The sequence below is a fragment of the Pseudomonas sp. TE3895 genome, assembly GCF_056278855.1.
In genome coordinates, this window is record NZ_JBWBQE010000001.1 from 1,735,405 (window position 1) to 1,791,388 (window position 55,984).

The window sequence follows — 55,984 nt, forward strand, 5'->3', positions numbered from 1 at the left end:
TTGCCGATGAACGCCAGGGTAATGGCGAAGACCGCCGCCCAGGTCATGATCTTCGGGTTGTAGTTCTTGGTCAGCATCACCGCGCCGGTCACTTCGGCATAGGTGGTGTTGGGCGGGCCGCCGAACAGGCCGGCTGCAGTAGTCGCCAGGCCGTCGCCCAGCAACGTCCGGTGCAGGCCAGGCTTCTTCAGGTAGTCACGGCCGGTCACGCTGCCCACTGCAATCACCCCGCCGATATGCTCGATCGCCGGCGCCAGCGCAACCGGAACGATGAACAGAATGGCCTGCCAGTTGAACGCAGGTGCGGTGAAATTGGGGATTTCCAGCCACGGTGCGGCAGCGATCCTGGCGGTGTCGACCACGCCAAAGGCGAACGACAGGGCAAAGCCCACCAGCACGCCGGAGATGATGGGTACCAGGCGGAAAATGCCCTTGCCGAATACGGCAACGATCAAGGTTGTCAGCAGCGCTGGCATCGAGATCAGCATGGCCGTCTTGTACGGCATCAGTGCCGTACCGTCCCCACCTTTGCCCATCGCCATGTTGGCGGCGATCGGTGCCATGGCCAGGCCGATGGAGATGATCACCGGGCCGATCACCACCGGCGGCAGCATGCGGTCGATGAAACCGGTGCCTTTGATTTTTACCATCAGCCCCATGAAGGTGTACACGAAGCCAGCAGCCATTACGCCACCCATGGTCTCGGCAAGGCCGAACTGGCCTTTGGCGAGGATGATCGGCGTGATGAAGGCAAAGCTCGAGGCCAGGAACACCGGTACCTGACGTCCGGTGACCAGCTGGAATAGCAGGGTGCCGATGCCGGCGGTGAACAGCGCGACGTTCGGGTCGAGGCCGGTGATCAGGGGCATCAGCACCAGCGCGCCGAATGCCACGAAGAGCATCTGCGCGCCCGAAACGACCTGGCGCCAGAGCGGGTCGTTGAAGCCGTCCTGCATGGTCAGGCGTCCTTTTGCTTGGTGCCGAAGATCTTGTCACCGGCATCACCCAGGCCTGGCACGATGTAGCCGTGCTCGTTCAGGCGCTGGTCGATCGAGGCGGTGTAGATCTTCACGTCCGGGTGGGCTTTTTCCACCACCTCGATGCCTTCTGGCGCGGCGACCAGCACCATGGCGCGAATCTCTTTGCAGCCGGCCTTTTTCAGCAGGTCGATGGTGGCAACCATCGAGCCGCCGGTGGCCAGCATCGGGTCGATGATCAGGGCCAGGCGCTGGTTGATGTCCGGCGCGAGCTTTTCCAGGTAGGTGTGGGCTTCGAGGGTTTCTTCGTTTCGGGCAACGCCGACGGCGCTGACCTTGGCACCCGGGATCAGGCTGAGCACGCCGTCGAGCATGCCGATGCCGGCGCGCAGGATCGGTACTACGGTGATCTTCTTGCCGGCGATTTTTTCAACCGAGACCTTGCCACACCAGCCGTCGATCTCGTAGGTTTCGAGGGGCAGGTCCTGGGTGGCTTCATACGTCAGGAGCGCGCCGACTTCCTGGGCGAGTTCGCGAAAATTTTTGGTGCTGATATCGGCACGGCGCATCAGGCCAAGCTTGTGGCGGATCAGCGGATGGCGGATCTCACGAGTGGGCATAGGGGAGGGCTCCGAAAGGCGGGCAAAAAAACCGCGCTAGATTAATCTATTCAGCCTGTGCTGTCGTCTGGTCATTCTGGACGTTAGTCCATAAATGCTTGATCTGTGACGAGCGGATGCGTACCTTTGCCCGCTTTTCCAAAATGCCCCCCGGAGAGCGCCATGTCCGCCGATCTCGAGCATATCCGTCAAGTCATGCGTGAAGCTGACTGCCTGTACACCGAAGCCGAAGTCGAAGCGGCCATCGCCAAAGTCGGCGAGCAGATCTGCAAGGACCTGCACGACAAGAACCCGGTTGTGTTCTGCGTGATGAACGGCGGCCTGATCTTCTCCGGCAAACTGCTGACCCACCTGCAGTTCCCACTGGAAGCCTCCTACCTGCACGCTACCCGCTACCGCAACCAGACCAGCGGCGGCGAGCTTTTCTGGAAGGCCAAGCCGGAAGTGTCGTTCATCGACCGTGACGTGTTGATCGTTGACGATATCCTCGACGAAGGCCACACCCTCAGCGCCATCATCGAGTTTTGCAAGCATGCCGGCGCCCGCTCGGTGTACACCGCTGTGCTGATCGACAAGGATCACGACCGCAAGGCAAGCCCTGACCTCAAGGCCAACTATGTGGGCCTGCCTTGTGTCGATCGCTATATCTTCGGTTACGGCATGGACTACAAAGGGTACTGGCGCAACGCTAACGGCATCTTCGCCGTAAAGGGGCTGTAACCGTGCGCCAGCCTGCGTTCATCGACCAATCGCTGTTCGCCGGGCTGGCCGAAAAGGCCGCTGCCAACCCGCGCGGGCGGCAGCACCATAACTTTCACGCTATGGAAGAGCCCTGCCACCGCATGGCGGTCGGGCTGCAACCGAGCACCTACATTCCGCCGCATCGCCATGTGAGCGCCGACAAGGCTGAAACCTTGATAGCGCTCAAGGGGTGCTTTGGCCTGCTGATCTTCGATGAGCAAGGCGCGGTGACTGACAAGCGGGTGCTGCAGGCCGGTGGCGACTGTCTGGGTGTGGATCTGGCGCCTGGTACCTACCATGGCTTGGTGGTGCTGGAGCCCGACAGCATCCTGTTCGAGTGCAAGGCTGGGCCATACCGACCAGTGGGCGAGGGCGAGCACGCACACTGGGCGCCGCGCGAGGGTGAAGCCGGCGTGGCCGATTACCAGGCCTGGATGCGCGCGCAGTTCGATTGATATCGGCTGTACCCGGCATGCTAGAGTGCTCTTTCATACAAGGAGCCTCACATGCGTGCGATTCTTCCCCTCCTGCTGGCGGTCAGCCTGCCGCTCGCTGCCGCACCGCTGCACAGTCAGTTCCTGCCACCGGATGACCAGTCCCTGCGCCAGGAAGCGCCGACCAGCCAGCAATTGCTGCAAGTGACTGACTATTCGGTGGTCGTAGGGGCCCAGCGCCAGTCCGATCAGCAGCCGATCCCGATCACATCGTCGTTGCAGGTGCGCCTGAAGGGCAAGCCGCTGAGCAAGGGCGCGACCATTGCCCAGGTGCTGCTGACGTTCGATGGTGAAGCGGCCAAAAGCCTGAAAAAGCCTGTGTATGACGCTAAAACCCGCACGTTGAGCCTGAATTACCCGGTGAGCAACTACCGGGTGGTCATGGACCTGCTGCGTAACGAAACCCTGTACGTGCAGTTTCTGACCTACGGCAACGGCCACATCTGGGCCGACTTGCACACCGGTACGGTACGTACGCGTTGAGGCGCGAAGCCTGCGGGGGGTAAACTGCCGGCCTTCGAAATTCCGTGATGGTCCAGTTGGAGTCGGCAATGCGTAAAGACAAGAAACAGGTAATCGGTGACGAAATCAGCGACGACTACATCAAGTCGTTCCTTCAGTTCGAGCCGGCCGATGGTGTGACTTCGCCGTCGCTGCACAAGCTGGTCAAGGCCTACCGTGGCCTGCGCGTGGACGACTTCGAGCGCTTTGTAGGCTTCTTCGTCGAAGCTGGCCTGGACCTGGATGGCAAGGACGAGCACGGAAAGACCTTCGTCGAGCAGATTGCCGACCAGCGCAATGCCCCTGAGTACATCGAGATCATCGATAAAGCCCGTGGCTGATGGGTAACCTGCCCCGGCGCTTTCGCGGGTAAACCCGCGCCTACAAAGGATATGTGGTCCTTGTAGGAGCGGGTTTACCCGCGAAAGGGACGGCAGGCTGACAAACACCCAGGCACAAAAAAACGCCCCGAGGGGCGTTTTTGCGTTTCAGGCCGGCTTAGGCGTAATGCTTGGCCGCCGGGCTGCTTTCTGCCAGGTCCAGAGCCGCGTCGTTATCGGCACTGATCTTGTGGTACAGCGCAGCATCGGTTGCCAGGGTCTTCTCGCGAGCCGGGAAGATTTCCTTGAGCTTGGCAGCCCAGGCACCCTTGGCCTGCTCGGGGAAGCAGCGCTCGATCAGTTCCAGCATGATCGATACGGTTACCGAAGCACCCGGCGATGCGCCGAGCAGTGCAGCCAGGCTGCCGTCCTGGGCCGAGACCAGCTCGGTACCGAACTGCAGCACGCCGCCTTTTTTCGGGTCTTTCTTGATGATTTGCACGCGCTGACCCGCCACTTCCAGGCGCCAGTCTTCGGCCTTGGCCTGCGGATAGAAACGACGCAGGGCTTCCAGACGCTGCTCCATCGACTGCATCACTTCGCTGACCAGGTACTTGGTCAGGTCCATGTTGTCGCGGGCCACGGCCAGCATCGGGCCGATGTTGCCCATGCGCACCGACAGCGGCAGGTCCATCAGCGAGCCGTGCTTGAGGAACTTGGTAGTGAAACCGGCGTACGGGCCGAACAGCAGCGAAGTCTTGCCGTCCACGACGCGGGTGTCCAGGTGCGGTACCGACATCGGCGGGGCGCCGACAGCGGCCTGGCTGTAGACCTTGGCCTGGTGCTGCTTGACGATTTCCGGGTTGTCGCAACGCAGCCACTGGCCGCTGACAGGGAAGCCGCCGAAACCTTTGCTTTCCGGGATGCCGGACAACTGCAGCAGCGGCAGGGCCGCGCCACCGGCGCCGAGGAAGACGAAGCGGGCGTCGACTTCACGGCTGCCGCCGCTGTTGACGTCCTTGATGCTCACGGTCCAGCCGCTGCCGTTACGGCGCAGGCCGACAACCTTCTTGCTGTACTTGACCTGCGCGTCCGGCGAGTCGCCCAGCAGCTTGAGCAGCTTGTTGGTCAGTGCGCCGAAGTTGACGTCGGTGCCTTTGGCCACGCGGGTAGCGGCGATGTGCTGGTCGGCCGGGCGGCCAGGCATCATCAGCGGCATCCAGTCGTTCATCACGGCCTTGTCTTCGGTGTATTCCATCTCGGCGAAGGCGTGGTGCTGCTTGAGCAGCTCGAAGCGCTTCTTGAGGAAGGAAACACCCTTGTCACCCTCGACATAGCTCAGGTGCGGGACAGGGTTGATGAAGGCACGCGCCGAGCCGAAGTTGCCCTTCTTGCTCAGGTAGGCCCAGAACTGGCGCGAAACCTCGAACTGGGTGTTGATGTGCACGGCCTTCTTGATGTCGATGCTGCCATCGGCGGCCTGCGGCGTATAGTTCAGCTCGCACAGGCCGGCGTGGCCGGTGCCTGCGTTGTTCCAGGGGTTGGAGCTTTCCGCGGCCCCGGAGTCCATCGCCTCGACGACCTCAAGCTTCAGGGTCGGGTCAAGCTCCTTGAGCAGTACGGCCAGGGTGGCACTCATGATGCCCGCGCCTACCAGTACCACATCAACCGATTCGTTCTGCGCCATTTAACGCGTCTCCACAATCTACAGCTACCTAATTGACAGCATAGGACCTGGGTTTGCCAGGGTCGCCATGTCCGACTTTTCGCAGTTCTTGCAACTTCCGCGGACACCGCCAATCAGTCTTCGGGTTCGTGTATTGAACGCCGTTTGCCACAGGTGCGGCAATTCGACTTATGGTCAAGGTGTCGTGCGTGCGTTATGGAACGGTTCAGACACTCATACGGGATGAGCGCATCTGCCGCCTGTTCAGGGCTGTTCGGGACACATCTGCCGCTTTTGCACATGCCAGACTGTTCATTTGCTCGCCACACTCTTGTGAAGTTGTGAAAACCGTTTTTTCACGCTCTTTTGGAGACGTGAACCTCAAAAGGGGACTGCGCGATGGCAACCCGCAGGTTCATGCAGTGTGAAGGGCCGGAAAAAGCAGGCACGACAGCCGATGCAAGACCTGAGTGGAAGGCTCTCTGTGGGCGAGGCGGTGAAGTTGCCGGGGTCAATCGGCGAATGCGGGGCCCGATCAGGAGACGTCCTTATAATCGGGGGGAGATTATAGCGATGTCGCGGGCAGAAATGTCGCCATTCGTGGTTTTTATTGCAGCGTTTGTCAGGCAGCGAGGAGGCGCTGGTGCCAACGGCGGTTTGCGCGGGCGCAAACCCGGGCTTCGATGGGCAGCTCGCGGCCCAGCCAGGCCAGCTGAATTTCGCTGATCTGCACCCAGTCGATGCCGCTTGGTACCTGGCTGCATTGCTTGAACGCCAGGCATTTGCCATCCGCGTCAAGGCGGGCATAAGCGTTGTAGCGCGGCCGTTGGAAGAGCTGAGTCCAGAGCGAGGTCATGGCGGCGAGTCCTTTGCGTTAGGGCTTGGCGCAAGGATAAGGGTGTGGCGATGAAACGATTGTGACAAGCGGGCCGGGCCGATGACTGGTCTGTGCCTGGCTAGGTATACTGTGGGCCTTTGCCGCATTTTCTGGAGAAACGCGCATGTTGCAACGTCTGTTGTTCGGTTTGATCGCCGTGGCCAGCCTTAGCCTGGTCGGTTGTGCCCACAGCCCGCAACAACTCAACCCGCAACCCACGCTCAAGGCCCAGCTGGCCCCGGTCGGCCATGGCCAGCCGGTGGTGGTCCGGGTAGTTGATGGCCGGCCTTCGCCGTCCCTGGGTACCCGCGGTGGCATGTACCCCGAGACCAGCACCATCAGTGTCAGCGGTAATGATGTGGTGCCCAAGCTGCAGGCTCAGGCTGAAGCTGCTGTGCGCCTGCTCGGCTTCACCCCGACCCCGAACGCCTACAATGCGCCGCAGCTGACCGTGACCCTGGCCGAGCTGAAGTACCAGTCGCCGAAAGACAACCTTTACGTGACCGAGGCCACCATCGGCGCCACCTTCCGCGCTGATGTGACCAATGGCGGCCGCCGTTACAGCGGCCGTTATGGCGCTTCGCTGGACCAGCGTTTCGGCATGGCGCCGAATCAGGACACCAACACCCAGCTGGTGGGCGATGTGCTGAGCGATGCCCTGACCCGCCTGTTCAAGGACCCGAGCATTGGGCAGGTGCTGGGTCAGTAAGCTTCAGGTTGTGCAAGAAAACCCGCTGCCTGAGTGACAGGCAGCGGGTTTTTTGTTGTCTGGATGGCACAGATTTACGCCGCTTCTATGTGGAAATCCAGCAAGCTGAACCCTGTGCCTGCATCCACTTCGGGCAAGTCCTCATGCACATGTCCGCCAAGCGCACAGTAGACCAGCCACTGGCGGTCCTGCACATTGATGGCAAAACCATCGATCAGCGCCTGTTGTTCATCGCTCTGGGCAACGAGGTAGAGGCGGTCCTGGTTTTCGGCGTGCAACATGAAAAAGCTCCGGGTCATCAAAAGGTCGACAGGGTCGCCTGTATTGATGACGAGCGGATGACAGATGAAATTTAACGACAGTTTGTCGCCAAGGCCGGGCGCCACGGTGCGACTTGGGTAGAATGCTGGCCTTTGCCACTGCTCACACCGAGGTTGCGTGATGTCCTTGCAAGTGCTCTGGGGGTTCCTGGCCGCCCATCCCACCAAGCTGATCAACCTGCTGGCGCTGCTGCTGACCTGCCCGGGCGGTTTGCTGCTGCACAGTGCGCGGCGGCGCGAGGCCGAAACCCGCGCGTACATGGCAGTAGACGAGGGGGTAGTGGACGCCTTCGAGCTTCGTGTGCCGAAATACTTCTACATCCTGGGCTTTTCGTGCCTGGCGATGGCGCTGCTGCTGTCCTGGTTCAGCACCTGGATCTAAGAACCATCGGGGCCGCGTTGCGGCCCAATCGCGACACAAGGCCGCTCCCACAAGGGTGGACGCAATTCCCTGTGGGAGCGGCCTTGTGTCGCGATTGGGCTGCAACGCAGCCCCCGGGATCGATCAGGCGACCGGTGTCTGCTGCCTGACCTGATACTGGTTGCGCACCGGCGTCGCATACTGCAACACCAGGTACGGCCGCTGCTCTTGCGGGCAGGCATCCAGACGCCGTTGCCATTCTTCCTTGGCCTTGGCCAGCTCATCCGCCGGGAACACCTTCTCGGCGCTTGGCACCTGCAGGGCTTCGTCCTTGCCTTCCCACATCGCATACGCCAGGTAATGCACCGGGAACAGTCGGTAGCCCCCCAGAATCTGCCGGTCGATCTCTGCCGCCAGCTGTTTTGTGTCTTCGTGGTACTCGGTGACCGGCGGCGCGAAGTTGATGTGGACTCGGCCCTTGTAGCCGGTAATGCCTTTGGCAATGCTGTTGTCATCTTCGCCCGGCGCCTTCTTGTAGGTGCCGGTTGTGGCGCGGATGTACAGCTCGCGGGCCTTGGCCTGGTCGCACGGGTCGTATTCGTAGCTGATCGACACCGGGGTCAGGTTCAGGCTCTGGATAACCGCACCGAACGGCTCGTCCTTGCGGCTCATGTGGAACATCTTGAGGATCGCCGAGTCGGTACGGTCGTCACCGTCCTTGGCCCGACCTTCGGCCTGGGCAATCCAGATCGAGGTGGCATCGTTGCGGATCGAGTGGTTGATGTAGGCCGATAGCAGTTGGTAGGCAGCCAGTTTTTCGCGCCGCCCGCTGATCGAACGGTGCACGATGAAGCTCTTGTTCAGGCGCATCATGTCGCTGACAAAGGGCTTTTGCAGCAGGTTGTCGCCAATGGCGATGCGCGGCGTGGGCAGGCCGGCGTGGTACACGGCATAGTTGACGAAGGCCGGGTCCATGACGATATCGCGGTGGTTGGCCAGGAACAGGTAGGCGGTGCCTGCCTTGAGCTGTTCCACACCCGAATAGGTGACGCCGTCGGTGGCGCGATCGATGGTCTGGTCGACGTAGTACTCGACTTTGTCCTGCAGGGTCGAGACACAGGTAACGCCTGCGAATTCCTTGCGCAGGCGGCGTGCGATCAAGGGCTTGAGCAACCAGCCGAGAGCACCGGCCGCACGCGGAAAGCGGAAGTGAGTGAGGATATCGAGGAATGCCGGGTCGCTGAGCAGGCGTGCCAGAACGGCAGGGACCTCAGCGTCGTCGTACGGTCGGATGGCATCGAATTCGCCCATCATGCTCTCTTGTTGGAAACGGCTAGGGTAATAAGGTAGGGACGGGCTCCGAAAAACGGCTCGGACGCACACAGACCCTGTAAACAGACCGGCAATTATACGCATAAGTCACTGCGGAGGCCGCGATGCTGGAAACCGACTTCTATAATTGCCCTTATTGTGGCGAACGTGTGGAAACTACCGTCGATCTGTCTGCGGGCGACCAGGTTTATACCGAGGATTGTCAGGTGTGCTGCCAGCCTGTGGTGTGCATTCTGCAGGTGCATGGTGACGAATGGATGCTTGAAGTCCGCCGCGAGGACGACGCCTGATGCAGCGCATCTACGAACCGGAAAGCCTGCTCGAGGCGCAAATGCTGGCAGGTATGCTTGCCAGCGAGGGGATCGATGTACACGTGGTCGGCCGTGACCTGCTCGGTGCCGCCGGCGAGCTGCCCTTGCAGGGCCTGCTGGGGCTTATCGTGGCTGATGAGCAGGCCGAATGCGCACGGCAGCTGATCGATGCGTACAATGATGCCCAGCCACTGGTTGGCGACGAACCGGAGCATGTCCCCGGTACCTTGATCTGCTAGGTTCTGAATTCGCCCATGTGTGGACGTTATGCCCTGTTTCGCTGGCCCCAGGCCCTTGCCAGTCTGCCGGGTTTTCCCGTCGGCCAGCCGGCCCAATGGAATATATCGCCAGGGGCGTCGGTGCTGATCCAGCGCCAGCTTGATGGCCAGCAGCAACTGGCCAAGGCGCGCTGGGGGTTGACCCCGGCCTGGCTCACCGACCTGTCCCGTACCCCCGCCCATGCCCGGGCCGAAACGCTGGCCGAGCAACCGATGTTTCGCGATGCATTTCGCCAGCGTCGCTGCCTGATGCCGGCCAACGGCTTTTACGAATGGCGTGGCAACGTGCGCAAACGCCCGTTCTGGTTGACCCCGGGGGAGGGCGCGTCGCTGTATTTTGCGGCGGTGTGGGAGGCCTACCCGGTGCAGGACCAGGTATGGCTGAGTTGCGCGGTGGTGACCCAGGCGGCCATGAACCAGCGTCGGCCGCTCATCCTCGACGAAGCGGGGCAGGCGGCCTGGCTCGACCCGGACACGCCGGTTACCCGCTTGCACGAGCTGCTGGCCAGCCCACCGGCGACGTTGCGTGAGCGGGCCTTGGCCAATTTCGTCAATGACCCGAAGCTGGATGCGCCGGAGTGTCTTACCCCGGCTTGATGGGGGCCTTTGCCGGCCCTTTCGCGGGCAAGCCCGCTCCTACAATGATCGCGTTACCCCTGCGGTAGGAGCGGGCAAGCCCGCGCCTACCCACGGTTGTGTTACCCCTGTAGGAGCGGGCTTGCCCGCGAAGAGGCCGTTACAGGCGACGAAAATCTTCCCTGCGGCTATGGCAGCCACTGGCGACTCGGCCTAGGATACGCCGCATGTGGATAGGGAGTGTTTTCATGCGTAAGTCTTTTGTCGTCAGCCTACTGAGTGCTGGCATCCTGCTGGCCGGCTGCCAGGCGGTGAATACCACCAGCGGCGGTGCTGTTGGCGTCGAGCGCCAGCAGTACATGTTCAGCATGCTCTCGACCGATGAGGTCAACCAGATGTACGCGCAGTCGTATCAGCAGACCCTGGGTGAAGCATCGAGCAAGGGTGTGCTCGACAAGTCCAGCGCCGATGCCAAGCGTGTGCAGGCCATTGCCAACCGCCTGATCGCCCAGGCGCCCAAATTCCGCCCGGATGCCGCGCAGTGGGACTGGCAAGTCAACGTGATCAAGAGTGACGAACTGAACGCCAACTGCGGCCCGGGCGGCAAGATCATCGTCTACACCGGGCTGATCGATCAGCTCAAGCTCACCGATGCGGAAATTGCCGCAGTGGTGGGGCACGAGATTGCCCACGCCTTGCGCGAGCATAGCCGCGAGGCCATGTCCAAGGCATACGGTGTGGAAATGGCTCGCCAGGGTGCCGGTGCCATCTTCGGCCTCGGCCAGAGCAGCATGGCCATGGCCGACACGGTGGTGAACTACGCCATGACCTTGCCCAACAGCCGGGCCAACGAAAACGAGGCCGACCTGATTGGCCTGGAGCTTTCGGCCCGTGCCGGCTACGACCCGAATGCAGCGATCACCTTGTGGAACAAGATGAGCAAGGCTTCCGAAGGTGCACCGCCTGAGTTCATGAGTACTCACCCGGCGTCCGCGAGCCGCATTGCTTCGCTGCAGGCGGCGATTCCGAAGGTGATGCCGCTGTATCAGGCTGCCGCCAAGCAGTAAATGCCTGAATCCTGGGGCTGCATGGCAGCCCCCGGTTTTCCCTTTATCCAATCCAGCCACTGGCCTTCATTGCCGAATAGACGGCCACGATCGCCAGTACGAAGAACGCCGTTGCCGCCAGGCGGCGAATCAGCGTCAACGGCAGTTTGTCAGCCGCGAAGTTACCCGCCAGTACCACCGGCACGTTGGCAATCAACATACCCAGGGTAGTGCCGATAATGACCATGATCAGGTGCGGATACTGCGCAGCCAGCATCACGGTGGCGACCTGGGTCTTGTCACCGATTTCGGCCAGGAAGAACGCAATCAGTGTCGTCAGGAATGGCCCGAAACGGCGAGCCGGGTTCTCGTCGTCATCCATCTTGTCCGGTACCAGGGTCCACAGTGCGGTGGCGGTAAAGCTCGCAGCCAGGATCCAGTGCAGGGCCGAATCGCTGAAGAAGCTGCCGACCCACGCCCCCACGGCACCGGCTGCGGCATGGTTGGCCAAGGTGGCGGCGATGATGCCGGCGATGATCGGCCAGGGTTTGCGGAAGCGGGCAGCGAGAATGAGTGCGAGCAGTTGCGTCTTGTCGCCGATCTCGGCCAGGGCAACGATAGCGGTGGGGACCAACAGTGATTCCAGCATCAGGATTCCTACGGGGGCGGGTCGACACGGCTATGACACGTACAGCCTCCCCGCCCCGGGTAAGGTGTGCGTGTCATAGGTCTTGTCAAACCCTCGATCCGTCTATGCGGATCTCGCCATGCAGGCGTGCATGGTGGGTCGCACGCGCCATGGTCTGTGGACCAAGTATGTTGACGCGTACCGGGCGAGCTGGGTGCTCGCGGGAGACTACTCCCCTAGGACGGTGCGGATTCTGCCTAGACAAAACGCTTTCGGCAAGCGCTGTTTTTTATCCGCGAGTTGCCTGGTAGATGCGGAAACCGTCGGCCTCGTCACGTACCTGGCAGTTGCCCAATGCCCCTTCGATCAGTGGCTGGTAGCGCAGGAAACTGTTGGCCACCAAGCGCATTTCGCCACCTTTTCGCAGATGAACGGCGGATTTTTTCAGCAAGTTTTCCGAAGCCTGATAGTTGGTATGAACGCCGGTGTGGAATGGCGGGTTGCTCAGGATAAGGCTCAGTTCGGTAGGGGCGGCGTCGATGCCATCGCCGCTGATCACTTCGCCTTCCAGGCCGTTGGCAGCCAGCGTCAGGCGGCTGGCGGCCACGGCGAAGGCATCCACGTCCAGCAAGGTCACCCGGCTTTGTGGGTAACGGCGTTTGAGCGTGGCCCCCAGTACCCCGGCACCGCAGCCAAAGTCCAGCATGTGACCACCGGGCAGGCCGTCAAGATGCTTCAGGAGCAGGGCCGTACCTCGGTCGAGTCGGCCATGGCTGAATACCCCAGGCAGGCTGACCACCTGCAGCGGGCCGTCTTCCAGGGCCAGCTCGAAGCGCTCGGCCAGGCTTTCCAGCGGTTTTGCCTGCGGCGCCTGGTCGATGGTCACTTGCCACAGCTGGCAGTGCCGGGCGCTGTCGAGCTTGCGTGGCTTGCCAAAGGCCGCCAACTGCTTGGCCGCGCCCTCGATGCCACCGCGCTTCTCACCGACCAGGTACAGCTCGCGGCCAGCCAGGCGCGACGCCAGGGTGTTGAGCAGATAGGCGGCCAGCTCGCGGGATTTGGGCAGGAACAGCACGGCGCTTTCGAATGCTGCGGCAGGGGCCTCGACGCCGTAATGGCTGCGGCCTGCGAAGCGGCTTTCGAGCATGGCCTGATCGCCGGCATGCCAAGTCCAGGCCTGGGCCTGAGGCAACTGGCCGAGCAGGTCGTCGGCGGGGGCGCCGGCGATCAGCAGCGGCCCCTGAAACAGCTCTGCCTGGCGGAGCAACACTTCACTGCGCGGGTCCATGGACGACGTCTCCTGGAAAAAAGTGGCGCAGTGTAGCAGAGGCGGGCGCCTGGCTCAGCTGACCACGCGGCGTGGCTGCCCGGCGAAGAAGGCCTGGGCGTTCTCGCTGAGCTGGCCGACGATGCGCTGGCGCGACTCCACGGCACCCCAGGCGCTGTGCGGGGTGATGATCAGGCGCGGGATGCCGGGCTCCAGCAGCGGGTTGCCGTTGACCGGCGGCTCCACGCTCAGCACGTCGGTCGCCGCGCCGCCCAAGTGACCACCGCGCAGGGCATCGGCCAACGCCTGTTCGTCGATCAGGCCGCCCCGGGCGGTGTTGACCACCAGCGCGTTGGGCTTGAGCAGGGCCAGTTCGCGGGCACCGAGCATGTGCCGGGTGTGCTCGTTCAGCGGGCAGTGCAGGGTCAGGGCATCGACTTGCGGCAGCAACTCGTCCAGCGGCAGCCGGTCGGCGCGCTCCGGGCGGCCAGGGATCTGCCCGCTCAATACGCGCATGCCGAAGGCCTCGGCCAGCCTCGCCACTGCGCTGCCCAGTTCGCCGTGGCCGAGCAGGCCGAGGGTTTTGCCCTCCAGTTCGACGATAGGAAAGTCCAGCAGGCAGAACTGACTGGCCTTGGCCCACTGGCCTTCGGCCACCGCCTGGTTGTAGTCGCACAGCCGGGTGGCCAGGGCCAGCAGCAGGGCCAGGGTATGCTGGGCGACAGACGGCGTGCCGTAGCCCTGGCAGTTACACACGGTGATGCCCTGGGCGCGGGCGGCGGCCAGGTCGACATTGTTGGTGCCGGTGGCGGCCACCAGGATCAGCTTCAGTTGCGGGTTGGCGGCCAGGGTAGCGGCGTCGAGCATGACTTTGTTGCTGACCACTGCCACGGCGCCCTGCAAGCGTTCCGCGACCTGGTCCGGGCGGGTGGCGGCGAACAGTTCGAACTGGTCGAACTGCTGCTTCAGGGGCGAAAGGTCGAGGTCGCCAAGGTCCAGGGAGTGGTGATCGAGAAACACGGCGCGACGCGGGCTGGGCATGAAGATCTCCGGTGGCAGGGGGGATAAGGGTGTTGTGGCCATTCGCGGGCATGCCCGCACCCACAAGGTCACCACAACCCTTGCAGGAGCGGGCTTGCCGGCGAAGAGGCCCTCGGCTTCAGCACAAACCTGAAGCCGCCGCCGCAGTGTCTAGCTCAACCTTGCTGCCCGTCAACGCCCGCCACTCATACCTCTGCCACGCAAATCATTCCTTCGGCTGATTTGGCCGTCACATTGGCGAACTACAGTAAACCCAGACTTGTCCGGCCCGCTTTTCAGAAAAGGGATCCCCATGTTGCAGACACGCATCATCAAGCCCGCCGAGGGCGCCTATGCCTATCCATTGCTGATCAAGCGCCTGCTGATGTCCGGCAGTCGCTATGAAAAGACCCGCGAAATCGTCTACCGCGACCAGATGCGGCTGACGTATCCACAGCTCAACGAGCGCATTGCACGCCTGGCCAATGTGCTGACCGAGGCCGGGGTCAAGGCCGGTGATACCGTGGCAGTGATGGATTGGGACAGCCATCGCTACCTGGAATGCATGTTCGCCATCCCGATGATCGGCGCTGTGGTGCACACCATCAACGTGCGCCTGTCGCCGGAGCAGATCCTCTACACCATGAACCACGCCGAAGACCGCGTGGTGCTGGTCAACAGCGACTTCGTGGGCTTGTACCAGGCCATCGCCGGGCAGCTGACCACTGTCGACAAGACCTTGCTGCTGACCGATGGCCCGGACAAGACTGCCGACCTGCCCGACCTGGTCGGGGAGTATGAGCAGCTGCTGGCGGCGGCCAGCCCCCGCTACGACTTCCCGGACTTCGACGAGAACTCGGTGGCCACTACCTTCTACACCACTGGCACCACCGGTAACCCCAAGGGCGTGTATTTCAGCCACCGCCAGCTGGTGCTGCACACGCTGGCCGAGGCCTCGGTCACCGGCAGTATCGACAGCGTGCGCCTGTTGGGCAGCAACGACGTGTACATGCCCATCACCCCGATGTTCCACGTGCATGCCTGGGGCATCCCCTACGCCGCCACCATGCTTGGCATGAAGCAGGTGTACCCGGGCCGCTACGAGCCGGACATGCTGGTCAAGCTGTGGCGTGAAGAGAAGGTCACCTTCTCCCACTGCGTACCGACCATCCTGCAGATGCTGCTCAACTGCCCGAATGCACAGGGGCAGGACTTCGGCGGCTGGAAGATCATCATCGGCGGCAGTTCGCTCAACCGTTCGCTGTACCAGGCCGCCCTGGCGCGCGGCATTCAGCTGACCGCCGCGTATGGCATGTCGGAAACCTGCCCGCTGATCTCCGCAGCACACCTGAACGATGAACTGCAGGCCGGCAGCGAGGATGAGCGCGTCACCTACCGTATCAAGGCCGGTGTGCCGGTACCGTTGGTCGAAGCGGCCATCGTCGACGGCGAAGGCAACTTCCTGCCCGCTGATGGTGAAACCCAGGGTGAGTTGGTACTGCGTGCGCCGTGGCTGACCATGGGCTACTTCAAGGAACCGGAGAAGAGCGAGGAGCTGTGGCTGGGTGGCTGGCTGCACACCGGTGACGTCGCCACCCTCGACGGCATGAGCTACATCGACATCCGCGACCGCATCAAGGATGTGATCAAGACCGGCGGCGAGTGGGTTTCCTCGCTCGACCTGGAAGACCTGATCAGCCGCCACCCGGCCGTGCGCGAAGTGGCGGTGGTGGGGGTGGCCGACCCGCAGTGGGGGGAGCGCCCGTTTGCCCTGCTGGTGGTACGTGACGGCCACGCTATCGACGCCAAGGCACTGAAGGAACACCTCAAGCCGTTCGTCGAGCAAGGTCATATCAACAAGTGGGCGATTCCAAGCCAGATCGCCGTTGTTACTGAAATTCCCAAGACCAGTGTCGGCAAGCTCGACAAGAAACGCATCCGCCAGGACATCGTCCAGTGGCAGGCCAGCAACAGCGCGTTCCTTTCCACGTTGTAACCGTTGTGCGGGTCGCGCACGTCAGAGCGTGACCCGCATGCTAGAGAGCCCGCCGCCTTGCCAAACGACAGAAATGCGCCATCCTTGAGCACTGCCAGCCCGCAACCGGAGCAAAACTGCAGCGAGTTGGTGGCATGGAGCGCAAATCACACTTTAGAGGGATCAAGCGCCTGTGCCTGCTGGCTATAGTCGGGGCCAGGGGATTTTCAGGAATGGGGGAGGGCGACATGCGCAAGCTGTGTCGCCGCGGGTGCAAGCCTGCAAACCGGTCGCTCGGGCCGTTCTTGAAAGGACTCACTGCCATAACAAAAAAGTACATGGAGTAGCGTCGATGAAATCTGCAAACCTGTTCTGGCGCCGGGCCAAGCTGCCCTTGGCCGTCAGCCTTGCTTCCACGCTCGCAAGTCCTGCTTTCGCTGTCAGTTTCAACATTGGTGAAATCGAAGGCCAGTTCGACTCGTCGCTCTCCATCGGCGCCAGCTGGTCGACGGCCAACCCCAACAAGAACCTGATAGGGGTGAACAACGGCGGCAAGGGCCTGTCACAGACATCCGACGATGGCCACCTGAACTTCAAGAAGGGCGAAACCTTCTCCAAGATCTTCAAGGGCATTCATGACCTGGAGCTCAAGTACGGCGACACCGGTGTGTTCGTGCGCGGCAAGTACTGGTACGACTTCGAACTGAAGGACGAAAACCGCGAGTTCAAGGACATCAGCGACTCCAACCGCAAGGAAGGCGCCAAGTCGTCCGGCGCCGAGCTGCTCGACGCCTTTGTCTACCACAACTACTCCATCGGCGATCAGCCTGGCTCGGTGCGGTTTGGCAAGCAGGTAGTGAGCTGGGGTGAAAGTACCTTCATCGGCGGCGGCATCAACTCGATCAACCCCATCGACGTGTCGGCGTTCCGCCGCCCCGGGGCCGAGATCAAGGAAGGCCTGATTCCCGTCAACATGTTCTACATCTCGCAGAGCCTGACCGACAACCTGTCGGCCGAGGCCTTCTACCAGCTCGAATGGGATCAGACGGTCGTCGACAACTGCGGCACCTTCTTCTCCCAGCCGGACATTATTGCCGACGGCTGTACCGACAACTTGCGCGTGCTCAATAGCAGCCGCACGGTGCCGGGCGCTGCGCAGCAGTTCCTCGCCACGCGGGGCGTGGATATCAACGAAGAGGGTGTGATGGTGCGCCGTGGTGCCGACCGCGATGCGCGTGACAGCGGCCAGTTCGGTGTGGCCATGCGCTATATGTTCGAGCCGTTGGACACGGAGTTCGGCGCCTACTTCATGAACTACCACAGCCGTGCACCCATCTTCAGTGCCACAGGGGCCCCGCCGTCCGTGTTCGCCGGGCTGAGCGCCCTGCCTGCACAGCTGCGCGCATTGGCGCCTCTGATCGTGGCGGGTAATTCCGAGTACTTTGTGGAATACCCCGAGGATATCCGCCTTTATGGCTTGAGCTTCTCCACCACGTTACCCACTGGCACCGCCTGGAGCGGCGAAGTCAGCTACCGCCCCAATGCGCCAGTGCAGCTCAATACCACGGATATCCTGTTCGCCGGTGTCCGTCCCATTGGTGGCGCGTTGAGCAACGCATCGTTGCTGACCGGTACGCCGGGGCAAGACCTGCATGGGTATCGCCGTAAGGAGATCACCCAGTTCCAGACCACCCTGACCCATTTCTTCGACCAGGTGATGGGCGCCAGCCGGATGACTGTAGTCGGTGAAGTGGGTGTCACCCATGTCGGCGGCCTGGAGAATGCCCACGATACCCGCTACGGTCGCGACCCGGTGTTCGGCCCAGGTCCATTGCCATCCACCGGTGGCGCCGATACCTGCCAGGCGCTCAATGGCAGCACCATCGCTGGCGCGGGTGCGGGGACATCCACCACCAACCTGAACCGCAAATGCGAGAACGACGGCTACACCACCAGCACTTCCTGGGGTTACCGCGCCCGTGTCATCTGGGACTACAACGACGTATTCGCGGGTATCAACCTGAAGCCGAGCGTGGCCTGGTCGCATGACGTGTCCGGCTATTCGCCGGGCCCTGGTGCCAACTTCGAGGAAGGCCGCAAGGCAGTCAGTCTGGGCCTGGACGCCGAGTACCAGAACACCTACACGGCCAGCCTGTCGTACACCAACTTCTTCGATGGCAAGTACAGCACCGTGGATGACCGCGACTTCGTCGCCCTCAGCTTCGGCGTGAACTTCTAAGCATACAGATCCAGGACGACACGACATGAACAAGACCAGAAGTCTACTGCAAGCCGGTGTACTGGGCCTGTCCCTGCTGGCGACCAGCGTCATGGCTGCGGTATCCGCCGACGAGGCGGCCAAGTTGGGCAGTACCCTGACCCCGATGGGGGCTGAAAAGGCCGGCAACGCCGATGGCTCGATCGGCCCGTGGGAGCCGCTGTCGAAGAGTGCGGGCAGCGTCGACGGCAAGGGTTTCCTGGCCGACCCGTATGGCAGTGAAAAGCCGCTGTTCACCATCACTGCGCAAAACGCCGAGCAGTACAAGGACAAGCTTTCGCCGGGCCAGATGGCCATGCTCAAGCGCTACCCGGACACGTTCAAGATCCCAGTATTCAAAACCCATCGCGGCTCCACGGTACCTGCGGACGTGTTCGCCGCCATCAAGAAAAACGCCACCCAGACCACGCTGACGGAAGGCGGCAACGGTTTGAACAACTTCAACACGGCGGTGCCGTTCCCGATCCCGAAAACCGGCCTGGAAGTGATCTGGAACCACATCACCCGTTACCGGGGGGGTAGTGTCAGCCGCCTGGTGATCCAGGCCACGCCGCAGCAGAACGGCTCTTTCAGCCCGGTTTACTTCTCCGACCAGTTCGTCTTCCGCGACAAGATGAAGGATTACGACCCGAACAACCCAGGCAACATCCTGTTCTACTTCAAGCAGGAAGTGACCGCGCCAGCGCGCCTGGCCGGGACCGTGCTGCTGGTGCACGAAACCCTCGACCAGGTGAAGGAGCCGCGCAAGGCGTGGATCTACAACGCCGGCCAGCGTCGCGTGCGCCAGGCGCCGCAAGTGTCGTATGACGGCCCGGGTACCGCCGCCGACGGCCTGCGTACGTCGGACAACCTGGACATGTTCAACGGTGCGCCAGACCGCTACGACTGGAAGCTGGAAGGCAAGAAGGAAATGTACATCGCCTCCAACGCCTTCAAGCTGGATGACCCCAAGCTGAAGTACGCCGACATCATCAAGGCCGGGCACATCAACCAGGACCTGTCCCGTTACGAGCTGCGCCGCGTCTGGCACGTGGTTGCAACCCTGAAGCCGGGCCAGCGGCACATCTACGCCAAGCGGGACTTCTACATCGATGAGGACACCTGGCAGGCCGCAGTGATCGACCAGTACGACGGCCGTGGCCAACTGTGGCGCGTGTCCGAGGCCCATGCTCAGCCTTATTACAACGTGGAAGTGCCTTGGTACACCCTGGAAACCATCTACGACCTGCAGTCCGGTCGTTACCTGGCCCTGGGCATGAAGAACGAAGAGAAGCGCGCTTACGACTTTGGCTTCAGTGCCAGCAAGGCCGATTTCCAGCCTGCAGCGCTGCGTCAGTCGGGTATTCGCTAAGCTGAAATCACTGAACGCCGTCTGATCCCCAGAACGCCCCGGCTTGCCGGGGCGTTTCTATTTCCTGAACCGGCCTCTTCGCGGGTGAACCCGCTCCTACCGCGGAACCTGTAGGAGCGGGTTCACCCGCGAAGGAGCCGGGCAAGGCAATAAACCTCCTGAATACCTCCCCAAACCCCCGCCCCAGCCCCTGTCCATCAGCCATGTTGCTTTTTGTCGCAGTCTTTTCCATGCCAATTGCGTCCATCATCTTCAAATGCGCAGCGTTAACGGCTAGTCTCGCAAACATCCATACCGCCGTTGTCTTCCAACCAGAACGAGCCGGCCATGACAGATCTGTCCCGTACGCATGGATTCGCGAGTCAGGCCCTTGGCCTGCGGGACGGGCGTTTCTTCCGGCCGCCGCTGCCGGATGGCCATGTGCAGCGCCTGCGTTTGTGCCAGCGGCTGGAAGCCGGTTTGGGCGGGCGGCTGCTGCTGGTCAATGCCCCGGCAGGTTTCGGCAAAAGCTCCCTGGCCATCGAGTTTTGCGAAACACTGCCCGAGCACTGGCGTAGCCTGTGGCTTGGCCTGAGCCAGCGGGACGCCGACCCTGGCCGCTTCCTTGAGCGCTTGCTTGAAGGCCTGCAGCAATACTGCCCGGCACTGGGCGGCCAGGCCATGGGCCTGCTGAAAATGCGCCAGCGCCATCAGCCGTTTGCCTTTGAAGAGTGGCTCGACGGCCTGCTCGATGAGCTGGCGCTGTACCTGCAAGCTGATACGCCGCTGCTGCTGGTACTGGACGACTATCACCTGGCCCAAGGGCCGGTGCTTGACCGTTGCCTGCAGTTCTTCCTCAATCATCTGCCACCCGGCCTGGTGTTGCTGGTGACCAGCCGCCAGCGGCCAGACTGGCACCTGGCGCGGCTGCGCCTGTCCCGGCAGTTGGTCGAGCTTAACGAACAGGACCTGCGCCTCACTGCGGATGAGTCGTTGGCAGTGATCGGTCGCCAGCCTACCGGCCTGCGCGGCCAGGCACTGGACAACCTGATCCAGCGCAGCGACGGCTGGGTCGCCGGGCTGCGTTTCTGGCAGCTGGCGGCCAGCGACAGCGCCGACGAGCAAGCCTTGCCCCAGGCGCTGCATGGTGGCGAGGGACTGATCCGCGACTACCTGCTTGAAGAAGTCATCGATAGGCTACCTGCAGACGTGCAGGCTTTCTTGTACGAAACCGCCTGCCAGGAGCGTTTCTGCGCTCCGCTTTGCGATGCGATGCGTGGCCGCCACGACAGTGCCGCCGTCCTGAGCTTCCTGCAGGCGCATCAGGTGTTCCTTGTGCCGCTGGACGAGCATGGGCACTGGTTCCGCTATCACCATTTGTTCTCCGACCTGCTGCGTAGCCGACAGGCGAGCGAATCGCAGGTCGCTCTGCATTTGCGGGCCTGCCGCTGGTTTGAAGCTCAGGACCTGCTGGACGAGGCGGTGGAGCAGGCTTTGCGTGCCGGCCACCTCGATGTTGCCGCCGACCTGGTGCAAAGTCTGTCCGAGGAGCAACTGCTGGCCGAGCAGAACGTCGGCATGTTGCTGCGTTGGAAGATGGACCTGCCCGACAGTCTGTTGATCAGCACGCCGCGGCTGATCGTGCTGTACAGCTGGGCGTTGGGCCTGGCTTGCCAGCTGGATGCTGCCGAGGAACTGGCCGGCTACCTCAGTCGCTTTCTGCCCGCGCCTTCGGCGACCGCGCAAAAGTCGATGCTGGCCCAATGGCTGGCACTCAGTGGGGTCATTGCCCGTGGCCGTGGCGACCGCGAGCGCACCCTGGCCTATTGCGGCGAAGCGTTACAGAGCCTGCCGAGCAAGCGCTACGGCCAACGCCTGGTGTGTTTGTCGACGCTGTCCAACCTGGCCATTGCCGATGGCGACTTCTGGCGGGCCCGAGGCTGGAACCGCGAGGCCCTGGAGCTGGCCCAGCGGGTCGGTAACCCCTTGTTCGAGGCGCTGGCGCATTACGATCGGGCGCGGGTGCTGCATGCCCGTGGCGAGGTGCTGCGCGCGCTGGACGAAGTGCGCCAGGGGCTACAACGTCTGCAAGGGCTTTCCGCACAGCGGCTGTATGCCGTGCGTGCGCGGCTGACGCTTTATGAAGGTTACCTGCTGGTCTCGCGTCTGCAGCCAGCTCAGGGCCGCGCGCGTTTGCGCGCCGGGCTGGGTGAGGCGCGAGCGTGCCGGGACATCAGTGTGCTCATCGGTCATTGCGTGATTGCCACGCTCGATGGCCGGGAAGGTCACTTTGCCGAGGCCTTTGCCGAACTGGCCGAGGCCGAGCGCTTGATGCACATCTGGGATGTGCCCCCGGTCTACTACCTGGCCATGATTACCCTGGTCAAATGCGAACTGTGGCTGGCCCAGGGGCGTACCGACCTGGCGGAGTCCTGGCTGCAGCGCCTGGGCCAGACCTATGGCGGCGAGCAGCCGGCGGCGGCACCGGAATTCCATCCGCTCCTGCCGTTGCACATTGCGTTGCAGCAGGCAGCGCTCGATCGCATCCAGTTGCGTAGCGACGATGCCGTGCAGCGCCTGGCATGCCTGGTAAAGCGCGGCCAGGCCAGTGGCGGCATGATGCTCGCCGTCAGCGCCTTGAGCCAATGGCTTTCCCTGCTGTTGGACGAAGGCAAGGAAGGGCAGGCTGCGCAGTTGCTGCCAAGCTTGCTGGAAGCGGCGCATGGCGGCGTGATGCAGCCGATGCAGCCACTGCTGGAAAAACACCCGCAATGGCTTCATGAACAACTGCAGGCAGGTGCCGCTTGCCCGGTTCAGGCGGAACTGCTCAAGCACCTGCCGCCAGTGCCAATCGCCAGTACGGGCAACGGCGAAGCGCTGAGTGGCCGCGAAATGGCTGTGCTCGAACTGATTGCCCAAGGTTGTTCCAATCAGCAGATCAGCGAGCAGCTGTTCATTTCCCTGCACACGGTGAAGACCCACGCCAGCCACATCAACAGCAAGTTGGGCGTGGAGCGGCGCACCCAGGCGGTGGCCAAGGCCAAATCTCTGGGGTTGCTGGCGTGATACTGGCCCTGCAGGTCATTGCTCGTTAAAGTGATGGCCTGACGCCATAATTTCTGGCCGACAATGCTCTACCCTCATCTTTCCCGACCAGCTGCCGATACAGCGATCGGTGGCATCGCCTCGCGCGATTTTTCAATCATTCCAAGGCAGGTCGTGTTGATGCTGCAGTACGGGCAAAAGAGCTTTCTGATCGTCGACGACTTTACCGACTTTCGTACGTCGACCCGTTCCATGCTGCGCGAGTTGGGCGTGCGCGACGTGGACACCGCTGACAGCGGCGAGCAGGCGCTGCGCATGTGCGCGCAGAAGCGCTATGACTTCATCCTGCAGGACTTCCATCTGGGCGATGGCAAGAAGAACGGGCAGCAGGTGCTTGAAGACCTGATCATCGACAAGCACATCAGCCATGAGTGCGTGTTCATCATGGTCACTGCCGAGAGCAGTCAGGCGATTGTCCTTAGCGCCATCGAGCACGAGCCCGATGCCTACCTGACCAAACCGTTCAACCGGGTTGGCCTGGCCCAGCGCGTCGAGAAACTGTTCCAGCGCAAGACGTTGCTAAAACCGATCCTGCAGGCGCTGGACCGCAACCGTCCGGCCGAAGTACTGGCGGCCTGCGCCGAGCTGTGCAAGAAGGATCCGCGCCTGGCGCCCTTGTGCTTGCGCTATCGGGCCGATGCCCTGCGCAACCTCAACCGTTTCGAGGAACTGGAAAAATTCCTCAAGGCCATCCTGGCCAGCCGTCCGCAGCCGTGGGTATATGCCGCGTTGGGCGCACTGATGCACAAGCGTGGTCAGAATGCCCAGGCCCAGGGTGTATACGAGCAGGCGCTCAAGGCGTTCCCGATCATGCCAGGCCTTTACGATGGCATGGCCGAGGTGCTGGTGGCGCAGGGTGATACCCGGCGCGCGCAGAACTTGCTTGAAGAAGCCGTGCGCCTGTCGCCTTTGTCGGTGCGTCGGCAGTCGACGCTGGGCAAGCTGGCGCTGGAGAACGAAGACTTCGAGAGCGCATCGAAGGCGTTCCGCCATGCGGTGAACCAGGGGCAGAGTTCGCGCTACAAGGATGCCGAAAACAACCTTGGCCTGGTGCAGGCGCTGATGAGCAAGAATGCAGGCTTCGGCCTGGACGCCCGCACCCGGGTCGAGATCAACACCACGCTCAGCGAAGTGGCCAAGGAAAACCCCGAGGACCAAGGCCTGCAGGTACGTGCGCGGATGATGAAGGCTGCCAGCCTGCAGCAGGCCGGCGACCCGGAAACGGCCGGCAAGCTGACAGAACAGGCGATTCAGCGCCTGGACAAGATGAACCAGTTCTTCTCTGTCGATTCGGCCCTGACTGTCGCTGCGCAACTGCAGGCGATGGGGCAGGAAGCCGCCGCCATCGGCGTGCTGAAGAACTGCGTGGAAAGTTATGGCGATGACCCCAAGGTCATGGAGAAAGTGGGCAAGCTGACGGATGACCCCAGCGTGCTCAACGCCATTACCGAAGCGGTCACCCTCAATCGGCAGGGTGTGCGCAGTTACCAGGGAGGGCAGCTTGGCGAGGCGTTGCAACTGTTCCGAAAGGCATTGGGTTTACAGCCGAAGAACATCAGCATCGCCCTCAATACCGCCCAGGCGCTGCTGCGCATCGGCGGTGACAACCCTCAGCCTGCGATCATGCAGGAGTGCCGCGACGCCTTGACCAGCGTGGCCGGTATCCCTGCCAGCGACAATCGCTATGACCGTTACCGCAAACTGCACATCCGAGTGTTCGGCGCATGAATCAAGACAATCAGGGGCTGGATTTTTCCACGGTGATCGCCTCCACCGTGCACGACCTCAAAAGTTCGTTGTCGGCGCTGATCCAGTCCCACAGCCAGTGGGTGGAACGCTTGCCCGAGGAACTGCGCGGCGGTGCCGAACAGGGGATCATGGAGCATGAATTTCGTCACCTCAACGGCATGCTGGTGCAGTTGCTGGGCTTGTACAAACTGGGTGTGAACCAGTTGCCGGTATGCCCGGACTACCATGAGCTGGATGATTTCATCGAAGCCCAGCTGGCGGCGCACGAGGAAGTACTCAAGCACAACGACATTCTCGCCACCTGGCGTATCGACACCGACAACCCGCTGGGTTTCTTCGACCGCGAACTGGTGGCCTCGGTAATCGCCAACGTCATCACCAACGCCACCCGCTTTGCCGGGCACGCCTTGCTGATCACCATCGAAGAGGCCGACAACCAGTTGGCCATTTGCGTCAACGATGACGGCCCGGGTTATCCAAAGCACATGCTCGAGCGCCAGGAGGATTACATCCAGGGCATCGACTCGACCAGCGGCAGTACCGGCCTTGGGTTGTATTTTGCGGCGCGGATCGCAGCGTTGCATGAAAGCGGCGGGGTGCGCGGGCGGATCGAGATCTCCAACGGCGGGGCGCTTGGGGGCGGGTTGTTCAGGTTGTTTTTGCCTTGAGGTATTGGGTGCCTGGGCGATCGAGCGCCGCCCGCGCGGCGCATCGCGAGCAAGCTCGCTCCTACATTTGTTTCGGGTCAGTATTGCCTGCACCCTCGCGCGCGACCGCCTTGTTTGTTCCACGCAATATCGAGGTGGGCACCAAGGTGGCGCGCACCTCCGCCTCAGGAATAACTGGCCCGAAACAAATGTAGGAGCGAGCTTGCTCGCGATGCGCCGCGCGGGCGGCGCTCGAGCTCACAGGCGCCACTTCGCTCAAGACATGAACCTCGTGCACCCACCCCATTTTCCTGTCAGGCTCCCAGCAGAACCCAGCTTCACCTGCGAGAACACCATGACCCAAGCCCCGCCTGCTCTCATCCGCGAAACCTTCCCTGTCGGCCCCTTGCAGTGCAACTGCACGCTGATCGGCGACCCCCTGACCAAGAAAGCCATGGTCGTCGACCCGGGTGGTGATGTGGACAAGATCCTTGCCCGCCTGCAGGTCCACGGCCTGACGCTGGTGAGCATCATCCACACCCATGCGCACTTCGACCACTTCCTCGCGTCAGGCAAGCTCAAGGAGCTGACGGGTGCCACGCTGCACCTGCACAAGGACGACCAGATGCTGTGGGACAACCTTGAGATGCAGTGCCAGATGTTCGGCGTACCTTACACCCCGGTACCGGCACCGGACCGCTGGCTGGGCGATGACGAAGAACTGGCCTGCGGCTGCGGTGTGGCGTTGCACACGCCAGGCCATACCCCGGGCTCGATGAGCTTTTGGTTCGCCGACGCCAAGTTGTTGATTGCCGGTGACACCCTGTTCCGCCGGGGGATTGGCCGCACCGATTTGTGGGGTGGCGACCAGCGGGCAATCGTGCGTTCCATCAAGGAGCGGCTGTACCGGCTGGACGAAGAGGCCATCGTGGTGACCGGCCACGGGCCCGACACCCGTTTGGGCGACGAGATGCGGGAAAACCCATTCGTGCGTGCCTGATGGCACATGAAGGCACTTTCATGGAATTTTTCGTTGCCGATGCGTTCCAAGGCTGGCATAGAACCCTTTGGGATCTGCCGCATTTATGAATTTCAGTAGGAGCTTGTCCATGTTCACCATGCGTCGTCTGATTATCGTCGCAACCGCCGCTGCACTGATGACCGGCTGTGCCGGCCAGAACCCCTACGACAACCAGGGTCAGGCGCAGGGCTCCACAGGGATGAGCAAGACCGCCAAGTACGGCGGCCTGGGGGCGCTGGCCGGTGCCATCGCCGGCGCTGCCATCGACCACAACAACCGTGGCAAGGGTGCACTGATCGGTGCTGCCGCTGTGGGTGCCGCTGCAGCCGGTTATGGCTATTACGCCGACAAGCAGGAAGCCGAGCTGCGCGCGCAAATGGCCAACACAGGTGTGGAAGTGCAGCGTCAGGGTGACCAGATCAAGCTGATCATGCCGGGCAACATCACCTTCGCCACCGACTCGGCCAACATCGCCCCAAGCTTCTACTCGCCGCTGAACAACCTGGCTGGCTCGTTCAAGCAATTCAACCAGAACACCATCGAAGTGGTTGGCTTCACCGACAGCACGGGCAGCCGCCAGCACAACATGGACCTGTCCCAGCGCCGTGCGCAGGCGGTTAGTACCTACCTGACTTCGCAGGGTGTGGATGCCTCGCGTATCTCTGTCCGTGGCATGGGCCCGGACCAGCCGATCGCCAGCAATGCTGACGCCAATGGTCGTGCGCAGAACCGCCGTGTGGAAGTGAACCTGAAGCCGATTCCGGGTCAGCAGTATGAGCAGCAAGGTCAGGTTCAGCAGTATCCCTGATTGACCTTCAGGGCTGCTTTGCGGCTCTGTGGGAGCGGGCAATCCCGCTCCCACAAAGCTTGCAAAGAAGCCTCTGCTTTTAGCGCGCCACGCTGGCCTGAATCGCCGTCAGGGCAATGGTATGCACGATATCGTCAACCTGCGCCCCACGCGGCAAGTCGTTCACCGGTTTGCGCAAACCCTGCAGCATCGGCCCCAGGCTGACCCCGTCGGCACTGCGCTGCACCGCCTTGTGGGTCGTATTGCCGGTATTCAGGTCGGGGAACACGAACACCGTGGCGCGCCCGGCCACCGGGCTAGCCGGCGCCAGCTCTCGGGCGATCGCCGGGTTGGCCGCTGCGTCATACTGCAACGGCCCATCGATCAGTAGCGCCTGGGCCGCGTCCTGTGCCAGGCGTGTCGCTTCGCGCACTTTCTCGACTTCTTCATCGCTGGCCGAATCGCTTGAATAACTGATCATCGCCACCCGTGGCGCGATGCCGAAGGCCTGCGCCGATTCGGCACTCTGTTGGGCAATCTCCGCCAGCTCGGCAGCGCTTGGGTGCGGGTTCATCACGCAGTCGCCGTACACCAGTACCTGCTCGGGGAACAGCATGAAGAACACCGACGAGACCAGGCTCGAGCCGGGTGCGGTCTTGATCAGCTGCAGGGCCGGGCGGATGGTGTTGGCCGTGGAGTGCACCAGGCCCGAGACCAGGCCGTCTACTTCGTCCAGGGCCAGCATCATGGTGCCGATCACCACCGGGTCTTCCAGCTGCTGCTCGGCCATCGGTGCGTTGAGGTTCTTGCTTTTGCGCAGCTCGACCATGGGTTCCACGTAGCGCCCGCGAATCAGTTCGGGGTCGAGAATCTCCAGCCCCGGCGGCAACGTGATGCCCTGGGCGCGGGCCACGGCGTCGACGTCTTCGGGTTTGGCCAGCAGCACGCAGCGGGCGATGCCGCGGGCCTGGCAGATGGCTGCGGCCTGCACCAACAGTGGCTCGGCGCCTTCTGGCAGGACGATGCGCTTGTTGGCCTGCTGCGCACGCTGAATCAGCTGGTAGCGGAACACTGCCGGCGACAGGCGCAGTTCGCGTGGCGTGCCGCAGCGTTGGTGCAGCCAGGCCGCGTCGAGGTGGCTGGCGACGAAGTCGGTGATGAACTCGGCACGCTCGCGGTCGTCCACCGGGATTTCGCGGTTCAGCGAGTTGAGCTGGTTGGCGGTGTCGTACGAGCCGGTGCTGACCGAAAGGATCGGCAGGCCGGCCTGCAGTGCACCGCGGCACAGGCCAAGGATACGCACGTCAGGCTTGCTGTCGCTGGTCAGCAGCAAGCCGGCCAGGGGCACGCCATTGATCGCTGCCAGGCTGACAGCGAGGATGATGTCGTCGCGGTCGCCGGGGGTTACCACCAGGGTACCCGAGGTCAGTAGCGGGACCGTGTTGGCCACCGTGCGTGCACAGATGATGATCTTGCTCATGCGCCGCTGCTCGTAATCGCCGGCATTGAGCACCTGGGCGCCGAGCAGCTCGGCCACATCGCGTGTCCGCGGTGCGTTCAGCTCGGGCTGGTAGGGGATGCAGCCAAGCAGGCGGAAGTCATTGCCACGCAGCAATGGCGAGTGCTCGCGCAGGCGGGTGGCGAAGTCCGCCATGCTCTCGTCGGTACGCACCTTGTTGAGGATCACCCCGAGCACTTTCGGGTCGCGTGGGCCGCCAAACAGTTGGGCCTGCAGTTCGACCCGGCCAGACAGCTCGCTGAGCACTTCGTTTTCCGGGGCCGATACCAGGATTACTTCGGCATCCAGGCTCTTGGCCAGGTGCAGGTTGACCCGTGCTGCGTAGCTGGCGTGGCGTGTGGGCACCATTCCCTCGACCACAACCACGTCATTGCCGACGCAGGCTTGCTGGTAGAGGCGGATGATTTCTTCAAGCAGCTCGTCCAGCTGGCCATCGCCGAGCATGCGCTCGACGTGGGCCAGGCTCAGTGGGACCGGTGGCTTGATGCCGTGGGTGCGGGCGACCAGTTCGGTGGAGCGCTCGGGGCCGGTGTCACCCGGGTGGGGCTGGGCGATAGGCTTGAAGAAGCCGACCTTCAGGCCGGCACGCTCCAAGGTGCGCACCAGGCCCAGGCTGATCGAAGTCAGGCCGACACCAAAGTCGGTCGGCGCAATGAAAAATGTCTGCATGCGTGCTTCTCGAAATAAGCGGTGCAAGAAATTAACGGTCAAGGGTAGCGCTATCGGCCCCTTGTGCGCACCAGCCGCAAGCGAAAGGCTGGCCGATGTGCTGCGCACGTTGTGCCGGGTCGAGCACCCAAGGGCGTGCCTGCCACGGCGGCTGGTGGCGCAGGTGCTGGGTATGGCCGCACGAAAGTTCCACCACCCAGTGGCCTTCTTCGTCCTGATGAAAGCCGTTGATCCGACTGATGGGCCGTTGCTCGTCTGCACCACGTTCGCAATCGGACGATGGCAAGGTTACACTTGTCCGCTCTACATTCTTTTGCAAAAGGTCTTGCCCCATGCTGATCGCCGCCAACAAGGCTGTCTCCATCGACTATACCCTGACCAACGACGCCGGGGAGACCATCGACAGCTCCGCCGGTGGCGCGCCGCTGGTTTACCTGCACGGTGCCGGCAACATCATCCCGGGCCTGGAAAAAGCCCTGGAAGGCAAGCAGGCTGGTGACGAGCTGAACGTTTCCATTGAACCTGAAGAGGCCTACGGCGAGTACCTGGCCGAACTGGTCAGCACCCTGAACCGTAGCCTGTTCGAAGGTGTCGACGAGCTGGAAGTGGGCATGCAGTTCCACGCTTCGGCGCCGGACGGCCAGATGCAGATCGTCACCATCCGCGACATCGACGGCGACGACGTCACCGTTGATGGCAACCACCCACTGGCCGGTCAGCGCCTGACCTTCCAGGTCAAGGTTGTGAACGTGCGTGACGCCAGCGACGAAGAAATCGCTCACCGTCACATCCACGGTGAAGGTGGCCATCACCACTGATTTTCTGCGCTAAGCTCAGAAAGTCGCCAGGCGCTCGGGCAAGCCGATTTGCCTTCCTACGGGAGGTGAACGGTTTGGACGAGCGCCTTTTTAGTGGGCGAAATTCGCCTGCACGGCAACCGGGAACCTGAGAGGGGATTTCATCATGAGTGCATTTCACGACCTGAAACTGGAAGCGCTGAACGGCGGAGAGCTGCCCCTCGCACCCTTCAAGGGCCAAGTGGTGCTGGTGGTCAACGTCGCCTCCAAATGTGGCCTGACGCCACAATACAAGGCCCTGGAAAACCTCTACCAGATCTACAAGGACAAGGGCTTCAATGTGCTTGGCCTGCCGTGCAACCAGTTTGCCGGGCAGGAGCCGGGTAGCGAAAAGGAAATCCAGGACTTCTGCAGCCTCAACTACGGGGTCAGCTTCCCGCTGGGGGGCAAGCTGGAGGTCAACGGGCCGCAGCGCCATTCGTTGTACCGCCTGCTGGCAGGCGAGGGGGCCGAGTTCCCCGGTGACATTACCTGGAATTTCGAGAAGTTTCTGGTAGGCAAGGATGGCCGGGTGCTGGCGCGTTTCTCACCCCGCACGGCGCCGGATGACCCAGCAGTGGTGCAGGCCATTGAAAAAGCACTGGTCTGAATAGTGCCGGGCGCGATCATTGTGGCACCTGCGAAGCCGAGCGCCGCCTGCGCGGCGCTCGCTTTCACAGGCGCTGCACATACTGCGTCGAACGCCCAGCCGCAGCACTGACATTGCGACAAGCGCTATCCAGATACCCCTCGAACTGCTCGACAATCGCCGGCCAGCCTTGGCGGCTGGCATGCTGTCGCGCATTCAGGCGCACCCTGCGCAACGTCTCCACTTCTTCCAGCAACCAGCACGCTGCATCGACAAACGCCGCCTGGTCCCCCGGCATGGCCAGCGCGCCACTGTGGCCATGGCGAATATGCTGCGCTGCGGCCGCCTCGTCATAAGCAACCACCGCCAACCCTGAGGCCATGGCCTCGAGCACCACATTGCCGAAGGTTTCGGTCAGGCTCGGGAACAGGAACAGGTCGCCGCTGGCATAGTGCTCGGCCAGTCGTTCACCGCGCTGGGCGCCGCAAAACACGGCGTCCGGTATCTCTTGTTCAAGCCTGGCGCGCTGAGGCCCGTCGCCGACCATGATCAGGCGCAGGCGCTTCTGTGGATAGGTCGTGCGTAATGCCTCAAAGCAAGGCCTTAGGAGGCCTAGGTTCTTTTCCGCCGCCAGTCGCCCGACATGCAGTACGGCGATATCCTCCGGGCCTAGCCCCCAGCTTTCGCGCAGGGCCTGGCTGCGCCGGGCTGGATTGAACAGGCAGGCATCGACCCCTCGGGCCAGCAGCTCCAGGCGTTCGAAGCCGCGACGCTCCAGCTCCAGGCGCTGGCTGGCACTCGGCACCAAGGTGATTGCCGTGCGCCGATGGAACCAGCGCAAGTAGTGAGTGAGCAGGCGCGCCAGCAGGCCAAGGCCGTACTGGCCGGAATACTGCGGGAAGTTGGTGTGAAAGCCACTGACCACTGCCACCCCCAGGCGTCGGGCCGCGCGTAGGGCGCTGAGCCCCAGCGGCCCCTCGGTGGCGATGTACAGTACATCCGGGCGCTGCCGGCGCCAGCGGCGCAATAGCTTGTGCATCGACACCTCGCCCCACTGCAAACCCGGGTAGCCAGGCAGCGCCCAGCCACGGCACAGCATCAGGTGCGGGTCGTTGTGCGCGTGCCCTTCGCCTGCCTGGCGTGGGCGCACCACCTCGACCTCATGGCCGCGTTGGCGCAACCCTTCACTGAGGCGGCCAAGGGTGTTGGCCACGCCATTGATCTCGGGTGGGAAGGTTTCGCTGACCAAGGTAATGCGTAGGGCGGGTGTATTCATGACAAAAAGTTTCCGCCTGCCGGGTTGCGCTAATGTGACCGCCTTGTGACGTAAAGATGACGCCTGACCGCTGGCACGTTTGCCTTCATGAATATTTCCTCGCACAGCACTCAAGAAGGTGTCCCCGGCAGCCGATGAAGATGCATTCGACTACGTGATGCGCTCCAGGAGAGCGGTGATGTTCAACAACAAGCTCAAGCAAGAAATCCGGCAACTGCGCGAAGACCTGATGTCCATCGAACAGGTCAAGAGTAGTCTCGACAGCGAGATGCTGGTGCTGCAGCTCGACCCTCAGGGACGGATCGAGATGGTCAACGGCAACTTCGAGAGCGAGATGCTCTACCGTGCCGAACAATTGCTTGGACGCAATATCGAGGACATCGTCCCCGCCCACGTAAAGTCGCTGGACTTCTACCAGCGCATGAAAAGTGCGATCAGCCGTGGCGAACACCTGAACGGTGCGTTCCGTCTTCTGCGGGGCAATGGTCAGGAAGCCTGGCTGCGCTCGATCCTGCAGCCGGTGAAGAACAGCGAGGGGCGCATCAAGTACTTCACCCTGCATTCCAGCGACCTGACCCGAACCATCGAGACCTCACGCGAGCACGAAAGCCTGATCAAGGCCCTGATGCGCTCTACTGCGGTGATCGAGTTCGACCTCGACGGCATCATTCTCACTGCCAACGATCGTTTCCTGGCCACCGTCGGCTATCGCCTGGAGCAGATTCGCGGTAAGCACCACCGCATGTTCTGCGAACCGCAGGAGGCCAACTCGGCCGGCTACCAAGCGTTCTGGGACCGGCTGCGCCGTGGCGAATATGTTGCCGAGCGCTTCAAGCGCATCGATGCCCATGGCCGGGTGATCTGGCTGGAGGCCTCGTACAACCCGATCTTCGATGCCCACGATGTGCTGTACAAGGTGGTCAAGTTCGCCACCGTGATCACCGATCAGGTCAACCAGGAGCTGGCAGTGGCCGAGGCGGCAGATGTCGCCTACAACACCTCGCTGGGTACCGATGTCAGTGCTCGCAAGGCCACCGAGGTGGTCACCCAGACTGTCACCGTGATGCGTGGACTGGAGGCTTCGATGCAAGAGGCGGCCGACGGGATCCAGGCGCTGGATACCCAGTCGCGGGTGATCGGTTCGATCATCAAGACCATCAGCGACATTGCCGGGCAGACCAACCTGTTGGCCCTTAACGCGGCCATCGAAGCGGCCCGTGCCGGTGAGCAAGGGCGGGGCTTTGCCGTCGTTGCCGACGAAGTGCGCCAACTGGCCTCTCGCACCAGCACCGCCACCGAAGAAATCGCCCGGGTGGTACAGCAGAACGAACAACTGGCGCAGGCGGCAGTGTCGATCATCGACACCAGCAAGCGCCAGGCCGAACAGGGGCTGGCGCTGGCGGATGAGACGGGCAGCGTGATTGTCGAGATCCAGGACGGGGCGAAGCGGGTAGTGGACGTAGTGGGGCAGTTTTCCAGCCGGTTGAGTCTTTGATATGGCTTGGGGTTTGTAATGGCCATGGGATCGAGCTTCGCCTGCGCGGCGCTCGATCTCAAGAACGATAAAAATTTCCAGCCTTACCCACGGTAACAACTGAGCAGCTGAACTTCGCCGAGCATGCCGGAAACGAAGTCGCATTTTCCTACAACTGACTCAGAAACCTCCGATCCGAATCCATGATGGGATTTCCCCCTGCACACGTTGTCAGGGAGACACCTCATGTACCTGGATTACCTCGTGCCCTCCTGGCACGAGATCGAGTCACGTGTCATCGCCATGGTGGGCTACCCAAGCGGTGGCCAGTTCCGCACCAGCCTCAATGAAGAGGTCGCCTCACTGGGCCTCAACCTGCGCCGTATCGAAGCTGTCCGCACAGCCTTCTACCACGCCGAATGGCAGGCGGCGCACCTGCTACGCCAGCGCTTCGCCGACCTCGACATCAACAGCATCGTCGACGAACTGCTGAGGGTCGTGCAGCAGATGGCGATGATCGTCGTCGGCAGCACCGTTACCGGTGGCCTGCTTGGCGCAGGGGGCGGCGCATTCGCCGGCGGCGCCGGAACCATACCGTTCGCTGGCGCAGGCGCGGCCATGGGCCTCAAGGTCAGTGGTTGGATCCTTGGCGCGCTGGGGCTGGCTTGCATTGCCGAGTTCTTCATCGAGGGCTTGCCCAGAGAGCGAGAAAAAAGGAGCAAGAATTTATCAAGGAAGATTGAAAAAGAGCTCAGGAAAACCATGGGCCCATTTGAAACGCAACGGGTTGCAATAGAAAAAGCTAGAAACCGGATGTCAATTACAGCAGCACTGCACAATCCGGATCTCGTCGCCGGAGGTAGAGACGTCATATCGGACTTTGGGGACCGCCAGGTTAACTCAGTGATAGGCGCCCAATGGAAAACCAGGATACCCAACTTAAAGAAAACGGCCGAAAGGGTACCCCTGGAGTCCAGAGGCTCAATCCGCATGAATGTCAAATTACATAAGTGCTAAGTGAGACGGTTGAAATGGATAAAGTATTTGCCAATTTGATTGAGAATTTCGGTCCGCCGATTGAGCGCCGGGAAGTACCTGGCTCCACAATCGAAAGATACAGAGACAAGCTTCCTCCCAAGCTTTTGGAATATTGGTCCGAGCATGGGTGGGGGGGCTACGGTGAGGGCATATTCTGGCTAGTCAATCCGCAAGAATATGACTCCGTAGTTTCCTGCTGGATTGCAGGCACGGCACTTGCTTCGCACGACAGCTATCATTTGGTTGCAAGAAGTGCCTTCGGAGACTTGTACCTTTGGGGAGAAAAAACTGGATTTTCATTGGAAATAACAAGCGTTGGGTCTCAGTACATATTTTATCGAACTGAATTCACAAAGGAACAACTAAATACGGAGCTTCAAGGCTTTGTTTTGTCAAGAGAAGTGGAGTCAATGGATTTCAATGGTCTCTTCAATCCCGCCAAGGAAAAACTGGGTAGACTTAAACATGACGAGATGTACGGCTTTTTCCCCGCGCTCATGCTGGGCGGGGCTGATTCCCTGCAACATCTAAAAAAAGTCAGCGCTGTTGAACACTTGATCTTTCTGGCGCAATTGACAGATTTTCAACCTTACTCCTTTTCCGAGCAGCCAGATTAATGCCGCAGTCAACCGCCAGGCTGAGCAAAGGCTGGCGCTTGCCGACGAGACTGGCAGCGTGATTATAGGGATTCAGGACGGGGCGCAGCCGGTGGTGGATGTGGTGGGGCAGTTTTGCAGCCAGTGGGGCAGTGAACCAGGCCAGGCACGCTCTGCTTTTTTGTGGGAGCGGCCTTGTGTCGCGATAGGGCCGCAAAGCGGCCCCAGCAATCTGTGCAATGGCGCTGAAATCTGGGGCCGCTCTGCGGCCCTATCGCGACACAAGGCCGCTCCCACAGGGGCCTGCGCCATTCATGTCAATCGCACACGGCCCAGGAATCAGCTCCGCTCCCGCACCCAGAACAACGTAGCCCCGGCCACTGCCGCCGGCATCATCAGCACGTTCACGCCTGGAATCATCAGCGCCAGGTAGGTGATGCCGCCAAAGCCCAGGCTTTGCCAGCGCTTCTGCCGCAGCCAGGCGAGCATGTCCTGCCAGCTCATCTTGTTGTTGTCCGCCGGGTAGTCGATGTACAGCAAAAGCCAGGTAAATCGCCTGCAAACCACGTAAATCAAGGCCCTTCCCCAAGGGGTTGAGCGGGAAATGTATCAGCTGAGTGGATGTTCTGAAAAGACCCTAGGGCTTGCTTCAAGGCTTTAGGATACAGCCCGCTGCAGGTGGTCTATGATTCATACTCAGGTGGTAATGGAACATGCCGCTATCAAGAACTAGTTGTGGCTCTGGTAGGCTGGGTGACACAATTGCAGAGGTGCTCAAAGAAGCGCTTCAACTCTGGTATCAGATGAATTGAGGGCAGTTGACGGACTAACAACGGTCATGGATTGCAAGGGAACCAGCTAGGGTTTGTCTGAGCCGTAGGCAAACACGCTTTTCAAACACCTGCTCTTGATTTCATTCTTTATCATGTCAAATGGTAGATTTGAGTGATATTTCTTCCCGTTTATTACGCATTCCATAACGCTCGGCGGTGTCGAATCGACCACTGGGTGGGCGCTTTGGAAAGTTTGTGACGCAATTTGAGGTTGCGCGACGGTTATACCTTTTTCACGCTCCAAGCCCTTCTGGCTGAGAAGGCTGCCAATCAGCAGCGCTGCGGATACCAAGAGCCTGCCAGAACCTAAAAGGAATCTTGCCATTGCACCTTTATTTTTGGTGGCAGAGTTCAGTAAGCCGGGAATCAGCACGGCTACCGACAGAAAAAGATAAATCGACCACATTGGAATCGGTTCGTCCTGAACGTAGCCAATATAAAATTTCACACCTTCGGTAAGGCAGATGGCCCCGTAGCAAAGAAAGTAAAAGATCTTTGTGAACTTCCAGAGCTTCTTGTTCAATGTTCTTAGCATCATGCTAGGACTGTAGCAGTTATTTTTTGTTGAGTTTATAAAATGTCTGATTCTGGACCAAGGTCGCCAAAGGTGCGAAGATTTTTTCCCGTGGCTTTGGCGATCAGGTGAATGTCACAGATTCTTTCGCTAGTTAAACGCAGGATATGTTCCAGCTCTCATTGGATGCGGGCAGTAGGCCGGATCAAAATAAACGAGTGGCATTGCATTAAAAACAGTCGTTTTAATTACGGCCGTTTTTCCCGAGTCCCCTGGAGTATTGCTTAGGTCGAAGTCATCAATGCCAACCTCTCCGACCTTAACTTCCCATATCCAAACTGTGTTCCCACGAGAGGATTTTCCACGATTATATGCGCCGTGTTGATCGCCTAGGACATATCTGAAAGTTATATAAGTGCCAGGCTTTGGGAGATGCCCCTTAGGGCGATTGGTCTCAAGAGCCATCTTGAGCTCGAGGTTCTTTGCATTTTGACGTTGCGGTAAAAGATCCGGATAGTGATGAGGGCGATTTCGAATGTACATTCCCTCGGAGGCCTCGGCAATTGAGCCGCCCACTATATTCCCTACCATTGAGGATAGATTTGCCAGCTCTACAAGTCCGCCAATAGGGACGAGTCCACTTGCAACTAACTCTGCATCGATTGTGTCGAGTGTGTTGTACGTGTTATGTATCGCTTGCAGTAACATAGAGCCAGTTAGGCCGGTATAAAATTCTAGGGCGTCGAGATTTCTAAGGCATTGCGTTTTTTCGGCTCTTACTGCCATTGCTAAAAAAGCATCGTGCTCGTTTAATTTGCCACTTTCGATGAGTTCGGCTTTGAGCAAAAGCTCCGAAAGTTGGAAATCCAAAGCTTCCGATATGTTTGCAGCAATACTAAGGGTAGGTTGCCGTTCGCCGCGCTCGAGCAGGCCAAGAGTAGTTCTGTGTATGCCAGCTCTATCTGCCAGAGCCTCTAAACTTAACCCTTTAGCTTCACGTAGTTGCTTGACTAGACGGAACAGAACATCAACTGTACTGCGCTTTGGTTCATCCATGCCGCACCACCACCATCATACTGTTTGTGTGGTGGCATTTTGATCCAAATCATGCTTTCAGTGTAGGAGACTATTGTCTCCACCGGGCTCGTGTGGTATGGTGCTGCCCAACTGGAGATTGCTAATGAAAGTTTTAGACCTATTTTGTGGTACAGGTGGCTTTTCTCACGGGTTTGAGCTCGCTGAGTTAGGATTTGAGACCGTTTTTGGAATTGATGTGCTTCCAATTGCTACGCAGACATTTAACGCCAATAGACCTAACTCACTAAGCGTTTGTTCAGACATTAGGAAGATAAGACGTTCCGAACTTAGCGAGAGATTGAATCTGAAGCGTGGAATGGTTGATGTGATCGTGGGGGGGCCGCCATGCCAAGGCTTTTCTTCTATCAGACCATTTCGTTCAACCAACGATGATGATCCACGCAATAGTCTTTTTGAAGAATATGCTTCGTTTGTAAACTACTTTCGCCCTCCTGTTTTTGTTCTTGAGAACGTAGTTGGGTTGGCAACACATAAGGATGGTTCGACTGTTGCTCTGATGGAAGAGTGCTTCAAAACTCTGGGGTATGACACCCAGTGGCGTATTTTAAATGCTGCTAACTATGGTGTTCCTCAGAAAAGAGAGCGTCTAATCATGATTGGTGTGGAGCGTGGAGGAAAAATAGAGTTTCCTGATACGACCCACAATTTTTCTGGGGCAACGATTAGCGTCAAGGATAAGCGCCGAGTTCATGCTCCTACATATGACTTGTTTAATATGAAAGAGGAAATACTGAAGCCCGCTGTCTCTGTCATGGATGCGATATCTGATCTTCCACCAGTTCAGTCTGGCGAAGAGGCTAAGCGTTATACAGAGTCTCCTCGTAATGAGTATCAAAAGCTCATGCGTCGTGATGTAAAGGATGAGTTAAGCTTGCATTTGGCTACGGCTCATTCAAAAAAAATGCTTGAAATCATTAAGTATTCAGGGAAGAATATAAACTGCATCCCTAAAGGAATGGTGACAAGCGGATTTAGTTCCTGTTATTCGCGCCTTGATGCTGATGAGCCTGCAGTAACTATAACAGTGAACTTTGTACATCCTGCCTCGAATCGATGCATTCACCCGGTTCAAAATAGAGCGTTAACCCCACGGGAAGGGGCTAGGCTTCAGTCTTTCGATGACGCCTATGTATTTTGTGGTAATCGCTCACAGATTACAAAGCAGATTGGGAACGCAGTTCCACCTTTGTTAGGTAAGGCGATTGCCGGTTCTATCGCTAAACTGTTTTAACTTAAAATTGATGCAGAAATTTCTAGGACCTTTCGTTAAAGGCCCTGCTGGCTATGGCGCTTCAGGCTGATTATATGATTTTTCATGGTCTGTGGTTCCTAGGTTTTCTCAACGGCGGCTTGCCCAAGGGGTGAGCTCCGCCTGTGTTCCGGGTGCGAACCATCGAGGATGGGGTATCGGAGAATCGGCCAACGCTGGCCAGCTGGAGGTCGAGCCTAAGAGCCATTCCTGTGCCAAATCTCTATCAACGAATATTCCTCCATAGTGTAGGCCTGAAAGCTCCACTCACACAGGTAACAAGTAATCGCTACGATTTTTACCTCGCGGCTTAGCCACAATAGGGCAGCCAAGATGGCATCAAGCAATTGCATGCCGGTGGTTTGCGATACTCCTCAAGGCCTGCACGTAGGGCTTGCTGATTGAGCAAGAGTAGCTCCAGGATATCAGCGGTGGCTGCGGCTCCGCAGTCCACATCGTTGATTTCCCTATGCTGGCGGCGATGCATGATCCGAAGAGCTCACAGGACGATATGACAAGGGGCAGAGAGGGCGCATTTCTAGTGCTAATTTTTATACGGCACCTTGGTCCGACGAAAACATCGCCTGTGTTCTTGAGAGCAAAATATCGGAAGGGTACTGGGTGATCGGCCAAATCCCGCCGAATGGGGGGGAGCATTAACACCTCTGCTCCTTGTCTCGGTCACCGGCCAAAATTCTTTCAAAATATGGCAGGGCACTAAACAGTCGCTTGGAAAGCCTATGAGCGTAGGCTGTCTATTGTTGATGTGATGGTATTCACGTTCGTATCGAATGCCTGAAGAGCCATCATCGCGTTTTGAAACATGTTCTCTGAGCCTCTGGCTCGCAACCACAGGGCGAGTTCTTTAATGCTTGCCCGTAAGGCCTGCCGGTTCATAAGCAGCGCTTCAAGGGCATCCGATATTGCAGCGCCCCAATCTTCCATATAGGTCTTCTCCTTTTAAGAAAGATAACGAAACGCAAGATCAAAAACGGCTATCCGCCACTTCTATTGAGTTCCAAGCCAAGGCGCTGCATCACTCGCATCACAGCGGTTGGCGACCACTGGCCACCACGGGCGGTAGGTATGCTGCGTCCGATCAGGCAATCAGCCACGGCTTGTAGGCTGCTGGCACCTTTAAGTACACATAGCTCTATGGCGTCCTTTAACATTGCTGCACGCTCATCTGCCTGCTGGCGCTGGGTAGCGTGGCCCTTGCTCCTGTTCAGCATGCTACGGCCCTTTGCGAGTGCTTGTGTACGGTTCTCGATTTTTTGCACTGCCTCAGCGTCACCGGCAGCTGCACGAGCTTCAAGCGACTTTAACGCGGCTTTGGTACGTTCGCTGATGAACGTACGTTCCTGTTCGGCCAGTACTGCGTAGATATGAAGCTGGAACGTGTCGGCAGTGGGCATGGTTGCCACACGAAACTTGTGGCGCTTCATCAAGCCGGCTATGTGCTCTACGTCGCGGCTTAGGCGGTCCAACTTTGCTACCACTACTGGGCGACCGTTAGCGAATGCCTCAGCCCCTGATGGGCGCTTTAGCGGGTGAACCGAGCCAGATACGCCTACATCTTCAAACTCAGCCACTACTACCCAATTGTGCTGCTCAGCAGCGAACTTGATATATTCGCGTTGGGCTTCGAGGCCCAAGCCCGAGTCGCCCTGACCCTTGGTCGATACGCGATAGTAGGCGACGACTTCCATGGTGGTTATTCCTTGTGGTGGCTGGCTATGTGACTTTACAACTGTTACAACGACCTTCGGTGGCTCGCAATCGCTGAAACTCAGGATGGCTGAAGAGCGTGACTAGCTCGCTCCAGCTATAGCCCCGGTTATCGTCCAGGCGTCGTTTCGGTTTGCCCGATCCGAGTCGCTTGTGAATGCGAGATGTTGTTACAGGGGTGGTTTCCAGTAGACCTGAATCAACAGTAAACGCCATCACGGACGACAGTCTGGCCAATAGTAGGCGGGTGGACGAGGTAGCTAGCGGCTTTACGCTGCCATCAGCAGGGTGGATCAAGTTCGCAGCAAACTTATGTATATCTGAAGGTTGGATCGAGGCGATTGGCTTATCACCCATGTCCGAGATGAACCGGTTGACGGCACGGCTGTAGTCCACCGCATGACGCCGCGAAACATACTCAGACCTATCAGACATGGAGATGGACTGGACGTAGCGGCTAAGCGCTTCCGATAGCCTTATGGAGCTTTCTTTGAGGGCAGGCAGTGTATCCGTAGGTATAGGCTGGCTTACCGTCTCGGGCTTAGGAGACTCAACGTAGAGGCCCTGGCGGGCATTATTAAACAGCCTCTCCGACTCTTCATACGCAAGAGCAAATGCAGCCTTCGCTTGCTGGTGGTGTCGAGTATTCAGTGAGCGGCGAATCTCGGTCTTACCGATGATGTGCCTGAGGTCATCAGGCACCCTGCGGCGTAGGTAATAAATGCCCGAGTCAGGGTGCCTGAATGGTTGAGCTATGAGTGCCATGTGTACCAGCCTTGTGTATCAGTGGGCTGGGAAAGGGCATCGCTTACGTGGTTATCAGGCGTTCTGATTGGACGGTTTGCTGACGCGGATGTCGCCCTTTTCCCGCACCCAGAACAACGTAGCCCCGGCCACTGCCGCCGGCATCATCAGCACGTTCACGCCTGGAATCATCAGCGCCAGGTAGGTGATGCCGCCAAAGCCCAGGCTCTGCCAGCGCTTCTGCCGCAGCCAGGCGAGCATGTCCTGCCAGCTCATCTTGTTGTTGTCCGCCGGGTAGTCGATGTACTGGATGGCCATCATCCACACGCCAAAGATCAGCCACAGCGGCGCAGCCACCACGTTGACTACCGGGATCAGCGACAGGATGAACAGGCCGATGGCGCGTGGCAGGAAGTAGCCCAGCTTGCGCATTTCGCGGCTGAAGGTGCGCGGTACCATGGCTGCCAGCTCGCCCCAGCTGAAGGCTGGGAAGGTGTCTTCGCCACGCACTACCACCTCGACCTTTTCCGCCAGAAAACCGTTGAACGGCGCGGCAATGATGTTGGCCACCAAGGTGAAGGTGAAGAACACCATCAGCACCAGCAAGGCAACGAACAGCGGCCAGAGGATGTAGCTGAGGAAGCTCAGCCAGTCAGGCAGCGTGGGCATCAGGGCATCGAGCCACAGGCCGAACTGGTGGCCGGCGAAGTAGATCAGGCCACCGAACAGCAACAGGTTGACCGCCAGAGGCAGCAGCACGAACAACCGCAGGTTGGGGCTCAGCACCAGTTTCAGGCCTTCGCGCAGGTATTGGGGGCCAGAGAGGACAGGGGCTTGCATCTAGATACTCCGCAGAGAAGGAAAACGCGCTGACCTTACCGAGTTTGCCGCGCCGACGAAAGGCACGCCGTGGGCGGGAAACGGGATGTAACAAAAGCGCCCGGGGCTTGTTTATCGATGAAATCGCAGCATAGGCGATGCCTATGAGGTGGATTGTCTAAGGATATTTCCTTAAATCTTTGCGACCTCGCTACAGTGCGCTCAACTTTTCGCTTTGCGGGCCTGCGCGTTTTAGCCTTCCCCAAGTGCTGCGTGGGTCCTTTTTAATTTCTTGGCTGGCGCAGCCGGTACACCGATGCCGGCCCTGCGGCCCGCTCGACAGGAGTTCGACATGTCTGAAGTACGTCATTCGCGCGTCATCATTCTCGGTTCCGGCCCTGCCGGTTACAGCGCTGCGGTGTATGCCGCCCGTGCCAACCTCAAGCCGCTGCTGATCACCGGCATGCAGGCGGGTGGCCAGCTGACCACCACCACCGAAGTCGACAACTGGCCGGGCGACCCCCACGGCCTGACCGGCCCGGCTCTGATGCAGCGTATGCAAGAGCACGCCGAGCGTTTTGAAACCGAAATCGTCTTCGACCACATCAACGCTGTCGACCTGGCCAACAAGCCGTTCACCCTGCAGGGTGACAGCGGCAAGTACACCTGTGATGCGCTGATCATCGCCACTGGCGCCAGCGCTCGCTACCTGGGCCTGCCGTCGGAAGAAACCTTCATGGGCAAGGGTGTTTCGGCCTGTGCCACCTGTGACGGTTTCTTCTACCGCAACAAGCCGGTCGCCGTGGTCGGTGGTGGTAACACTGCCGTGGAAGAGGCACTGTACCTGGCCAACATCGCCAGCAAAGTGACCCTGGTACACCGTCGCGAAACCTTCCGCGCCGAGAAGATCCTGGTCGACAAGCTGAACGCCCGTGTGGCCGAAGGCAAGATCGAGCTCAAGCTCAACGCCACCCTGGACGAAGTGCTGGGTGACAACATGGGTGTAACCGGTGCGCGCCTGAAGAACAACGACGGCAGCAGCGACGAAATCAAGGTCGACGGCGTGTTCATCGCCATTGGCCACACCCCGAACACTTCGCTGTTCGAAGGCCAGCTGACCCTGAAAGACGGCTACCTGGTAGTCAACGGCGGCCGCGAAGGCAACGCCACCGCGACCAACGTAGAGGGTGTGTTTGCCGCTGGCGACGTGGCTGACCACGTTTACCGCCAGGCCATCACGTCGGCCGGTGCGGGCTGCATGGCAGCGCTGGATGTCGAGCGCTACCTGGACGGTTTGGCCAACGCCTCGTCCTGATCTGAGAAAAAGGGGTGCAAAGCGCCCCCAATAAAAAACCGGCCAAGCGCCGGTTTTTTATTGTCTGCAATCAGCTCACAGGCTCAGTCGCATCGACAGGTCCACCGCTTTCACATCCTTGGTCATGGCGCCAATCGAGATGTAGTCCACCCCCGTCTCGGCAATCACCCGCAGGGTCGTTTCGTTGACCCCGCCGCTGGCTTCAAGTTTGGCTTTGCCAGCGGTAATGCGCACGGCTTCGCGCATTTCGTCCAGGCTCAGCTCGTCGAGCATGATGATGTCCGCGCCAGCGGCCAGCGCCTGGCGCAGTTCGTCCAGGCTTTCGACCTCGATTTCCACCGGCTTGCCCGGCGCAATGCGGTGTGCTGCGGCCACCGCCTCGGCTACGCCGCCGCTGGCGGCGATGTGGTTTTCCTTGATCAGGAAGGCGTCGTACAGGCCTATGCGGTGGTTGTCGCACCCACCGCAGGTCACTGCGTATTTTTGCGCCAGGCGCAGGCCCGGCAGGGTTTTGCGGGTGTCCAGCAGGCGCACCTGAGTGCCTGCAACCAAGTCGGCGAGGAAGCGCGCACGGGTGGCGACCCCCGACAGCATCTGCAGGAAGTTCAGTGCGCTGCGCTCCCCACTGAGCAGCGAACGGGCCGGGCCTTCCAGGTGGAACAACGGCTGATTGGCAGTGGCCTGCTCACCGTCGGCCACCTGCCAGTGCACAGCAACGCGCGGGTCGAGCTGGCGGAATACGGCATCGACCCAAGCGGTACCGGCGACCACGCAGTTTTCACGGGTGATGATGGTCGCTTTGGCCAGGCGCTCGGCCGGAATCAGTTGCGCGGTGATATCGCCACTGCCGATGTCCTCCAACAGCGCGCGGCGCACGTTGGCTTCAATTTCAGCGGTCAGGTCGGCAAGGCGTAGGTTCGGCATGGTCGGCTCCACAAGCTAGGTGCCCGCGATTATAGGGCAGGGGGCCGGTGTGTACAGCCGCCTTGGCGCTGACCTTTGGTCGGACGTCGTGAGTAATCGGAGCCGATCAGGGTCATTAGCCAGCCAGCGAAACGGCGCTGGTAGCTATGCGATTTTTTACCGATAATGATGACTGGTATTTGGCGCCATGGCTTTGACGATTTTCCAGCCCTTTCGGGCAAGACACCCTGCAAGGAGTCCAGGATGCAAAAAGAAGGCAAGGTGGTGCCCTTGGCGGCAGCCATCGACCGAGGGGGGCGCACGCCTCATCCTTGCCTTCCGGTCGTGTTGCTGCAGGTGCGCGACAAGGCCGCGTTGCAGTTGCGTCAGGGCCTGCAGGACTTGTTCGACAATGCCGATGACATGCTCTTCGAAATGGCCGACAAGGCCTTGGACCGCGGTGACCAGAACCTGTACTTCGAGGCCATGCGTGACCTGCGCCTGAAGCGCAAGAGCATCGAGCGTGGTTTTCTGGATACGTTCCATGATGCTTTCCTCCGAGCCGGCCAGGTCGACTTGCTGGCAAACCTGGTCGAGCCGGGCAACCCGCGCAGCAAGGCTCAAATGGAGCGGGCCGCCGCCATCGAGGGGATGGTGGCGCGGGTGCTGTCACGCGATGGCATTGCCCTGCAGCAACTGGGTCTGCGTCTGCAGGCATTGCTCGACCGCCCCCTGTACGAGCCGTACAACCCATTGGGGCCAGCCGCGCTGTGTCGTTACTTTCTCGATGCCGGGCGTAATCTGGGCGTTGGCCTGCGGGTCAAGCTGGTGCTGCTGAAGCTGTTCGAGCGTTATGTGCTGCGTGATGCCGATGTGATCTATGGCGAAGCCAACCAGTTGCTGGCCGCTGCCGGCGTACTGCCCGAGCTGCAACCGGCGCCGCGCCGGCGTGCCGAAGACCGGCGCATGCGTGCGCGACCCGGGCCGGCGAACCTTGGCCAGGAGGAGGGGTCGGACGCCGCAGGGCAGGCGTTGTTTGCCTCGTTGCAGGCACTGCTGGCGCCGGTGCGCGGGCAGTTCGCTCCGCGCTTGCACGCGGTGGCTGCCGCCCAGCCGATCAGTACCGCCGACCTGCTCCGGCTACTGTCGCATTTGCAGCGCTATGTGCCCGCCACGTACGAGGCCGATGACTTCGAGCTCGGCCAACAACTTGAGCAACTGCTGTTGCGGGTGAGTGTGCGCAGCGGCACGCGCCGGCGCCTTCACGTGGCTGATGAAGACATGATCAACCTGGTTGGCCTGCTGTTCGCGTTCATCCACAACGATGACAACCTGCCGGCCAGCCTGCGGGCGCTGATTGCGCGCCTTCATATTCCCCTGCTCAAGGTGGCATTACTGGACAAGGGGCTGTTCAGCCGGAGTAGCCACCCGGCGCGCCGTTTGCTCAACGAAATCGCCGGCGCCGCGATTGGCTGGGAGTGCGGCAGCGAAGGCCAGCGTGACAGCTTGCACGTGCGGGTAGAGCGTATCGTCCAGCGTTTGCTCAATGATTTTGCCGACGATGCCAGCCTGTTCGCCGAGTTGCTCGACGACTTCCTGGCATTCAATCAGGACGAACGGCGACGTAACGAGTTGCTGGAGCAACGCACTCGCGACGCCGAAGAAGGCCGTGCCCGGGCAATGCAGGCCAGGCAGCAGGTGCAGCACGTGCTCAACCAGCGCCTGCGCGGCCGGGTACTGCCGCAGGTGGTGGTGCAAATGCTGGTGCAGGCCTGGAGCCAGGTACTGCTGTTGGCTTGGCTGAAACAGGGCGAGGCCTCACAGGCCTGGCGCGACGCAGTGCAGACGATGGACATGCTGCTGGCCAGCATCACGCCGCCACATGAGCCGCAAGCCTTGCTGCAGCAGGTGCCAGGCCTGCTCAAGGCGCTGCGCGATGGCCTGGCCAGCGTAGCCCTGGACGCGGTGGCGACCCGCGAGTTCTTCCTGCAACTGGAACAGTTGCACTTACGCGCCTGCGCAGGTAATGAGGCGCTGCCGAGCGGGGAGGGCCAATCCTTGGGCGATGTACGGGTGGCCCAAGAGATTGTGCTGGCGATTGCCGAAGAGCCCGCCTGCGTGCCCCTGCACGCTGCCGACGGGCAGGCTGCAGCGCTGCGCCAGGCGCAACGCCTGCGCATCGGCACCTGGGTCGAGGTTCTCGACGAGGATGAACCACTGCGCTGCAAGCTGGTCGCGCGCATCGACAGCAGTGACAGGCTGGTGTTCGCCAACCGCACCGGCATGAAAGTGCGCGAGTGGAGCAGTGCCAGCCTGGCCCAGGCACTGCAACGGCACGAAGTGCGCGTGCTGGATGATCGCCTGTTGTTCGAACGGGCGCTGGAGGCGGTACTTGAAAGCTTGCGGCAAGGGCAGGCGCAATAGGCAGACGCATTACAATCATTCACATGCACACGGCGTTGGCCGCAGGGCATACTGTGGGCATGTTCACGGCGTTTTTCAGGATCTGCCCATGCAATTGGACCGTGCCACAGGCTGGTTCCACGGAATCGGAATCACCCACTGCCCCTCGCCGAACTTCAATGCGCGCCCCGAAGGCGAATCGATTTCCCTGCTGGTGGTCCACAACATCAGCCTGCCCCCGGCCTGTTTCGGCACGGGCAAGGTGCAGCAATTCTTCCAGAACCGCCTGGCGCCTGATGAACACCCGTATTTTGCCAGCATCACCCACCTGACCGTGTCGGCGCACCTGTTCGTCGAGCGCGACGGCGCGGTGACGCAGTTCGTGTCGTTGCATGACCGGGCCTGGCATGCGGGTGTGTCGAGCTTTGACGGGCGCGAAGGCTGTAATGACTTTTCCATCGGCATCGAGCTGGAAGGCACCGACGACCTGCCCTATACCGATGCCCAGTATGCGGTGCTGGAGCAACTCACCCGGCACATCCGCAGTGCCTGGCCAGCCATCGACCTGAACCGCATTCAGGGTCACAGCGACATTGCCCCGCAGCGCAAGACCGACCCCGGCCCGGCCTTCGACTGGTCGCGCTACCGCCAGGCGCTGCAGCACAACGAGGACAAGGCATGAGTTTTCTGGTGTTGTTGCTGGCGCTGTGGGTCGAGAAGTTTTCGGCCCTGCGCCATCAAGTGCAGCGCGACGGGTTCTTTCTTGGCGAACTGGTGCGTCTGGAACGCAACGGCAAGGTGCACCCATGGTGGACGTTGGCCATCCTGGTGTTGGCGCCGGTAGCGCTGCTGGTGTTGCTGCTGCATGTGCTGGAGCCGGTGGCCTATGGTCTGCTGGCGTTGCCGGTGCACCTGCTGGTGCTGATCTACAGCCTGGGCCGCGGCGATGCCAAGGCATCGTTGGGGGCGTTTCGTGATGCCTGGCGGCGGGGGGACGATCAGGCGGCGCTGCACGCGGCCGAGCGCGACCTGGGCCTGGTGGCCGATGAACCGCACAGCTTGCTGGTGCGGGTGCAGGGTAACTTGCTGTGGCAGGTGTACCAGGGCTTTTTTGCGGTGATCTTCTGGTATTTCGTACTGGGCCCTGGCGCTGCGCTGGCTTATCGATTGTTGGCGCTGTGTAGTGAGCACAGCAAGCAGCCGGCTTTGAAGGCGCGTGCCGAGCAGTTGCGGCACATCATGGACTGGTTGCCGGTGCGGGCGCTGGCGTTGAGCTTTGCCCTGGTGGGCAACTTCCTCGCGGTGACACGGGTGATGCTGCACGAGGTGCTCAACTGGCACATCAGCGCCGGGCACCTGGTGGCTCGGGTGGGGCGGATTGCCGATGACATTCCCGAGGAGGAGGACAGCCAGCGCGGGTTGGGGCGGCTGGACAGCCTGTGGGAATTGCTGTTGCGCTGTGCAGTGCTGTGGTATGCCGGGTTCGCGCTGTGGACCGTGCTGGTCTGATTCGGGGCCAATCGCATCCCACGCGAATCCCGGTCACCCGAGTTTCACCAGCCGAACAACGTGCAAGCATTGCGGGTGCTGGCCTGTGCCAGCACCTCGACATCCAGCCCCATCACGTGCGCCAGCGCCGTGGCAATTTCCGGCAGATGCTCCGGGCTGTTGCGTACCCCCGGGTACATCGCCGGTGCCATGTCCGGTGCGTCAGTCTCCAGCACCACACTGTCCAGTGGCAGCCGCGCCAAGGTCTTGCGCAGCCGCAGCGCCTGCGGCCAGGTACCCGCACCGCCCAACCCCAGCAGGAAGCCCAGCTTGATGTACTCGCGGGCCTCTTCGTAGCTGCCGGCAAACGCATGAATCACCCCCGCCCGCGCTGGCTTGTAGCGCTTGAGTGTGGCAATCACCTGGGCATGGCTGCGGCGCACATGCAGCAGGGCCGGTAGTTCGAAGTCGCAAGCCATCTGCAGTTGCGCTTCGAACAGCGCCTGCTGGCGGGTCTTGTCAAGGTCTGCGAGGTAATAGTCCAGGCCAAACTCACCTACGGCACATAGCCGCGGGTTGTCGCGCAGGCGCTCCAGCCACTCGCGCAGTTGCACCAGGTGCTCAGGGCGATGCTGGTCGAGGTAGACCGGGTGCAGGCCAAGCGCGGCGAACAGGCGCGGCTCGGCGCAGGCCAGTTCCCACACACGCTGGAAATTCGCCTGGTACACCCCCAGCACCACCATTCGCTCCAGCCCACGCGCCGCCGCGTTGGCCAGCAGGCGCGGGCGGTCGGCGTCGAAGTCGGGGAAGTCCAGATGGGTGTGGGTGTCGATCAGGCGCATGTTCAGGCCGCTGAGATGCGTTGCTTGAAGGTGCGGCCAACGGCGTGCACGCCGGGTTCATAGCGGTTTTCCTCGATGGCGGCCAGTGCCAGTTCAAGCGCAGTGGCGGCAATCTGGCCATGCTGCTGGGCCATGGCATTGACCGGCAGCGGCAGGAAGTCGAGCAACTGGTTGTCGCCAAAGGTACCCAGCTGCAGTTGGCGCGAGTCGACAGGGCGCGCCTGGAGGGTGTCGAACACGCCCTGCAACAGCACGTACGAAGTGGTCACCAGAGCATCCGGCAGGCCACCCAGGTCGTCGATCAGTTGCTGCATCAGGCGTTGGCCGCACTCACGGCTGAACGCTTCGCCCTGATAGCGGCGCACTTCGCCGGAATAGCCTTGCAGGGCTTCGTCGAATCCGCCGGCACGCGCCTGGCTAACCGACAGCTCGGGGCGTGCGCCTATCAGGGCGATGCTGCGTGGGGCCGAGCTGAGCAGGCTGGCGGCCAGCTGGCGGCTGGCATCGCGGTCGTCGCTGATCACCGAGCAGAAGTGTGCGGGGTCCAGACGGCGGTCGATGGCAATCACCGGCAGGCCTTTGTCCTGCAGCTCGCGGTAGCTGTCATCTTCTGGCGGCAGGCAACTGGCAACGAACAGCGCATCGCATCGGCGCGCACGGAACAGTTGCTGCAGTTGGCGCTCGCTGTCTGGCTGGTCATCGCTGCTGGCGATCAGCAGCTGGTAGCCGCGGGCGCGTGCGCCTTGCTCCAGTTGCTTGGCAATGCGGGCGTAGCTGGGGTTCTCCAGATCCGGGAGAATGAAGCCCAGGGTGCGGGTATGCCGGCTGCGCAGCCCAGCAGCCTGCGGGTTGGGGGTGAAGCCGTGGGCTTCGACCACCGCGCGTACCCGCTCGACAGTACTGTTACTGATGCGCTGCTGTTCAGCCTTGCCATTGATGACGTAGCTGGCAGTGGTCACGGACACACCGGCCAGACGGGCGATATCGCTGAGTTTCACCGAATTTTCCTTGTTATTACCGGGGCTGGCTGTAAGGCCGGACCGGGTAGTTTGACCCGGTACAGGCATCACGCGCAGACGACCATTGTCGCAATTGTCCGACAGGATGGGGCTTTTTACTGGGCAGATTATCGAGTAACGTGGCCGTCTGGTCAGATTAAACGTTTCAGCTGCCGAATTTTCTGCCTCGGCTGCCACCCGCGCAAGGCTGCTGAACTGGCCCTTTATGTGAATTTCACAACAATACTCCAGTACCCGAACGGGAACTGCAAAAGGAGAAGGTCATGCTCGAGCTCGCCAATGAGCAGATAGCCATGGGCCAGAAGGCCGCCGACAAGGCCGAGGCGTTGCGCCTTCTGGCGGATCGGCTGGTTGCGGACGGCCTGGTCGCCGAGGGTTACCTGCAAGGGCTGCAGGCCCGGGAGGCACAAGGCTCCACGTTCCTTGGCCAGGGCATCGCCATTCCCCATGGTACGCCGCAAACACGTGACCTGGTGTATGCCACCGGCGTACGCCTGCTGCAGTTCCCCGAGGGGGTAGACTGGGGTGACGGGCAAATGGTCTACCTGGCCATTGGTATTGCCGCCCGCTCCGACGAACACCTGCGCCTGCTGCAGCTGTTGACCCGGGCGCTGGGCGAGACCGACCTGGCCGAAGCCTTGCGCCGTGCCAGCTCTGCCGAAGCGTTGCTCAAGCTGCTGCAGGGCGCGCCCCAGGCGCTGGCGCTGGATGCGCAGCTGGTCGGCCTGAACGTGCCGGCAGAAGACTTCGACGAACTGGCCTGGCGCGGTGCCCGCCTGCTGCAACGTGCCGACTGTGTCGACAGTGGCTTTGCCGCCGTGCTGCAGCAGGCCGAGCCGCTGCCGCTGGGTGAGGGCCTGTGGTGGCTGCACAGCGAGCGCCAGGTTCGTCAGCCGGGCCTCGCCTTCATCACCCCGCAGCAGCCGCTGCGTTACCGCGACCAACCGCTCAACGGTCTGTTCTGCCTGGCCAGCCTTGGCGCCGCTCACGAGGCCCTGCTCGAGCGTCTGTGCGAAGTGTTGATCGAAGGCCGCGGGCAGATGCTCTACCAGGCCACCAGCAGCCGTGCGGTACTGGAAGTGTTGGGCGGTGAAGCGCCGGCGGACTGGCCTAGCGCACGTGTCGTGCTGGCCAATCCACATGGCTTGCATGCGCGACCGGCCAAGGTGCTTGCACAACTGGCCAAAGGCTTTGAAGGGGAAATCCGTATGCGCCTGGTCGATAGCGCGCAGCCAGCCGTATCGGTGAAGAGCCTGAGCAAGCTGCTCAGCCTCGGCGCACGCCGTGGTCAGGCACTGGAACTGGTCGCCGAACCGAGCATCGCTGCCGATGCCTTGCCGGTGCTGCTGGCAGCTATCGAACAAGGCTTGGGTGAAGAGGTGGAACCGCTACCGCAGAGCGTCGCGCCCATTGCCGATGACGTACCCGAAGTACTGCAAGCGCCAGCGGCCGGCAGCCGTATCCAGGGTGTGGGCGCCGCCCCTGGCATTGCCAGCGGCCCGGCGCATGTCTGTGTCGAGCGTGAGTTCGACTATCCCTTGCGGGGTGAATCTTGCGCCCTGGAGCGGCAAAAACTGCGCGAAGCCTTGGCTACCGTCAATGGCGAACTGCAGGCTTTGGTCCTGCGCAGCGACAAAGCCATTGGCGAAATTTTCGTCACCCACCAGGAAATGCTTGCCGACCCGGCCCTGACCGACGATGTCGAACAGCGCCTGGCCCAGGGCGAAAGCGCTGCGGCCGCGTGGATGGCCGTGATCGAAGCTGCGGCCCGTCAGCAAGAGGCGTTGCACGATGCGCTGCTCGCCGAGCGCGCCGCCGACCTGCGCGATATTGGCCGCCGCGTGCTGGCGCAGTTGTGTGGTGTGCAGGCGCAGGTTGAACCCGAGCAACCCTATGTGCTGGTGATGACCGAAGTCGGTCCATCCGATGTCGCCCGCCTGGACCCCAACCGGGTTGCCGGCATTGTCACCGCCCAGGGCGGCGCCACGGCCCACAGTGCCATCGTCGCCCGGGCGTTGGGCATACCAGCAGTGGTCGGCGCGGGTGCATCGATACTGCTGTTGGAGAGTGGTACGCCGCTGCTGCTCGATGGCCAGCGTGGTGTGGTCAGCGTCGCCCCGCCAGCGGATGAGCTGCAGCGGGCGCTGGCCGAGCGTGACCTGCGCGAGCAACGCCTGCAGGCCGCCTGGGCCAACCGCTTCGAGCCGGCCATCACCCGTGATGGGCATGCCGTCGAGGTGTTTGCCAACATTGGCGATAGCAACGGCATCGCCAAGGTGGTGGAGCAGGGCGCCGAAGGTGTCGGCCTGCTGCGCACCGAACTGATTTTCATGGCCCACCCTCAAGCGCCGGATGTGGCTACCCAGGAAGCCGAGTACCGTCGCGTGCTCGATGGCCTCGATGGGCGCCCGCTGGTGGTGCGCACCCTGGATGTTGGCGGCGACAAACCGTTGCCTTACTGGCCGATCGCTGCCGAGGAAAATCCCTTCCTCGGCGTGCGCGGCGTGCGTTTGACCCTGCAGCGCCCGCAAGTGATGGAAGACCAGTTGCGCGCGTTGCTGCGGGCCGCCGACCAGCGCCCGTTGCGTATCATGTTCCCCATGGTTGGCCAGGTGCACGAGTGGCGTGAGGCTCGGGCCATGGTGGAGCGCCTGCGTGCAGAAATCCCGGTAGCCGACCTGCAACTGGGCATTATGGTCGAGGTGCCTTCAGCGGCCCTGCTGGCAGCGCAGTTGGCGCGCGAAGTGGACTTCTTCAGCATCGGCACCAACGACCTGACTCAATACACCTTGGCCATCGACCGTGGCCACCCCAGCCTGTCGGCACAGGCCGATGGCCTGCACCCTGCGGTATTGAGCCTGATCGACATGACCGTGCGCGCCGCCCATGCCCACGGCAAGTGGGTGGGCGTGTGTGGCGAGCTGGCGGCCGACCCGCAGGCGGTGGCCGTGCTGCTGGGGCTGGACGTGGACGAACTCAGCGTCTCCGCGCGCAGCATCGCCGAAGTCAAGGCACTGGTTCGCCAGGCCGATCATCAGACAGCCCGCGCCCTGGCGCGCGAGGCCCTGCAACAGGACAGCGCCGCAGCAGTTCGCGCGCTGGTGGAGCGTTACTGAATGGCCAAGATCCTCACTCTCACCCTGAACCCTGCGCTGGATATCACCATCGGCCTGGACACTCTGCGCCCAGGGCAGGTCAACCGTAGCCAGGCGCAGCAAAGTCACGCCGCAGGCAAGGGGCTGAACGTTGCCCAGGTACTGGCCGACCTGGGGCACAGCGTAACCGTGGGCGGTTTCCTCGGGCGCGACAATCTGCAGCCCTTCGAGGCGCTGATCGACGGCCGCGGTTTTACCGACTGCTTTGTCCGTGTGCCGGGCGAAACCCGCAGCAATATCAAGCTGGTCGAGGCCGATGGCCGCGTTACCGACATCAACGGGCAGGGCCCGGAGGTCGACGAGGCGGCACGCAGCGCCTTGCTGCACAGGCTGGAACAGATTGCCCCGGGCCACGATGCCGTGGTGGTGGCCGGTAGCCTGCCGCGCGGAATCAGTGCCGACTGGTTCCGCCAGTTGCTCGAACGGTTGAAGGCCCAAGGCCTCAAGGTAGTCCTGGACAGCAGTGGTGAAGCCCTGCGTGTCGGCTTGCAAAGCGCGCCCTGGTTGGTCAAGCCCAATACCGAAGAACTGGGCGAAGTGCTGGGCCTGGCTGTGGATAACCTGGCGCAACAGCGCGCCGCCGCCAAGCGCCTGCTGGACAGTGGCGTTGAACACGTGGTGGTGTCTGCGGGCGAGCAGGGCGTCACTTGGTTCAGTCGCGATCTGGCCCTGCAGGCCCGCCCACCCAAGGTGCGGGTGGCCAGCACGGTGGGGGCGGGGGATTCGCTCGTGGCCGGCATGGTCCACGGCCTGCTGCTGGCCGAGGCGCCTGCACAGACGTTGACCCGGGCCACTGCCATCGCCGCCCAGGCCGTTACCCAGGTTGGCTTCGGCATCCATGACCGCGAGCACCTGGCGCAGTTGGAAGCGGCCGTGCAACTGACAGAACAACAAGAGGGTTGCCGATGAACATTGCCATAGTCACCGCCTGCCCCAACGGCCAGGTATCGAGTGTACTGAGCGCACGCTTGCTGTCCGCCGCTGCCCAGCGGCGCGGCTGGAGCACCAGCGTCGAAGTGCAGAATACTGAACACCCCGAGCGGCAACTGAGCGCTGCACAGATCGCCGAGGCTGACTGGGTGCTTGTGGTCAGCACCGGGCCGGTGGACCTGGCCCGCTTCGTCGGCAAGCGCCTGTACCAAAGCACGCCGTCCCAGGCGCTGGCTGATCGCGAAGGCTTTCTCGACGAAGCGGCGGCCAACGCCGAACTGCTGGCCGCGGTGACAGGCACCCCCGCCGCAGTTGGCAGTGCTGGCGCCCGCATCGTTGCCGTCACGGCATGCCCGACCGGCGTAGCCCATACCTTCATGGCCGCTGAAGCCTTGCAGCAAGCCGCACAACAACTGGGCTACCAGCTTACCGTCGAGACCCAGGGCTCGGTCGGTGCGCGCAACCCCTTGTCCGCTGACGCCATCGCAGCGGCCGACGTGGTGCTGCTGGCCGCCGACATTGAAGTACCCACTGCACGTTTCGCCGGTAAACGTATTTACCGTTGTGGTACCGGCATTGCCCTCAAGCAGGCCCGCGCTACCCTGGACAAAGCCTTGGCGCAGGCCACGGTGGAAAACGCTGCCGACGCTGCAGCGGCGACCACGCCGGCCAAGGGCGAGAAAACCGGCGTGTACAAGCACTTGCTGACCGGTGTGTCGTTCATGCTGCCGATGGTGGTGGCCGGCGGTCTGCTGATTGCCCTGTCGTTCGTGTTCGGTATCGAGGCCTACAAAGAGGCGGGCACCTTGCCGGCGGCGTTGATGCAGATTGGCGGTGAAGCCGCCTTCAAACTGATGGTTCCGCTACTGGCAGGCTATATCGCCTGGTCCATCGCCGACCGCCCCGGGCTGGCCCCGGGCATGATTGGCGGCCTGTTGGCCAGCACCTTGGGGGCCGGCTTTATCGGTGGCATCGTCGCCGGTTTCCTCGCCGGTTACAGCGCCAAGGCCATTGCCCGATGGGCGCGCTTGCCCAGCAGCCTGGAGGCGCTCAAGCCGATCCTTATCATTCCATTGCTGGCCAGTCTGTTCACCGGGCTGGTGATGATCTACGTGGTCGGCCAGCCGGTAGCGGCGATGCTCGAAGGCCTGACGCACTTCCTCGACAGCATGGGCACCACCAATGCCATCCTGCTGGGGCTGTTGCTGGGCGGCATGATGTGCGTCGACCTTGGCGGGCCGATTAACAAGGCCGCCTATGCGTTCTCGGTGGGGCTGCTGGCCTCATCGAGCTACGCGCCAATGGCGGCGACCATGGCCGCCGGCATGGTGCCGCCGATTGGCTTGGGTATTGCCACCTTCCTGGCCAGGCGCAAGTTCGCCCAGAGCGAGCGCGAGGCGGGCAAGGCGGCGCTGGCGCTGGGGCTGTGCTTCATCTCCGAGGGGGCGATTCCGTTTGCCGCCAAGGACCCTTTACGGGTGATTCCGGCCAGTATCGCCGGTGGTGCGTTGACCGGGGCATTGTCGATGTATTTTGGCTGCAAGCTGATGGCGCCGCATGGCGGCTTGTTCGTGTTGTTGATCCCCAACGCGATCAACCATGCGTTGCTGTATTTGCTGGCGATTGTGGCGGGTAGCCTGGTGACAGCGGTGGTGTATGCGGTTATCAAGAAGAGCGAGGGTGTGGAGTTGGCCGTGGCGCCTGCTAAAAGTGTATGAGCAGACCTCGTTCTGGACTGCCCCCAAGAAGTTGGACACCAATCCAACCCTTGGGGGATCTATGGGTAAGTACACCGAGCAATTCAAGCTCACAGCGATCACAGCCTACCTGGATGGCAGCAACGGTTTCCGAAAGGTGGCTCAACACTTAGGTATCGATTTCAGCCTGCTTCGACGCTGGGTGGCCAGTTATCAGGCCAATAATGGCATTGGTCCAGGCTCGCATGGGCGGCGCTATACCAGTGATTTCAAACAGCAGGTGCTTAGCTATATGCACGAGCATCGGCTTTCGC

General features: G+C 61.3%; 52 protein-coding genes, 3 pseudogenes and 1 riboswitch (2 of these 56 running past the window's edge). Of the genes and pseudogenes, 33 read left to right on the forward strand and 22 right to left on the reverse strand.

All coding sequences use genetic code 11. The features are described 5' to 3' along the window. Together ACZ889_RS07860 and upp are read right to left on the reverse strand one after the other, a co-directional pair. Nucleotides 1-956, reverse strand: the 5' portion of a protein-coding gene (locus ACZ889_RS07860; protein WP_003247369.1) for a uracil-xanthine permease family protein. It extends 310 nt beyond the left edge of the window; the window shows 956 of its 1,266 coding nt (coding positions 1-956); its start codon is at nt 954-956; its stop codon lies off the left edge, out of view. 2 nt (nt 957-958) lie between these two features. Continuing rightward, the gene (gene upp / locus ACZ889_RS07865) at nt 959-1,597 is read right to left on the reverse strand and encodes a uracil phosphoribosyltransferase (protein ID WP_003247366.1); all 639 of its coding nucleotides are present in this window, start codon (nt 1,595-1,597) and stop codon (nt 959-961) included. Between the two features lie 162 nt (nt 1,598-1,759). On the opposite strand from upp, the gene ACZ889_RS07870 reads away from it, so the two are divergent. The 4 genes from ACZ889_RS07870 to ACZ889_RS07885 all read left to right on the forward strand — a co-directional run bounded on the left by ACZ889_RS07870 (nt 1,760) and on the right by ACZ889_RS07885 (nt 3,674). Beyond that, nucleotides 1,760-2,317 (forward strand): hypoxanthine-guanine phosphoribosyltransferase, encoded by a 558-nt coding sequence (locus ACZ889_RS07870; RefSeq protein WP_003247364.1) that lies wholly within the window; start codon nt 1,760-1,762, stop codon nt 2,315-2,317. Between the two features lie 2 nt (nt 2,318-2,319). Beyond that, entirely contained in the window at nt 2,320-2,793 is a 474-nt protein-coding gene (locus tag ACZ889_RS07875; protein WP_003247362.1) for a WbuC family cupin fold metalloprotein, read from the forward strand. Between the two features lie 51 nt (nt 2,794-2,844). Continuing rightward, on the forward strand, nt 2,845-3,315 hold the full coding sequence (locus ACZ889_RS07880) for a hypothetical protein (RefSeq protein ID WP_003247361.1): 471 nt from the start codon (nt 2,845-2,847) through the stop codon (nt 3,313-3,315). 68 nt (nt 3,316-3,383) lie between these two features. Then, complete coding sequence (locus ACZ889_RS07885) at nt 3,384-3,674, forward strand: PA4642 family protein (RefSeq protein WP_003247360.1); 291 nt, start codon at nt 3,384-3,386, stop codon at nt 3,672-3,674. A gap of 157 nt (nt 3,675-3,831) precedes the next feature. Here ACZ889_RS07885 and mqo read toward each other — a convergent pair whose 3' ends face one another. Together mqo and ACZ889_RS07895 are read right to left on the reverse strand one after the other, a co-directional pair. After that, complete coding sequence (gene mqo, locus ACZ889_RS07890) at nt 3,832-5,340, reverse strand: malate dehydrogenase (quinone) (protein WP_003247357.1); 1,509 nt, start codon at nt 5,338-5,340, stop codon at nt 3,832-3,834. Nucleotides 5,341-5,941: 601 nt separating this feature from the next. After that, the gene (locus tag ACZ889_RS07895) at nt 5,942-6,175 is read right to left on the reverse strand and encodes a hypothetical protein (RefSeq protein WP_180688845.1); all 234 of its coding nucleotides are present in this window, start codon (nt 6,173-6,175) and stop codon (nt 5,942-5,944) included. Between the two features lie 145 nt (nt 6,176-6,320). On the opposite strand from ACZ889_RS07895, the gene ACZ889_RS07900 reads away from it, so the two are divergent. Then, nucleotides 6,321-6,905, forward strand: a complete 585-nt coding sequence (locus ACZ889_RS07900; RefSeq protein WP_003247354.1) for a YajG family lipoprotein — start codon at nt 6,321-6,323, stop codon at nt 6,903-6,905. A 74-nt stretch (nt 6,906-6,979) separates the two neighbouring features. Here the strand turns inward: ACZ889_RS07900 and ACZ889_RS07905 are convergent, their stop codons facing one another. Next, nucleotides 6,980-7,186 (reverse strand): hypothetical protein, encoded by a 207-nt coding sequence (locus ACZ889_RS07905; protein WP_003247353.1) that lies wholly within the window; start codon nt 7,184-7,186, stop codon nt 6,980-6,982. A gap of 160 nt (nt 7,187-7,346) precedes the next feature. Here ACZ889_RS07905 and ACZ889_RS07910 point away from each other — a divergent pair, with 160 nt between their 5' ends. Beyond that, on the forward strand, nt 7,347-7,607 hold the full coding sequence (locus tag ACZ889_RS07910) for a hypothetical protein (RefSeq protein ID WP_003247352.1): 261 nt from the start codon (nt 7,347-7,349) through the stop codon (nt 7,605-7,607). Nucleotides 7,608-7,730: 123 nt separating this feature from the next. Here ACZ889_RS07910 and ACZ889_RS07915 read toward each other — a convergent pair whose 3' ends face one another. Next, the gene (locus ACZ889_RS07915; protein ID WP_003247351.1) at nt 7,731-8,900 is read right to left on the reverse strand and encodes a 1-acyl-sn-glycerol-3-phosphate acyltransferase; all 1,170 of its coding nucleotides are present in this window, start codon (nt 8,898-8,900) and stop codon (nt 7,731-7,733) included. 122 nt (nt 8,901-9,022) lie between these two features. Between ACZ889_RS07915 and ACZ889_RS07920 the strand changes: the two genes are divergently transcribed. The 4 genes from ACZ889_RS07920 (at nt 9,023) to ACZ889_RS07935 (ending at nt 11,150) form a co-directional block, all read left to right on the forward strand. Beyond that, on the forward strand, nt 9,023-9,208 hold the full coding sequence (locus tag ACZ889_RS07920) for a CPXCG motif-containing cysteine-rich protein (protein ID WP_476257289.1): 186 nt from the start codon (nt 9,023-9,025) through the stop codon (nt 9,206-9,208). After that, a complete protein-coding gene (locus ACZ889_RS07925; RefSeq protein WP_003247348.1) occupies nt 9,208-9,468 on the forward strand; it encodes a putative signal transducing protein in 261 nt (86 codons plus the stop codon). The genes ACZ889_RS07920 and ACZ889_RS07925 overlap by 1 nt, the downstream gene beginning before the upstream one ends. 15 nt (nt 9,469-9,483) lie before the next feature. Continuing rightward, the gene (locus ACZ889_RS07930; protein WP_003247346.1) at nt 9,484-10,104 is read left to right on the forward strand and encodes an SOS response-associated peptidase; all 621 of its coding nucleotides are present in this window, start codon (nt 9,484-9,486) and stop codon (nt 10,102-10,104) included. A 227-nt stretch (nt 10,105-10,331) separates the two neighbouring features. After that, the gene (locus tag ACZ889_RS07935; RefSeq protein WP_003247344.1) at nt 10,332-11,150 is read left to right on the forward strand and encodes a M48 family metallopeptidase; all 819 of its coding nucleotides are present in this window, start codon (nt 10,332-10,334) and stop codon (nt 11,148-11,150) included. Nucleotides 11,151-11,193: 43 nt separating this feature from the next. Here the strand turns inward: ACZ889_RS07935 and ACZ889_RS07940 are convergent, their stop codons facing one another. The 3 genes from ACZ889_RS07940 to ACZ889_RS07950 form a co-directional block, all read right to left on the reverse strand. Then, nucleotides 11,194-11,778 (reverse strand): TMEM165/GDT1 family protein, encoded by a 585-nt coding sequence (locus ACZ889_RS07940; protein WP_003247342.1) that lies wholly within the window; start codon nt 11,776-11,778, stop codon nt 11,194-11,196. An 87-nt stretch (nt 11,779-11,865) separates the two neighbouring features. Next, nucleotides 11,866-12,006: riboswitch (yybP-ykoY riboswitch) on the reverse strand. A gap of 40 nt (nt 12,007-12,046) precedes the next feature. Beyond that, on the reverse strand, nt 12,047-13,045 hold the full coding sequence (locus ACZ889_RS07945; RefSeq protein WP_179052915.1) for a class I SAM-dependent methyltransferase: 999 nt from the start codon (nt 13,043-13,045) through the stop codon (nt 12,047-12,049). A 54-nt stretch (nt 13,046-13,099) separates the two neighbouring features. Beyond that, on the reverse strand, nt 13,100-14,065 hold the full coding sequence (locus tag ACZ889_RS07950) for a 2-hydroxyacid dehydrogenase (protein ID WP_476257290.1): 966 nt from the start codon (nt 14,063-14,065) through the stop codon (nt 13,100-13,102). A gap of 292 nt (nt 14,066-14,357) precedes the next feature. On the opposite strand from ACZ889_RS07950, the gene ACZ889_RS07955 reads away from it, so the two are divergent. From ACZ889_RS07955 to ACZ889_RS07990, 8 genes are all read left to right on the forward strand, one after another. Then, on the forward strand, nt 14,358-16,040 hold the full coding sequence (locus tag ACZ889_RS07955; protein WP_179052913.1) for a fatty acid--CoA ligase: 1,683 nt from the start codon (nt 14,358-14,360) through the stop codon (nt 16,038-16,040). 331 nt (nt 16,041-16,371) lie between these two features. Then, nucleotides 16,372-18,258 carry a DUF1302 domain-containing protein gene (locus ACZ889_RS07960; RefSeq protein WP_180688844.1) on the forward strand — a complete coding sequence of 629 codons (1,887 nt, stop codon included), beginning with the start codon at nt 16,372-16,374 and terminating at the stop codon, nt 18,256-18,258. Nucleotides 18,259-18,283: 25 nt separating this feature from the next. Beyond that, nucleotides 18,284-19,648, forward strand: coding sequence for a DUF1329 domain-containing protein (locus ACZ889_RS07965; RefSeq protein WP_014755342.1), 1,365 nt, complete (start codon nt 18,284-18,286; stop codon nt 19,646-19,648). Nucleotides 19,649-19,975: 327 nt separating this feature from the next. Continuing rightward, nucleotides 19,976-22,693 carry a winged helix-turn-helix domain-containing protein gene (locus ACZ889_RS07970; RefSeq protein ID WP_476257291.1) on the forward strand — a complete coding sequence of 906 codons (2,718 nt, stop codon included), beginning with the start codon at nt 19,976-19,978 and terminating at the stop codon, nt 22,691-22,693. Nucleotides 22,694-22,852: 159 nt separating this feature from the next. Beyond that, the gene (locus ACZ889_RS07975; protein ID WP_003247330.1) at nt 22,853-24,460 is read left to right on the forward strand and encodes a tetratricopeptide repeat-containing response regulator; all 1,608 of its coding nucleotides are present in this window, start codon (nt 22,853-22,855) and stop codon (nt 24,458-24,460) included. Beyond that, nucleotides 24,457-25,149, forward strand: a complete 693-nt coding sequence (locus tag ACZ889_RS07980; protein ID WP_010952009.1) for a sensor histidine kinase — start codon at nt 24,457-24,459, stop codon at nt 25,147-25,149. The genes ACZ889_RS07975 and ACZ889_RS07980 overlap by 4 nt, the downstream gene beginning before the upstream one ends. A 334-nt stretch (nt 25,150-25,483) precedes the next feature. Further along, nucleotides 25,484-26,128: an MBL fold metallo-hydrolase gene (locus ACZ889_RS07985; protein WP_004575872.1), complete on the forward strand. Its 645-nt coding sequence runs from the start codon at nt 25,484-25,486 to the stop codon at nt 26,126-26,128. A gap of 109 nt (nt 26,129-26,237) precedes the next feature. Continuing rightward, nucleotides 26,238-26,957: a YiaD family glycine zipper/OmpA-like lipoprotein gene (locus tag ACZ889_RS07990; RefSeq protein ID WP_003247328.1), complete on the forward strand. Its 720-nt coding sequence runs from the start codon at nt 26,238-26,240 to the stop codon at nt 26,955-26,957. A gap of 79 nt (nt 26,958-27,036) precedes the next feature. Here ACZ889_RS07990 and pta read toward each other — a convergent pair whose 3' ends face one another. After that, a complete protein-coding gene (pta, locus tag ACZ889_RS07995) occupies nt 27,037-29,124 on the reverse strand; it encodes a phosphate acetyltransferase (protein WP_014755345.1) in 2,088 nt (695 codons plus the stop codon). A 31-nt stretch (nt 29,125-29,155) separates the two neighbouring features. Further along, nucleotides 29,156-29,458, reverse strand: coding sequence for a DUF3565 domain-containing protein (locus ACZ889_RS08000; RefSeq protein WP_014755346.1), 303 nt, complete (start codon nt 29,456-29,458; stop codon nt 29,156-29,158). On the opposite strand from ACZ889_RS08000, the gene ACZ889_RS08005 reads away from it, so the two are divergent. Together ACZ889_RS08005 and ACZ889_RS08010 are read left to right on the forward strand one after the other, a co-directional pair. Beyond that, entirely contained in the window at nt 29,457-29,942 is a 486-nt protein-coding gene (locus tag ACZ889_RS08005; protein ID WP_003247325.1) for an FKBP-type peptidyl-prolyl cis-trans isomerase, read from the forward strand. The two genes, ACZ889_RS08000 and ACZ889_RS08005, sit on opposite strands and share 2 nt — an antisense overlap. Nucleotides 29,943-30,087: 145 nt before the next feature. After that, nucleotides 30,088-30,570, forward strand: a complete 483-nt coding sequence (locus ACZ889_RS08010) for a glutathione peroxidase (RefSeq protein WP_003247324.1) — start codon at nt 30,088-30,090, stop codon at nt 30,568-30,570. A gap of 64 nt (nt 30,571-30,634) precedes the next feature. On the opposite strand, the gene ACZ889_RS08015 is transcribed toward ACZ889_RS08010, so the two are convergent. Continuing rightward, nucleotides 30,635-31,825: a glycosyltransferase family 4 protein gene (locus ACZ889_RS08015; RefSeq protein ID WP_003247323.1), complete on the reverse strand. Its 1,191-nt coding sequence runs from the start codon at nt 31,823-31,825 to the stop codon at nt 30,635-30,637. A 307-nt stretch (nt 31,826-32,132) separates the two neighbouring features. Between ACZ889_RS08015 and ACZ889_RS08020 the strand changes: the two are divergent. From ACZ889_RS08020 to ACZ889_RS08035, 4 genes and pseudogenes are all read left to right on the forward strand, one after another. Then, nucleotides 32,133-32,726 (forward strand): annotated as a pseudogene (locus ACZ889_RS08020) (PAS domain-containing protein); the annotation flags it as partial. 180 nt (nt 32,727-32,906) lie between these two features. Continuing rightward, nucleotides 32,907-33,320: pseudogene (locus ACZ889_RS08025) on the forward strand (methyl-accepting chemotaxis protein); the annotation flags it as partial. A gap of 225 nt (nt 33,321-33,545) precedes the next feature. Then, the gene (locus ACZ889_RS08030; RefSeq protein ID WP_232860859.1) at nt 33,546-34,316 is read left to right on the forward strand and encodes a DUF6861 domain-containing protein; all 771 of its coding nucleotides are present in this window, start codon (nt 33,546-33,548) and stop codon (nt 34,314-34,316) included. Nucleotides 34,317-34,330: 14 nt separating this feature from the next. After that, on the forward strand, nt 34,331-34,954 hold the full coding sequence (locus ACZ889_RS08035) for a GAD-like domain-containing protein (RefSeq protein ID WP_064615039.1): 624 nt from the start codon (nt 34,331-34,333) through the stop codon (nt 34,952-34,954). Nucleotides 34,955-35,272: 318 nt separating this feature from the next. On the opposite strand, the pseudogene ACZ889_RS08040 reads toward ACZ889_RS08035, so the two are convergent. The 3 genes and pseudogenes from ACZ889_RS08040 to ACZ889_RS08050 form a co-directional block, all read right to left on the reverse strand. Next, nucleotides 35,273-35,467 (reverse strand): annotated as a pseudogene (locus tag ACZ889_RS08040) (EI24 domain-containing protein); the annotation flags it as partial. A gap of 324 nt (nt 35,468-35,791) precedes the next feature. Continuing rightward, nucleotides 35,792-36,289 carry a hypothetical protein gene (locus ACZ889_RS08045; protein WP_476257292.1) on the reverse strand — a complete coding sequence of 166 codons (498 nt, stop codon included), beginning with the start codon at nt 36,287-36,289 and terminating at the stop codon, nt 35,792-35,794. A gap of 141 nt (nt 36,290-36,430) precedes the next feature. Then, nucleotides 36,431-37,336, reverse strand: a complete 906-nt coding sequence (locus ACZ889_RS08050) for a helix-turn-helix domain-containing protein (RefSeq protein ID WP_476257293.1) — start codon at nt 37,334-37,336, stop codon at nt 36,431-36,433. A 124-nt stretch (nt 37,337-37,460) separates the two neighbouring features. Between ACZ889_RS08050 and ACZ889_RS08055 the strand changes: the two genes are divergently transcribed. Continuing rightward, nucleotides 37,461-38,609 (forward strand): DNA cytosine methyltransferase, encoded by a 1,149-nt coding sequence (locus ACZ889_RS08055; protein ID WP_476257294.1) that lies wholly within the window; start codon nt 37,461-37,463, stop codon nt 38,607-38,609. A gap of 756 nt (nt 38,610-39,365) precedes the next feature. Here ACZ889_RS08055 and ACZ889_RS08060 read toward each other — a convergent pair. From ACZ889_RS08060 to cysZ, 4 genes are read right to left on the reverse strand one after another with little or no spacing between them, the layout of a single operon-like run. Further along, nucleotides 39,366-39,572, reverse strand: a complete 207-nt coding sequence (locus tag ACZ889_RS08060) for a hypothetical protein (RefSeq protein ID WP_476257295.1) — start codon at nt 39,570-39,572, stop codon at nt 39,366-39,368. Nucleotides 39,573-39,622: 50 nt separating this feature from the next. Then, entirely contained in the window at nt 39,623-40,336 is a 714-nt protein-coding gene (locus ACZ889_RS08065) for a recombinase family protein (protein WP_476257296.1), read from the reverse strand. Between the two features lie 25 nt (nt 40,337-40,361). Then, nucleotides 40,362-41,120, reverse strand: a complete 759-nt coding sequence (locus ACZ889_RS08070; protein WP_476257297.1) for a DUF6538 domain-containing protein — start codon at nt 41,118-41,120, stop codon at nt 40,362-40,364. 54 nt (nt 41,121-41,174) lie between these two features. Further along, nucleotides 41,175-41,939, reverse strand: a complete 765-nt coding sequence (gene cysZ, locus ACZ889_RS08075; protein ID WP_476257298.1) for a sulfate transporter CysZ — start codon at nt 41,937-41,939, stop codon at nt 41,175-41,177. 331 nt (nt 41,940-42,270) lie between these two features. Between cysZ and trxB the strand changes: the two genes are divergently transcribed. Continuing rightward, nucleotides 42,271-43,233 carry a thioredoxin-disulfide reductase gene (gene trxB, locus ACZ889_RS08080; protein WP_004575865.1) on the forward strand — a complete coding sequence of 321 codons (963 nt, stop codon included), beginning with the start codon at nt 42,271-42,273 and terminating at the stop codon, nt 43,231-43,233. Between the two features lie 75 nt (nt 43,234-43,308). On the opposite strand, the gene nadC is transcribed toward trxB, so the two are convergent. After that, nucleotides 43,309-44,157 carry a carboxylating nicotinate-nucleotide diphosphorylase gene (nadC, locus tag ACZ889_RS08085; RefSeq protein ID WP_004575864.1) on the reverse strand — a complete coding sequence of 283 codons (849 nt, stop codon included), beginning with the start codon at nt 44,155-44,157 and terminating at the stop codon, nt 43,309-43,311. Nucleotides 44,158-44,400: 243 nt separating this feature from the next. Between nadC and ACZ889_RS08090 the strand changes: the two genes are divergently transcribed. From ACZ889_RS08090 to ampE, 3 genes are all read left to right on the forward strand, one after another. Continuing rightward, on the forward strand, nt 44,401-46,560 hold the full coding sequence (locus ACZ889_RS08090; RefSeq protein WP_476257299.1) for a DUF1631 domain-containing protein: 2,160 nt from the start codon (nt 44,401-44,403) through the stop codon (nt 46,558-46,560). Between the two features lie 88 nt (nt 46,561-46,648). Further along, nucleotides 46,649-47,221 (forward strand): 1,6-anhydro-N-acetylmuramyl-L-alanine amidase AmpD, encoded by a 573-nt coding sequence (gene ampD, locus ACZ889_RS08095; protein WP_476257300.1) that lies wholly within the window; start codon nt 46,649-46,651, stop codon nt 47,219-47,221. Beyond that, nucleotides 47,218-48,048 carry a regulatory signaling modulator protein AmpE gene (ampE, locus tag ACZ889_RS08100; protein WP_014589705.1) on the forward strand — a complete coding sequence of 277 codons (831 nt, stop codon included), beginning with the start codon at nt 47,218-47,220 and terminating at the stop codon, nt 48,046-48,048. Before ampD ends, ampE begins: the two co-directional genes overlap by 4 nt. Nucleotides 48,049-48,092: 44 nt before the next feature. On the opposite strand, the gene ACZ889_RS08105 is transcribed toward ampE, so the two are convergent. Then, on the reverse strand, nt 48,093-48,869 hold the full coding sequence (locus ACZ889_RS08105) for a TatD family hydrolase (RefSeq protein ID WP_019750469.1): 777 nt from the start codon (nt 48,867-48,869) through the stop codon (nt 48,093-48,095). A gap of 2 nt (nt 48,870-48,871) precedes the next feature. Next, a complete protein-coding gene (cra, locus tag ACZ889_RS08110; RefSeq protein WP_476257301.1) occupies nt 48,872-49,867 on the reverse strand; it encodes a catabolite repressor/activator in 996 nt (331 codons plus the stop codon). Nucleotides 49,868-50,151: 284 nt separating this feature from the next. On the opposite strand from cra, the gene ptsP reads away from it, so the two are divergent. The 4 genes from ptsP to ACZ889_RS08130 form a co-directional block, all read left to right on the forward strand. After that, complete coding sequence (gene ptsP / locus ACZ889_RS08115) at nt 50,152-53,004, forward strand: phosphoenolpyruvate--protein phosphotransferase (protein WP_476257302.1); 2,853 nt, start codon at nt 50,152-50,154, stop codon at nt 53,002-53,004. After that, entirely contained in the window at nt 53,005-53,952 is a 948-nt protein-coding gene (pfkB, locus tag ACZ889_RS08120) for a 1-phosphofructokinase (protein ID WP_180688837.1), read from the forward strand. Further along, nucleotides 53,949-55,691 carry a PTS fructose-like transporter subunit IIB gene (locus ACZ889_RS08125; RefSeq protein ID WP_003247309.1) on the forward strand — a complete coding sequence of 581 codons (1,743 nt, stop codon included), beginning with the start codon at nt 53,949-53,951 and terminating at the stop codon, nt 55,689-55,691. Before pfkB ends, ACZ889_RS08125 begins: the two co-directional genes overlap by 4 nt. A 61-nt stretch (nt 55,692-55,752) precedes the next feature. Next, the gene (locus ACZ889_RS08130; RefSeq protein ID WP_085983016.1) for an IS3 family transposase occupies nt 55,753-55,984 on the forward strand; it runs 1,123 nt beyond the window's last position. Within the gene, nt 55,753-55,984 belong to an annotated coding region that runs on past the window's edge; the region does not span the whole gene.

Coding starts and splice junctions, on each gene's coding strand:
- upp (WP_003247366.1), bottom strand. CDS start 1,597: ATGCCCACTCGTGAGATCCGCCATCCGCTGATCCGCCACAAGCTTGGC.
- ACZ889_RS07870 (WP_003247364.1), top strand. CDS start 1,760: ATGTCCGCCGATCTCGAGCATATCCGTCAAGTCATGCGTGAAGCTGAC.
- ACZ889_RS07880 (WP_003247361.1), top strand. CDS start 2,845: ATGCGTGCGATTCTTCCCCTCCTGCTGGCGGTCAGCCTGCCGCTCGCT.
- ACZ889_RS07885 (WP_003247360.1), top strand. CDS start 3,384: ATGCGTAAAGACAAGAAACAGGTAATCGGTGACGAAATCAGCGACGAC.
- mqo (WP_003247357.1), bottom strand. CDS start 5,340: ATGGCGCAGAACGAATCGGTTGATGTGGTACTGGTAGGCGCGGGCATC.
- ACZ889_RS07895 (WP_180688845.1), bottom strand. CDS start 6,175: ATGACCTCGCTCTGGACTCAGCTCTTCCAACGGCCGCGCTACAACGCT.
- ACZ889_RS07900 (WP_003247354.1), top strand. CDS start 6,321: ATGTTGCAACGTCTGTTGTTCGGTTTGATCGCCGTGGCCAGCCTTAGC.
- ACZ889_RS07905 (WP_003247353.1), bottom strand. CDS start 7,186: ATGTTGCACGCCGAAAACCAGGACCGCCTCTACCTCGTTGCCCAGAGC.
- ACZ889_RS07910 (WP_003247352.1), top strand. CDS start 7,347: ATGTCCTTGCAAGTGCTCTGGGGGTTCCTGGCCGCCCATCCCACCAAG.
- ACZ889_RS07915 (WP_003247351.1), bottom strand. CDS start 8,900: ATGATGGGCGAATTCGATGCCATCCGACCGTACGACGACGCTGAGGTC.
- ACZ889_RS07920 (WP_476257289.1), top strand. CDS start 9,023: ATGCTGGAAACCGACTTCTATAATTGCCCTTATTGTGGCGAACGTGTG.
- ACZ889_RS07925 (WP_003247348.1), top strand. CDS start 9,208: ATGCAGCGCATCTACGAACCGGAAAGCCTGCTCGAGGCGCAAATGCTG.
- ACZ889_RS07930 (WP_003247346.1), top strand. CDS start 9,484: ATGTGTGGACGTTATGCCCTGTTTCGCTGGCCCCAGGCCCTTGCCAGT.
- ACZ889_RS07935 (WP_003247344.1), top strand. CDS start 10,332: ATGCGTAAGTCTTTTGTCGTCAGCCTACTGAGTGCTGGCATCCTGCTG.
- ACZ889_RS07940 (WP_003247342.1), bottom strand. CDS start 11,778: ATGCTGGAATCACTGTTGGTCCCCACCGCTATCGTTGCCCTGGCCGAG.
- ACZ889_RS07945 (WP_179052915.1), bottom strand. CDS start 13,045: ATGGACCCGCGCAGTGAAGTGTTGCTCCGCCAGGCAGAGCTGTTTCAG.
- ACZ889_RS07950 (WP_476257290.1), bottom strand. CDS start 14,065: ATGCCCAGCCCGCGTCGCGCCGTGTTTCTCGATCACCACTCCCTGGAC.
- ACZ889_RS07955 (WP_179052913.1), top strand. CDS start 14,358: ATGTTGCAGACACGCATCATCAAGCCCGCCGAGGGCGCCTATGCCTAT.
- ACZ889_RS07960 (WP_180688844.1), top strand. CDS start 16,372: ATGAAATCTGCAAACCTGTTCTGGCGCCGGGCCAAGCTGCCCTTGGCC.
- ACZ889_RS07965 (WP_014755342.1), top strand. CDS start 18,284: ATGAACAAGACCAGAAGTCTACTGCAAGCCGGTGTACTGGGCCTGTCC.
- ACZ889_RS07970 (WP_476257291.1), top strand. CDS start 19,976: ATGACAGATCTGTCCCGTACGCATGGATTCGCGAGTCAGGCCCTTGGC.
- ACZ889_RS07975 (WP_003247330.1), top strand. CDS start 22,853: ATGCTGCAGTACGGGCAAAAGAGCTTTCTGATCGTCGACGACTTTACC.
- ACZ889_RS07980 (WP_010952009.1), top strand. CDS start 24,457: ATGAATCAAGACAATCAGGGGCTGGATTTTTCCACGGTGATCGCCTCC.
- ACZ889_RS07985 (WP_004575872.1), top strand. CDS start 25,484: ATGACCCAAGCCCCGCCTGCTCTCATCCGCGAAACCTTCCCTGTCGGC.
- ACZ889_RS07990 (WP_003247328.1), top strand. CDS start 26,238: ATGTTCACCATGCGTCGTCTGATTATCGTCGCAACCGCCGCTGCACTG.
- pta (WP_014755345.1), bottom strand. CDS start 29,124: ATGCAGACATTTTTCATTGCGCCGACCGACTTTGGTGTCGGCCTGACT.
- ACZ889_RS08005 (WP_003247325.1), top strand. CDS start 29,457: ATGCTGATCGCCGCCAACAAGGCTGTCTCCATCGACTATACCCTGACC.
- ACZ889_RS08000 (WP_014755346.1), bottom strand. CDS start 29,458: ATGGGGCAAGACCTTTTGCAAAAGAATGTAGAGCGGACAAGTGTAACC.
- ACZ889_RS08010 (WP_003247324.1), top strand. CDS start 30,088: ATGAGTGCATTTCACGACCTGAAACTGGAAGCGCTGAACGGCGGAGAG.
- ACZ889_RS08015 (WP_003247323.1), bottom strand. CDS start 31,825: ATGAATACACCCGCCCTACGCATTACCTTGGTCAGCGAAACCTTCCCA.
- ACZ889_RS08030 (WP_232860859.1), top strand. CDS start 33,546: ATGTACCTGGATTACCTCGTGCCCTCCTGGCACGAGATCGAGTCACGT.
- ACZ889_RS08035 (WP_064615039.1), top strand. CDS start 34,331: ATGGATAAAGTATTTGCCAATTTGATTGAGAATTTCGGTCCGCCGATT.
- ACZ889_RS08050 (WP_476257293.1), bottom strand. CDS start 37,336: ATGGATGAACCAAAGCGCAGTACAGTTGATGTTCTGTTCCGTCTAGTC.
- ACZ889_RS08055 (WP_476257294.1), top strand. CDS start 37,461: ATGAAAGTTTTAGACCTATTTTGTGGTACAGGTGGCTTTTCTCACGGG.
- ACZ889_RS08060 (WP_476257295.1), bottom strand. CDS start 39,572: ATGGAAGATTGGGGCGCTGCAATATCGGATGCCCTTGAAGCGCTGCTT.
- ACZ889_RS08065 (WP_476257296.1), bottom strand. CDS start 40,336: ATGGAAGTCGTCGCCTACTATCGCGTATCGACCAAGGGTCAGGGCGAC.
- ACZ889_RS08070 (WP_476257297.1), bottom strand. CDS start 41,120: ATGGCACTCATAGCTCAACCATTCAGGCACCCTGACTCGGGCATTTAT.
- cysZ (WP_476257298.1), bottom strand. CDS start 41,939: ATGCAAGCCCCTGTCCTCTCTGGCCCCCAATACCTGCGCGAAGGCCTG.
- trxB (WP_004575865.1), top strand. CDS start 42,271: ATGTCTGAAGTACGTCATTCGCGCGTCATCATTCTCGGTTCCGGCCCT.
- nadC (WP_004575864.1), bottom strand. CDS start 44,157: ATGCCGAACCTACGCCTTGCCGACCTGACCGCTGAAATTGAAGCCAAC.
- ACZ889_RS08090 (WP_476257299.1), top strand. CDS start 44,401: ATGCAAAAAGAAGGCAAGGTGGTGCCCTTGGCGGCAGCCATCGACCGA.
- ampD (WP_476257300.1), top strand. CDS start 46,649: ATGCAATTGGACCGTGCCACAGGCTGGTTCCACGGAATCGGAATCACC.
- ampE (WP_014589705.1), top strand. CDS start 47,218: ATGAGTTTTCTGGTGTTGTTGCTGGCGCTGTGGGTCGAGAAGTTTTCG.
- ACZ889_RS08105 (WP_019750469.1), bottom strand. CDS start 48,869: ATGCGCCTGATCGACACCCACACCCATCTGGACTTCCCCGACTTCGAC.
- ptsP (WP_476257302.1), top strand. CDS start 50,152: ATGCTCGAGCTCGCCAATGAGCAGATAGCCATGGGCCAGAAGGCCGCC.
- pfkB (WP_180688837.1), top strand. CDS start 53,005: ATGGCCAAGATCCTCACTCTCACCCTGAACCCTGCGCTGGATATCACC.
- ACZ889_RS08125 (WP_003247309.1), top strand. CDS start 53,949: ATGAACATTGCCATAGTCACCGCCTGCCCCAACGGCCAGGTATCGAGT.